The 57,671-nt window shown below is 40.9% G+C and carries 46 protein-coding genes (1 of these 46 only partly in view); 21 read left to right on the forward strand and 25 right to left on the reverse strand.

Annotation, left to right across the window (positions count from 1 at the left end):
• Positions 1-276 precede the first annotated feature (276 nt).
• From B3E92_RS15605 to B3E92_RS15620, 4 genes are all read left to right on the forward strand, one after another.
• Complete coding sequence (locus B3E92_RS15605) at positions 277-639, forward strand: MmcQ/YjbR family DNA-binding protein (protein ID WP_286775177.1); 363 nt, start codon at positions 277-279, stop codon at positions 637-639.
• Positions 640-783: 144 nt separating this feature from the next.
• Positions 784-945: a hypothetical protein gene (locus tag B3E92_RS15610; protein WP_286775176.1), complete on the forward strand. Its 162-nt coding sequence runs from the start codon at positions 784-786 to the stop codon at positions 943-945.
• Positions 946-993: 48 nt separating this feature from the next.
• Positions 994-1,980: a PCMD domain-containing protein gene (locus B3E92_RS15615; protein WP_286897515.1), complete on the forward strand. Its 987-nt coding sequence runs from the start codon at positions 994-996 to the stop codon at positions 1,978-1,980.
• Between the two features lie 106 nt (positions 1,981-2,086).
• Positions 2,087-2,740: a porin family protein gene (locus B3E92_RS15620; protein WP_376781260.1), complete on the forward strand. Its 654-nt coding sequence runs from the start codon at positions 2,087-2,089 to the stop codon at positions 2,738-2,740.
• A gap of 89 nt (positions 2,741-2,829) precedes the next feature.
• On the opposite strand, the gene B3E92_RS15625 is transcribed toward B3E92_RS15620, so the two are convergent.
• A complete protein-coding gene (locus B3E92_RS15625; protein ID WP_070570303.1) occupies positions 2,830-3,792 on the reverse strand; it encodes an isopenicillin N synthase family dioxygenase in 963 nt (320 codons plus the stop codon).
• Positions 3,793-4,067: 275 nt separating this feature from the next.
• Between B3E92_RS15625 and B3E92_RS15630 the strand changes: the two genes are divergently transcribed.
• From B3E92_RS15630 to B3E92_RS15665, 8 genes are all read left to right on the forward strand, one after another.
• Positions 4,068-4,508, forward strand: a complete 441-nt coding sequence (locus B3E92_RS15630; protein WP_075995002.1) for a MarR family winged helix-turn-helix transcriptional regulator — start codon at positions 4,068-4,070, stop codon at positions 4,506-4,508.
• Between the two features lie 40 nt (positions 4,509-4,548).
• Positions 4,549-6,978 (forward strand): 3-hydroxyacyl-CoA dehydrogenase/enoyl-CoA hydratase family protein, encoded by a 2,430-nt coding sequence (locus B3E92_RS15635; protein ID WP_286897516.1) that lies wholly within the window; start codon positions 4,549-4,551, stop codon positions 6,976-6,978.
• A 30-nt stretch (positions 6,979-7,008) separates the two neighbouring features.
• Positions 7,009-8,184, forward strand: a complete 1,176-nt coding sequence (locus tag B3E92_RS15640; RefSeq protein WP_070570298.1) for an acetyl-CoA C-acyltransferase — start codon at positions 7,009-7,011, stop codon at positions 8,182-8,184.
• Positions 8,185-8,318: 134 nt separating this feature from the next.
• Positions 8,319-10,100: an acyl-CoA dehydrogenase family protein gene (locus B3E92_RS15645; RefSeq protein WP_286897518.1), complete on the forward strand. Its 1,782-nt coding sequence runs from the start codon at positions 8,319-8,321 to the stop codon at positions 10,098-10,100.
• Positions 10,101-10,222: 122 nt separating this feature from the next.
• The gene (locus tag B3E92_RS15650) at positions 10,223-11,479 is read left to right on the forward strand and encodes a YeiH family protein (protein WP_115046465.1); all 1,257 of its coding nucleotides are present in this window, start codon (positions 10,223-10,225) and stop codon (positions 11,477-11,479) included.
• Positions 11,480-12,250: 771 nt separating this feature from the next.
• Positions 12,251-14,848 (forward strand): TonB-dependent receptor, encoded by a 2,598-nt coding sequence (locus tag B3E92_RS15655; protein WP_286775170.1) that lies wholly within the window; start codon positions 12,251-12,253, stop codon positions 14,846-14,848.
• A gap of 143 nt (positions 14,849-14,991) precedes the next feature.
• Complete coding sequence (locus tag B3E92_RS15660) at positions 14,992-15,540, forward strand: RNA polymerase sigma factor (RefSeq protein ID WP_070570290.1); 549 nt, start codon at positions 14,992-14,994, stop codon at positions 15,538-15,540.
• The gene (locus B3E92_RS15665) at positions 15,530-16,237 is read left to right on the forward strand and encodes a hypothetical protein (protein WP_286897521.1); all 708 of its coding nucleotides are present in this window, start codon (positions 15,530-15,532) and stop codon (positions 16,235-16,237) included. The genes B3E92_RS15660 and B3E92_RS15665 overlap by 11 nt, the downstream gene beginning before the upstream one ends.
• Before the next feature lie 72 nt (positions 16,238-16,309).
• Here the strand turns inward: B3E92_RS15665 and B3E92_RS15670 are convergent, their stop codons facing one another.
• From B3E92_RS15670 to B3E92_RS15705, 8 genes are all read right to left on the reverse strand, one after another.
• A complete protein-coding gene (locus B3E92_RS15670) occupies positions 16,310-19,483 on the reverse strand; it encodes a TonB-dependent receptor (RefSeq protein ID WP_204990864.1) in 3,174 nt (1,057 codons plus the stop codon).
• Positions 19,484-19,692: 209 nt separating this feature from the next.
• Entirely contained in the window at positions 19,693-20,256 is a 564-nt protein-coding gene (locus tag B3E92_RS15675) for a nitroreductase family protein (RefSeq protein ID WP_236560304.1), read from the reverse strand.
• Between the two features lie 17 nt (positions 20,257-20,273).
• A complete protein-coding gene (pepT, locus tag B3E92_RS15680) occupies positions 20,274-21,536 on the reverse strand; it encodes a peptidase T (RefSeq protein WP_145327489.1) in 1,263 nt (420 codons plus the stop codon).
• A gap of 436 nt (positions 21,537-21,972) precedes the next feature.
• On the reverse strand, positions 21,973-22,791 hold the full coding sequence (locus B3E92_RS15685) for a DUF4197 domain-containing protein (protein WP_286897523.1): 819 nt from the start codon (positions 22,789-22,791) through the stop codon (positions 21,973-21,975).
• 230 nt (positions 22,792-23,021) lie between these two features.
• On the reverse strand, positions 23,022-23,858 hold the full coding sequence (locus B3E92_RS15690; protein ID WP_286843244.1) for an endonuclease/exonuclease/phosphatase family protein: 837 nt from the start codon (positions 23,856-23,858) through the stop codon (positions 23,022-23,024).
• 173 nt (positions 23,859-24,031) lie between these two features.
• Entirely contained in the window at positions 24,032-24,799 is a 768-nt protein-coding gene (locus B3E92_RS15695; protein WP_286897525.1) for a glycerophosphodiester phosphodiesterase, read from the reverse strand.
• Between the two features lie 251 nt (positions 24,800-25,050).
• Complete coding sequence (locus tag B3E92_RS15700) at positions 25,051-25,698, reverse strand: HD domain-containing protein (RefSeq protein WP_046673674.1); 648 nt, start codon at positions 25,696-25,698, stop codon at positions 25,051-25,053.
• Positions 25,691-26,869, reverse strand: a complete 1,179-nt coding sequence (locus tag B3E92_RS15705) for a THUMP domain-containing class I SAM-dependent RNA methyltransferase (RefSeq protein ID WP_046673747.1) — start codon at positions 26,867-26,869, stop codon at positions 25,691-25,693. Before B3E92_RS15705 ends, B3E92_RS15700 begins: the two co-directional genes overlap by 8 nt.
• A gap of 77 nt (positions 26,870-26,946) precedes the next feature.
• Between B3E92_RS15705 and B3E92_RS15710 the strand changes: the two genes are divergently transcribed.
• Complete coding sequence (locus B3E92_RS15710) at positions 26,947-27,321, forward strand: DUF3127 domain-containing protein (protein WP_070570272.1); 375 nt, start codon at positions 26,947-26,949, stop codon at positions 27,319-27,321.
• Between the two features lie 191 nt (positions 27,322-27,512).
• Positions 27,513-27,977, forward strand: coding sequence for a copper resistance protein NlpE (locus tag B3E92_RS15715; RefSeq protein WP_115049384.1), 465 nt, complete (start codon positions 27,513-27,515; stop codon positions 27,975-27,977).
• 21 nt (positions 27,978-27,998) lie between these two features.
• Here the strand turns inward: B3E92_RS15715 and B3E92_RS15720 are convergent, their stop codons facing one another.
• The 5 genes from B3E92_RS15720 to B3E92_RS15740 form a co-directional block, all read right to left on the reverse strand.
• Positions 27,999-29,000 carry an acyltransferase gene (locus B3E92_RS15720; RefSeq protein ID WP_070570270.1) on the reverse strand — a complete coding sequence of 334 codons (1,002 nt, stop codon included), beginning with the start codon at positions 28,998-29,000 and terminating at the stop codon, positions 27,999-28,001.
• Positions 29,001-29,015: 15 nt separating this feature from the next.
• Positions 29,016-30,170, reverse strand: coding sequence for an MFS transporter (locus B3E92_RS15725; protein ID WP_286897526.1), 1,155 nt, complete (start codon positions 30,168-30,170; stop codon positions 29,016-29,018).
• A gap of 63 nt (positions 30,171-30,233) precedes the next feature.
• Entirely contained in the window at positions 30,234-30,722 is a 489-nt protein-coding gene (locus B3E92_RS15730; protein WP_231585252.1) for a fumarate hydratase, read from the reverse strand.
• A 48-nt stretch (positions 30,723-30,770) separates the two neighbouring features.
• Positions 30,771-32,168, reverse strand: a complete 1,398-nt coding sequence (gene fumC / locus B3E92_RS15735) for a class II fumarate hydratase (RefSeq protein WP_070570264.1) — start codon at positions 32,166-32,168, stop codon at positions 30,771-30,773.
• A 141-nt stretch (positions 32,169-32,309) separates the two neighbouring features.
• Positions 32,310-32,879, reverse strand: a complete 570-nt coding sequence (locus tag B3E92_RS15740; RefSeq protein ID WP_046673680.1) for a hypothetical protein — start codon at positions 32,877-32,879, stop codon at positions 32,310-32,312.
• A gap of 319 nt (positions 32,880-33,198) precedes the next feature.
• Here B3E92_RS15740 and B3E92_RS15745 point away from each other — a divergent pair, with 319 nt between their 5' ends.
• On the forward strand, positions 33,199-34,809 hold the full coding sequence (locus B3E92_RS15745) for a S41 family peptidase (RefSeq protein ID WP_112375010.1): 1,611 nt from the start codon (positions 33,199-33,201) through the stop codon (positions 34,807-34,809).
• Here B3E92_RS15745 and B3E92_RS15750 read toward each other — a convergent pair.
• The 5 genes from B3E92_RS15750 to uvrA all read right to left on the reverse strand — a co-directional run bounded on the left by B3E92_RS15750 (position 34,799) and on the right by uvrA (position 42,563).
• Positions 34,799-35,962: an endonuclease/exonuclease/phosphatase family protein gene (locus tag B3E92_RS15750; RefSeq protein ID WP_286897527.1), complete on the reverse strand. Its 1,164-nt coding sequence runs from the start codon at positions 35,960-35,962 to the stop codon at positions 34,799-34,801. The two genes, B3E92_RS15745 and B3E92_RS15750, sit on opposite strands and share 11 nt — an antisense overlap.
• Positions 35,907-36,785, reverse strand: a complete 879-nt coding sequence (locus B3E92_RS15755; protein ID WP_286897528.1) for a rhomboid family intramembrane serine protease — start codon at positions 36,783-36,785, stop codon at positions 35,907-35,909. The genes B3E92_RS15750 and B3E92_RS15755 overlap by 56 nt, the downstream gene beginning before the upstream one ends.
• An 11-nt stretch (positions 36,786-36,796) precedes the next feature.
• Positions 36,797-37,483 carry a rhomboid family intramembrane serine protease gene (locus B3E92_RS15760; protein ID WP_112375007.1) on the reverse strand — a complete coding sequence of 229 codons (687 nt, stop codon included), beginning with the start codon at positions 37,481-37,483 and terminating at the stop codon, positions 36,797-36,799.
• 12 nt (positions 37,484-37,495) lie between these two features.
• Entirely contained in the window at positions 37,496-39,382 is a 1,887-nt protein-coding gene (gene mutL, locus B3E92_RS15765) for a DNA mismatch repair endonuclease MutL (RefSeq protein ID WP_112375006.1), read from the reverse strand.
• 340 nt (positions 39,383-39,722) lie between these two features.
• A complete protein-coding gene (uvrA, locus tag B3E92_RS15770) occupies positions 39,723-42,563 on the reverse strand; it encodes an excinuclease ABC subunit UvrA (protein ID WP_046673686.1) in 2,841 nt (946 codons plus the stop codon).
• A 156-nt stretch (positions 42,564-42,719) separates the two neighbouring features.
• Here uvrA and B3E92_RS15775 point away from each other — a divergent pair, with 156 nt between their 5' ends.
• Positions 42,720-43,775, forward strand: a complete 1,056-nt coding sequence (locus tag B3E92_RS15775; protein WP_046673687.1) for a hypothetical protein — start codon at positions 42,720-42,722, stop codon at positions 43,773-43,775.
• A 3-nt stretch (positions 43,776-43,778) separates the two neighbouring features.
• Here B3E92_RS15775 and B3E92_RS15780 read toward each other — a convergent pair whose 3' ends face one another.
• Positions 43,779-44,453, reverse strand: a complete 675-nt coding sequence (locus B3E92_RS15780; protein WP_046673688.1) for a response regulator transcription factor — start codon at positions 44,451-44,453, stop codon at positions 43,779-43,781.
• 74 nt (positions 44,454-44,527) lie between these two features.
• Positions 44,528-45,871: a sensor histidine kinase gene (locus tag B3E92_RS15785; protein ID WP_112375005.1), complete on the reverse strand. Its 1,344-nt coding sequence runs from the start codon at positions 45,869-45,871 to the stop codon at positions 44,528-44,530.
• Between the two features lie 239 nt (positions 45,872-46,110).
• Here B3E92_RS15785 and B3E92_RS15790 point away from each other — a divergent pair, with 239 nt between their 5' ends.
• Positions 46,111-48,483 (forward strand): outer membrane beta-barrel family protein, encoded by a 2,373-nt coding sequence (locus tag B3E92_RS15790; RefSeq protein ID WP_070570245.1) that lies wholly within the window; start codon positions 46,111-46,113, stop codon positions 48,481-48,483.
• Positions 48,484-48,640: 157 nt separating this feature from the next.
• Here B3E92_RS15790 and B3E92_RS15795 read toward each other — a convergent pair whose 3' ends face one another.
• From B3E92_RS15795 to B3E92_RS15805, 3 genes are all read right to left on the reverse strand, one after another.
• Positions 48,641-49,057 carry an OsmC family protein gene (locus tag B3E92_RS15795; RefSeq protein ID WP_070570243.1) on the reverse strand — a complete coding sequence of 139 codons (417 nt, stop codon included), beginning with the start codon at positions 49,055-49,057 and terminating at the stop codon, positions 48,641-48,643.
• A gap of 241 nt (positions 49,058-49,298) precedes the next feature.
• Positions 49,299-50,603: an SGNH/GDSL hydrolase family protein gene (locus B3E92_RS15800; RefSeq protein ID WP_286802888.1), complete on the reverse strand. Its 1,305-nt coding sequence runs from the start codon at positions 50,601-50,603 to the stop codon at positions 49,299-49,301.
• A gap of 22 nt (positions 50,604-50,625) precedes the next feature.
• Positions 50,626-51,852, reverse strand: a complete 1,227-nt coding sequence (locus B3E92_RS15805) for an OmpP1/FadL family transporter (protein ID WP_286777469.1) — start codon at positions 51,850-51,852, stop codon at positions 50,626-50,628.
• Positions 51,853-51,999: 147 nt separating this feature from the next.
• Between B3E92_RS15805 and tpx the strand changes: the two genes are divergently transcribed.
• Complete coding sequence (tpx, locus tag B3E92_RS15810) at positions 52,000-52,500, forward strand: thiol peroxidase (RefSeq protein WP_070570237.1); 501 nt, start codon at positions 52,000-52,002, stop codon at positions 52,498-52,500.
• 88 nt (positions 52,501-52,588) lie between these two features.
• Here tpx and B3E92_RS15815 read toward each other — a convergent pair whose 3' ends face one another.
• On the reverse strand, positions 52,589-53,761 hold the full coding sequence (locus B3E92_RS15815) for a trans-sulfuration enzyme family protein (RefSeq protein ID WP_286802890.1): 1,173 nt from the start codon (positions 53,759-53,761) through the stop codon (positions 52,589-52,591).
• Between the two features lie 156 nt (positions 53,762-53,917).
• Here B3E92_RS15815 and B3E92_RS15820 point away from each other — a divergent pair, with 156 nt between their 5' ends.
• The 3 genes from B3E92_RS15820 to B3E92_RS15830 form a co-directional block, all read left to right on the forward strand.
• Positions 53,918-54,217, forward strand: coding sequence for a hypothetical protein (locus B3E92_RS15820; protein WP_145327499.1), 300 nt, complete (start codon positions 53,918-53,920; stop codon positions 54,215-54,217).
• Positions 54,218-54,734: 517 nt separating this feature from the next.
• Positions 54,735-56,618, forward strand: a complete 1,884-nt coding sequence (locus tag B3E92_RS15825) for an alpha-L-fucosidase (RefSeq protein WP_286897530.1) — start codon at positions 54,735-54,737, stop codon at positions 56,616-56,618.
• Positions 56,608-57,671 carry the 5' portion of a glycoside hydrolase family 95 protein gene (locus tag B3E92_RS15830; RefSeq protein ID WP_286802893.1) on the forward strand. 1,276 nt of this gene lie beyond the right edge of the window, so 1,064 of the gene's 2,340 nt are visible here — the first part of the coding sequence; the start codon lies at positions 56,608-56,610; its stop codon lies off the right edge, out of view. The genes B3E92_RS15825 and B3E92_RS15830 overlap by 11 nt, the downstream gene beginning before the upstream one ends.

Genomic DNA, 57,671 nt, shown 5'->3' on the forward strand with positions numbered 1-57,671 from the left:
AAGAAGCTCCGAATGAGTACCGCTTCATATCCGTCGATAATTCCTATAAATACCGAAGTTGTCCTATGCTTTTCATTGTCTAATTCCAGTTTATTCCGCATTTGTTTTTCTCTGTATCCATATCGCTTTATTGCCTATAGGTTTAATATCGTCTTTGCTAAAGATTAAAAGATTTTAAGTAAAACGATCCGCTGCTTTTGTTAGCTTTATATGGATTATTGTCCATTTTATGAAGGGCATTCAGATTAACTTAAAGGATAACTAAAACAAAAAAATATGAACATTGAAGATCTGAGAGAATATTGTTTGTCTATTGGGCCAGTTATGGAGGAGACGCCATTTGGTCCGGATACACTGGTATTTAAGGTTGGCGGCAAGATTTTTTTATTGGTGGGACTGGATCAGATTGATGAGCTTCGGTTTAATGTGAAGTGTAATCCGGAGTGGGCAATTGAACTGCGTGAAAGGCATGAACACGCAGTGCTTCCGGGGTATCATATGAATAAAAAGCATTGGAATACCATTATTGCTAATCGGGAACTTGATGATAGAAAGCTTGAAGAGTTAATTTTGCATAGCTATCAACTTATTGTCGAAAGCCTGCCTGTGAAGATTAGACAAGAAATAAGTGGGCGCTAAGTGTGGTTTACGTGTAAAGAATTAGTTGCTTGGTGCATAAAAGGTATTAAAAGGGCTGTTTTTGGAGAGAGGAATGGTAGCTTTGCTAACTCGATGTATCGCTCAATAACATCGATCATTAAAGTTACACTAAATATTATTTTTATGAAACGAACACGAAATTACTCGTGGTTAATCTGTTTTATGCTTCTTTTCAGTTTGGGAAGTTGTATAAAGGAAGAAGCGCTAAATATGGAAGCGGATATTGTCGGTGTTCATGCCGATGAAGATGTCTTCTTGCTGAACCCGGTCATTTCAAATACGTAAGTTACACTTTACCTTCAGCCCAATATTCATGATCTTACCAAGTTGAATATGACTTTTGACCTGACTCCTGGTGCCTCGATTGAGCTTTTGAAGGATTCTTTGAAAATGCCGGTCGGAACTCAGGATATGAATAAAGTAATTGTTGATGAATTGCTAAAAAACGGCGTATATTATAAAGTTACGTCCGAAGATCATCAGTTTACAAAAAACTACCTGATTAAAATTGTGAAAACAGATGGTGGATTTGTTCCAACAGAATATGGCTTTGAAGATACGGCGATCGATAAAGATGATAAATACACCATATTTTACAATAAAATTGATGGCCAGGATTTCTATAATTGGGCTTCCGGAAATCCAAGTTTCTCCTTGACATTGAGCTTGGGAGGAGGTACAAAGGAGCCCGAGTCATATCCTACTAAAACGAGTTCGGATGCACATTCAGGATCGAAAGCGGCTTTATTGGAAACGAAGTTGACCGGTGCTTTTGGAGCGATGTTCAAGAAACCTATTGCTGCGGGAAATCTTTTTATAGGAGCGTTTGATACGGGACCTGTATTGACAGATCCACTTTCGGTAACGCAGTTTGGTCTTCCTTTCAATCAGATACCGCTGGCCTTGGAAGGTTACTATAAGTATAGTCCTGGCGCAACGGTGACGGACGAAAACATGAAGCCGGTCAATACCAAAGATTCCTGTGATATCTATGCGGTTTTTTATAATCGCAAGCAGCTGATGGATTCGGAGCCTGATCCGAAGAAGAAAGTTTCCTATTTGACCGGACATAATATTTTGAAAGATCCAAGTATAGTGGCTATAGCCAGGCTGGAAAATGGTGGCGCAACAGCGACCAATGGTTTTGTCAAGTTTACATTGCCATTTAAGTACACGGCGAAAGTGACTGATGCTGACGTTGCCAATTTGGATTATAGCATTGCTATTGTGATGTCTTCGAGTAAATATGGTGATAATTTTATTGGTGCTGTCGGTAGTAAGTTAACGGTGGATGATCTCAAAATTGTAACGAAGAAATAATGAAAATGATAAAATATACAATCGCAGTGGCTGCGATGGTTTTGATAGGGTCTGTTGCAAATGCGCAGGAAATACATCGGGTGAAAGTAAATTAGGTTTTGATGTGATGGTTGGCAGTAAGATCGGCGGAGCCGCACCGCTTTCATTGCCACGTGAGATCCGAAAAATTAAAAACTATAATCCGAATGTTCCCTTTTTTGTCGGAACAAGGGCAAACTATCGTATTGATCCCAAATGGGGAGTATCTTTGGGTCTCGTCTTCGAAGGAAAGGGAATAGATACGAAAGCGACTGTTAAAGGATACAAGACGACATTCAATGCTGTGAATGATGCAAAAGAGGAGTTGAGAGGTTATTATACGGGTGATATTACAACCAAAGTGCATAATCTGTATCTGTCTGTGCCGATTCAAGCGACTAATCAGCTTTCAAATCGCTGGAATGTGCAGGCAGGTCCTTATATTTCTTTTGCGGTAAAAAAGGAATTCTATGGCGAGGCTTACAATGGCTATCTTAGACATGAAGAACCTACTGGAAATAAGATTGTTGTGGATAATGCCGATTATGATTTCTCGGAAAGTGTTAGGAGTATTGATGTTGGTATGAGTTTGGGAGCCCATTATGCTATCGACAAAAGATTCTTTGCGTTGGCACAGTTGGATTATGGCTTCAATAATATTATGAAAACCGGATTTGAAAGTATTAGCTTCGGGTTACATAATATCTTTATGAATGTTGGTATAGGTTATAAATTGAAATAGCTTTAATATCCATAAAAAAGAAATGGCCGATCCTAGGATCGGCCATTTCTTTTTTTATACTGTTATGCTCATTTAAATGATGCGGAGTTTTACATTTTTAATCCGATTTCTCTTAAGCGTTCATCCAGGTACTGACCGGCGGTATAATCTTCGTAGGCCTTCGGGTGTTCCGCATCGATGCAGGAATCCAATGAAGCCAAACTCATGGCGGATTTTGGATGTAAAAAGAAAGGAATAGAAAAACGGGAAGTACCCATCTTCTCACGTGGTGGGTTTACTACGCGATGCGTAGTAGATTTCAACTTATTGTTTGTTAACCGTTGCAACATATCACCTACATTGATGACGATATCTTCACCCTTGGCTTTGATAGGAAACCATTCCCCGTCTTTTGTCATCACTTCAAGACCATCCGCACTAGCTCCAATCAATAAGGTGATGAGGTTAATATCTTCGTGGGCGCCTGCGCGTACTGCGTCAGGGGCTAAGGCGTCAGGATCGTTTATTGGGAAGTAATGGATAGCACGTAGAATAGAATTACCGTTGATGACATATTGTTCAAAGTAATTTTCTTCCAGATCGAGGTAGGTCGCGATCGCTTTCAATAAGTCGCGGCCTGTATCTTCTAGTTTTTTATAAACCTCAGCGGTTACGCCATTAAAGCGAGGAATTTCAGCTACTTCAGGATTGTCCGGAAAATCAGCTTTGGAATATTCTTCACCAACAATCGTTTGACCGCGTTGCCAGAATTCTTTTAAGTCAGGTGTTTTCGCGTCTTTGGCTTTTTCTCTTCCTTTTGCGGTATAGCCACGTTGACCTGCAAGTTCTGGAAATTCATATTTTTCCTTGATCTCCGTCGGCAAAGCAAAAAATTCAGGAACCACCTGATATAATTCCTCAATCAGCTCTTTTGATAAGCCATGATTTGCAATCGTTACAAAGCCTGTTTCATTGAAAGCTTTGCCAATATCTTGGATAAATTGATTTCGTTGTTCTTGGGTTCCTTGTGTATAATGTAGCAAGTCCAAGCGAGGTATGTTTACTAAAGCCATACAGTGTTGATGTTTGTTCAGGACAAAGTTAACGGAATTAATTTTGATTATTAAACAGGGGCTGTTAATAAAAGTTTTGTGTTTCTGTTTATTTTGCTGTATCTCAGTGTTTAAAAGTTTTCCACATTTCACAATTGACGACAAGTATCGTTAGGTATGTATGCCGAATTATGCTGACGAACATATGACAAAATTTATAATTTCGAACTTGTTATTCTAATTGCTAACTGGTATATTTGTTATGCAAGCATAATAAATAGCTTGTGAGTACGCTTATGAACCAAAATCAGACAATCGATTATTTTTTAAAAACAGGCTGGCAGACAATAGCCAATAAATATAATCAAATTGCTTCGCAGTACGGTTTTACCCAGGCTGCGGGATATATTTTGATTAACATCCATAAAGAGGGTACACCTGTTTCTCAGATTGCAAATTTGACAGGAGTTAAAACAACTAGTTTGTCTCGGGTGTTGAATAATTTGGAGTCATTGGGATTTATATACCGTGAGACGAGTGAGACCGACAAGAGATCTGTAAAAGTATACTTGACTGAATTGGGTCGGGAGAAAAGAAGAATTGCCAAGGATGTGGTGCGTAATTTCAATCAATACTTAGCGGATAATTTTTCAGAAAATGAACGTGATCAATTGATTGCTTCTTTAGCTAAACTCAATGAGCTTGCAACCAGTTACAAGGAAGAAGTAATCGTTTAGAAGTTAAACCAAATGTACAGAAGTGCATAATAAATATGTTATGATGAACAGAAATATTAGAAAAGTGGCGGTTCTCGGTTCGGGTGTTATGGGCTCGCGAATTGCTTGTCATTTTGCTAACATTGGTGTTGAAGTTTTACTGTTGGATATTGTTCCGCGTGAACTGCTTCCGGCAGAACAAGCTAAAGGCCTAACGTTGGAGAGTAAGATCGTTCGGGACCGAATTGTCAACAGCTCCTTAGAAACGGCTTTAAAAACAAACCCTTCGCCAATTTATAGCAAGTCATTTGTAAGACGTATCAAAACAGGGAATTTTGACGATAATCTAAAAGACATTGCTTCTGTGGATTGGATTATCGAGGTTGTCGTTGAGCGGCTCGATGTTAAAAAATCTGTTTTTGAGCGTGTTGAGCAATTTCGAAAACCTGGGACATTGATTACTTCCAATACTTCTGGTATCCCTATTCATTTAATGACAGAAGGGCGAAGTGAAGATTTTAAAGATCATTTCTGCGGCACACACTTCTTCAATCCGCCACGCTATCTCCCTTTATTGGAAGTCATTCCAACACCGCATACCAAGCCGGAGGTCATTGATTTTATACTTCACTTCGGTGACAAGATGCTGGGTAAATCGGTTGTATTATGTAAAGACACTCCGGCGTTTATTGGTAATCGTATCGGTGTTTATTCGATGTTGGCGGTTACTCATTTAGTGGAACCTCTTGGATTGACCGTTGAGGAGGTCGACAAATATACCGGTCCTGCAATGGGGCATCCCAAATCGGCGACTTTTCGTACAGCCGATGTGGTAGGACTTGATACTTTGGTGAATGTTGCCAATGGACTGGCGCAGAATGCCCCAGAGGATGAAGCCAAAGGCGTTTTCCAGCTTCCTGCATTCATCAGCAAGATGGTCGAGAATAAATGGTTGGGTGAGAAAACCAAGAAAGGGTTTTATGAAAAAGTAAAAGCTGCCGATGGTAATTCGGAGATTTTATCTTTAAATCTAAAAACACTGGAATTTGGTTCACAGCAAAAAGTGAAATCCACTACTTTGGAAGCTACCAAGCCTGTGGAGGATATCCGCAAGCGGATGAAAGTATATGAACAAGGAACCGATAAAGCGGCGGAACTCTTCCGTGCCATGCATTATCCATTGTTTGAATATGTATCCCGCCGTGTTCCCGAAATTACAGATGACTTCTTCCGGATCGATGATGCCATGCGTGCTGGATTTGGTTGGGAGTTAGGACCATTTGAAGTATGGGATGCGCTAGGTGTTCGCGAGACCTTAGCTAAAATTAAGGCCGAAGAAAAACGACTTCCGGGTCAGGACGGGGAGGTTGCTTCCTGGGTACACGAGATGTTGGAAGCCGGATGTGAATCATTCTATAAAATAGAAAATGGTGTACGTCACTATTATGATATTGCGACCAAATCGTATAAAGCTATTCCCGGTACCGAAGATCTGATCGTATTGGATCACATCCGGGAAAGTAAGACAATCTGGAAAAATACGGGTGTTTCTATTATTGATCTGGGCGATGGTATCATTAATTGTGAATTTCATACCAAGATGAATACCATTGGTGGGGATGTTATCCAGGGATTGAATAAAGCCATTGACCTTGCTGAAAAAGAGTATCGCGGTTTAGTGGTGTCCAATGATGGAAAAAACTTTTCTGCTGGAGCGAATATCGGAATGATTTTCATGATGGCCGTAGAACAGGATTTTGATGAATTGAATATGGCCGTTCGTGCATTTCAAAATACATCCATGCGCTTACGCTATTCGTCAATACCTGTAGTCGTTGCGCCATTTCAAATGACGCTTGGTGGGGGCTGTGAATTCTCCATGCATGCCGATTTTGTTCAGGCTCACGCCGAAACCTATATGGGCTTGGTTGAACTGGGGGTTGGTGTTATTCCTGGTGGTGGCGGAACTAAAGAATTTACGATACGTGCCTCGGAGGAATTTAAAGATGATCAAATTGTCCAAAATACGTTAAAAGATAAATTCCTGACTATTGGTCAGGCAAAAGTTTCGACTTCTGCCTATGAAGCCTATGAGCTCGGCTATTTGCAGAAAGATAAATTTGCAATCACCATGAATCGTGCCCGTCTTCTGGCGGATGCCAAGGCAAAGGCATTGGAATTGGCAGATGAGGGGTATGTTCAGCCTGCTCCACGCAATGATATCAAAGTTTTGGGAAATCAAGGATTAGGAATCGTTTATGTGGGCGCTTCATCAATGCGTGAAGGCAATTACATCTCTGATTATGATCGTAAGATCTCAGAGAAACTAGGCTGGGTAATGTGTGGTGGAAATTTATCGTCACCGACGGAAGTGTCTGAACAGTATTTACTGGATCTTGAACGTAAAACATTCCTTGAGCTTTGTGCTGAACGCAAAACGCTTGAAAGAATTCAATTTATGTTGACCAACGGTAAGCCTTTACGGAACTAGAACTCACTACTCACGAAAAAATTAAAAATAATGGAAGCATATATAGTAGCAGGATTTCGTACAGCAGTAGGCAAAGCGCCCCGGGGAGTATTTCGCTTTATGCGGGCCGATGATTTAGCCACGGATGTTATTAAACATCTTGTATCCACTGTGCCGAATTTAAATAAAGAAGATATAGATGATGTCATTGTTGGGAATGCCATGCCGGAAGCGGAGCAGGGACTCAATATGGCCCGTTTCATTTCACTGATGGGATTGGACACGGATAAGGTCCCGGGAGTAACCGTTAATCGGTACTGCGCTTCAGGTTTGGAGACTATTGCAACAGCCGTAGCAAAGATTAAGACTGGGATGGCAGATGTTATCATTGCCGGTGGTGTTGAGGTGATGTCCGGAATGCCTTTTGGAGGTTGGAAGATTGTGCCTAATCCTGTTGTAGCAAAAGAGCACCCGGATTGGTATTGGGGTATGGGATTGACTGCCGAAGCTGTAGCCAAAGATTACAACGTTTCACGCGAAGATCAGGATGCTTTTGCACTTAAATCAAATCAAAAGGCAGTTGCAGCTATTCAAAATGGTCATTTGAAAGATGGCATTGTGCCTATCACGGTAAAGGAAAATTACTTGAAAGACGGCAAGATTGCAACACGTGAATATGTTGTTGATACGGATGAAGGTCCTCGAGCCGATACTTCCTTGGAGGCTTTAGGGAAATTAAAACCAGTTTTTGCAGCGAATGGTTCCGTGACAGCGGGGAATTCCTCACAAACTTCTGATGGGGCTGCATTTGTCTTGGTGATGTCTGAAGCAAAAGTGAAAGAGCTTGGTGTAAAACCTATAGCAAAGCTCGTTAGTTTTGCTGTAGCAGGTGTTCCACCTCGCATTATGGGTATCGGACCTATCTATGCCATACCCAAGGCTTTGGCAAAAGCCGGTCTTAAAAAGGAAGATATTGACCTCTTTGAGCTGAATGAAGCTTTTGCGTCTCAATCGTTAGCCGTTATTCGCGAACTCGGATTAGATGAAGAGAAAGTGAATGTCAATGGTGGTGCTATAGCATTAGGGCATCCACTTGGTTGTACAGGCGCGAAATTGACAGTCCAGGTCCTAAATGAGTTAAAGCGCAGAGGCAAAAAATACGGCATGGTGACGATGTGTGTTGGAACTGGCCAAGGAGCAGCTGGTATTTTTGAGTTATTGGACTAAATAGGTCTTTAAAAACAGCGATATAATTAAAATATGGATCTCTGATCTCATAGCGAATAGAAGTATTTAACAACATTGTGGACAGCATTCGTCGCATAGTAAGATTTTGCTGCCCATACAAATCTAAAAAGACAATGAGCGAAAATAAAGCAATTAAAGGCGGAGAGTTCGTGATTAGGGAGACGCCCTATACAGCCGTTTTTATTCCGGAAGAATTTGATGAAGAAGCCAAAATGATTCGTCAAACTTGCTTGGATTTCTTAGATACGGAGGTATTGAACAAACTTGATCGTATAGATGCACAAGAGGAGGGGCTTATGCCTAGTTTGATGGATAAGGCCGGTGAACTCGGGATGCTGGGAGTTTCTATTCCCGAAGAATATGGTGGTTTCGGCAAAAATTTTAACACGTCTATGCTTGTTGCAGATGCGGTAGGTGGTGGGTTTTCTTTTGCTGTCGCATTGTCTGCTCATACGGGAATCGGAACACTGCCTATTTTGTATTATGGTAATGATGCCCAAAAGGCGAAATATATTCCAAAGCTTGCTACCGGTGAATGGAAAGCTTCATATTGTTTGACAGAGCCCAATGCCGGATCGGATGCAAATTCGGGTCGTACCTCGGCAAAATTAAATGCTGAAGGAACACATTATTTGATCAATGGTCAAAAAATGTGGATTACAAATGGTGGTTTTGCAGATATCTTTATCGTATTTGCAAAAATCGATGATGATAAAAATCTGACGGCATTTATTGTCGAAAAGGATTTTGGTGGTATCACGATGAATCCAGAAGAACATAAATTAGGCATCAAAGGGTCGTCAACACGTCAAATCTTTTTTAATGACTGTGCTGTGCCCGTAGAAAATATGCTTTCTGATCGTGAAAACGGATTTAAGATTGCTGTAAATATCCTGAATATTGGACGTATAAAACTGGGCGCTGCCACAATTGGTTCGGCACGTATGGTGATTAATCATGCGGTGCAGTATGCCAATGAACGTGTGCAGTTTAATCTGCCGATTTCTAAATTTGGTGCCATTCGTTATAAGCTCGCTGAAATGGCAACACGTTTGTTTGCTGTGGAATCTGCGTCATATCGCGCGGGTCAAAATATCGATGATGCCTATGATGCACTGATTGCTGGTGGTATGGATGAAGCGAAAGCAAAATTGAAGTCTGTAGAGCAGTTCGCAATTGAGTGTGCTATCATCAAGGTATGGTGTTCGGAGATGTTGGATTATGTGGTTGACGAAGGGGTACAGATTTATGGTGGAATGGGTTACTCAGCAGATGCGCCGATGGAACGCGCTTATCGGGATTCACGGATCAACAGGATCTTTGAAGGTACGAATGAAGTGAATCGATTGCTTGTCGTTGACATGATGTTAAAACGGGCCATGAAAGGTGAATTGGATCTGATGGGACCTGCCCAAGCTGTAGCTGGAGAGCTTCTAGCTATTCCAGATTTTGGTCAAGAGGACGATGCACCTTTCGCTGCAGAAAAGAAAATTGTGGCAAACCTTAAAAAAGCTGGGTTATTGATTGCGGGAGCAGCAGTGCAAAAATTGATGATGTCTCTTTCCAAAGAAGAGGAAATCCTCATGAATATTGCGGATATTATCGGGTATGTTTATATCACCGAGTCAGTCTTGTTGCGTGCGGAAAAATTGCTGCATACAGGATCTGATAAAGCAGACTATGCAAAAGATATGGCTAAGATCTATCTGTATGGTGCTATTGATAAAATCAGCGCTGCCGGTAAAGAAGCATTATATTCTTTTGGTGAAGGTGATGAACTGAATATGATGTTGGTTGGTTTGCGCAGATTCACAAAAGCACAGCCATTTAATGTGAAAGATGCACGTCAGCGAATCGCAAAGAAATTGATAGATGAGAATAAATATTGTTTTTGATTGATAATAGATTATTGGTTTTGGTTAATGGCCGGAGAGAAATCTTCGGCCATTTTTGTGTTACAATCCTAGAAAGTCACTGTAATTATGCTAAATTTAACCTTTTAAACCCTAACCATTATATGACATCTTCAAGATCATTTACATTTACAGAAGACTGGGTAGTCGTCATTTTGGGGATCGCTACCATATTTCTCGCACTCTCAGGAATTGTTGCGCCAGTACCTAGTTTTTCGTGGAGTAATTCCGCCGAACTCGTCGCAACGGTTTTCGACCCGACAAATTTAATGAAGCTTTTTGAGCAGTTTATTTTTGTATTCGTTACCGCGATATTGGGCGCCTTTCTTTTGGGGAAATCTGTAAGACAATTATTCGTTGTATTTCCTGTTGTATTTATCCTTACCGTATTTGCATTGGTGCTGGCAGGGAATGCAACAGTTAAAGAATACAATCTCGAAGCTGTAATTTTTAGTTTGATTATCGGTTTAGTCATCAGCAATTGCTTTAAACTGCCTAATTGGTTTAAAGAGGCGCTCAGTACCGAGCTGTATGTCAAGATAGGCCTAATTCTGCTCGGGACTACCGTGATCTTCGGGGATATCCTGAAAGCGGGATCCTTGGGGCTTATTCAAGCACTGGCTGTCGTATTGTCTGTTTGGTACTTTGCGTTCTGGATCTGTAAAAAATTAAAGATTGACAAGGAGATGTCGCTGATGCTGTCGAGTGCAGTATCTATTTGCGGTGTTTCCGCAGCGATAGCAACTTCGGGAGCAATTAAAGGTGATAGCAAAAAGCTTTCCTATGTCATTTCACTGGTCCTTATTACAGCGATTCCAATGATGATTTTCATGCCTTATATGGCGGAGTGGATGGGCTTGTCGCAAGAAGTTACCGGTGCTTGGCTCGGCGGGAGTATTGATACAACTGGTGCTGTCGTGGCTTCAGGTTCCCTGGTAGGAGAAGAAGCGTTGAAAATCAGTACCATTGTGAAATTTTCCCAAAACGTATTGTTGGGGCTGGCTGCTTTTGCCATCAGTATTTATTGGACTTATGCGAAATCGGTTGATGATGAAACCAAGCGGGATAAGCCTACGCTGAAAATTATATGGGAACGTTTCCCGAAGTTTGTGTTGGGATTTGTATTTGCATCGTTGCTCTTTTCATTCGTGATATCTCCTGAGAAGATTGATGCCGTCAAAGGAAGTTTGAAAAACTTACAGGGCCTCTGGTTTACCTTGGCATTTACATCCATTGGTTTGGAAACGAACTTTAAGGATCTTTTTGCTCAAGACAATAAGAAACCGCTATATGCTTTTCTGATTGCCCAGACTTTTAATGTTATTATTACCTTATTGATTGCTCTGGTGCTATTTCGCTAAGACGGTAAGTGTTTCAAGGTGAAATAGATCGTTAAAATATGACTGTAAAGATGGCCGTCTAACTAGGACGGCCTTTTTTATGCTTTTTCATCAAGGGTTTATGCGTGAATTTTTTTCTGATTCGTAGCACAGATCTTCGTTTTTTATACAATCGCTTGCTTCTTGATTTTCGCTGGGTAGTTGGTGATTAGGATGGTTGCCTTCGCGATTTTTTTTATGCTGAAAGAAATTTGAGCCGCTTTTTATTTGCTTTAAGTGTCTTAAAATTAAGGTTTAATGGCTTTTTGAAAAAAAATATCATTAAATCTATCAAATTAGTAGTCTTTTAAAAAATATTTATATATTTGTATCGTTATCTGATTTACAGGTAAATAGGAAGGCGAGCAAAAAGGACTGACTTGATTATGAATCGAACTAGCCATGAAATTGATTTTATAACAAAGAAATGTGATGAAAGTTGTTTGAAATTGCCGCCTGATAAGTGCATATACTGATTCGTTTATGCAGCAGGAAATAAAAGAAAATAACAAGATAAAAAGAATGAAACAAAATTACTCTCCAAAAACAAGTTTATTGGTTGCTTCGGTAGAAGGATCTGTTGTTACCCTAAAAAGTGACAAGAAACGAATGTGTTGTTAAAATTTCTCTCTTACACTCTCTTATATTAGAAAAGGGAAGCCGAGGCTTCCCTTTTACAAAGTTTTAACAATGAAGCAAGTATCGATTGGCGTTGGCACTTGTTTTAGATTCACCATTAAACTGAATAAATTTATGAAAAAAAATGCTATTTTTCGAATTAGCGTCATTTTTAGCTTGCTTTTAACAGGTTCTTACCATACTTACGCGCAAGTAGAAAACCCTAAACCTATTATAAATGCCTCGTTAACAGGTACCGTAATTGACGCCGTAACAAAAGAGCCCCTGCAAGGCGTAACGGTTCAGTTGGAAGCCGTTACACACCAGGTGAAAACCGACAGTAAAGGTGTTTTCCAGTTTGTAACTGGACAAAAATTGCCATTTTCATTGGTCGTATCCATTGTTGGTTATCAAACCCGTCATATCGTGGTGGACCATTCTCCGGCAGTGATTGAACTTACCCCACGATTGGAAGCATTGGATCAAGTAGTGGTCACCGCACGCCGTCGTAAGGAGCAGTTACAGGATGTTCCGATTCCCGTATCGATTATTCGTGGCGCTGCATTGGAGGATGCAGGGGCATTTAATGTCAATCGACTAAAAGAGCTTGTACCTACAGTTCAGTTATATGCATCGAATGCACGTAATACGACGCTTAATATCCGGGGGCTGGGCTCTACTTATGGGCTCACCAATGATGGGATCGATCCGGGTGTAGGATTTTATCTTGATGGTGTATATATCGCCCGCCCTGCCGCGACTTGGCTGGACTTTATTGATATCGACCAGATAGAGGTGCTGCGTGGACCTCAAGGTACACTCTTTGGAAAGAATACAACAGCAGGTGCATTTAATATAACCTCACGTTTACCACAATTCACACCAGAGGCCAATGTGGAAGTCAGCTACGGAAACCAAGGTTTTATTCAGGCGAAGACATCAATCTCAGGGCCATTGGCCAAAAACCTGGCTGCGAGAGCCTCTTTTTCTGGCACACAACGGGATGGAAATTTGTTTAATGTACATACCAATAGGAAGATCAATGATATTAACAACCTGGGCTTTAGAGGGCAATTGCTGTTTACCCCAACCGAGAATATCAAACTGGTGCTTTCGGGTGATGTGTCATCACAAAAACCCGATGGTTACGGCTGGGCGGTTGCGGGAGTTGTAAAAACACAGCGTGCGGACTACAGACAATTTGATGCAATTATTAAAGATCTGGGCTACGAGTTGCCTTATAAAAGTGCCTTCGAGCGTAAGATAGATTTGGATACTCAATCTAAAGCTGATAATAAATTGGGTGGGGTCGCATTGAATGCCGATATCAAGATTGGAGAAGGGACACTGACCTCAACTTCTGCGTGGCGGACATGGACATGGGTTCCGCTCAATGACCGTGATTACTTAGGACTTCCGGTATACACCGTTTCAGCAGGTAATTCCGTCCATAACCAGTGGTCACAGGAGTTCAGATACTCTGGTAAAATCAGTGAAAAGGTCAGCGGGGTTGTTGGTTTATTTGGTCTTTGGCAGGATCTGGGCACAGACCCTGTACATACCGAAGAAACAGGATCTGCCTTTTGGCGTTTTCAAAAAAGCTCTACCAGTGCTTTGTGGCAGACACCGGGATTATTTGATAATTTTGGAATCAAGACCGTTTACGGGATTAAAAGCACAAGCTTGGCAGCCTATACACAGATTGATTGGGCTGTAACGCCAAAATTACATATCCTCCCAGGGCTGCGCTACAACTACGATAAAAAGGTGGCTAACTACGATAGACAGACCTATGGTGGTTTGCAGACCTCAGATCCCGCCCTGCTTGCCTTAAAGAACGGTGTATATACCAATCAGACTTTTGATGTCAATGCGGATGCAGACAATTTCTCTGGTCAACTCTCCGCAAGATATCGCTTCAATCCGAAGATAAATGCTTACGCAACGTATTCAATCAGTTATAAACCTGTCGGTATCAACGTCGGCGGATTGCCGACAGCCAATGGAGCGGTGTTGCTGGATCTCGCCGAAGTAAAACCTGAGGCTGTCCGTCATAAGGAAATTGGTGTGAAGACAAATCCAACACGCAATTCACTCCTCAATCTGACCGTCTACCAAACGGATATCAAAGACTATCAAACGCAAGTGCAGACACCCGAGCCTGGGGTAAACCGTGGTTATCTGGCCAATGCCGAAAAGGTACGTGTAAAGGGTATTGAATTGGATGGAAATATCAACATCGGACATTTTCTCCGATTGAATGGAGCATTGGCCTATACTGATGCCAAATATGTTAAATTTACCAACGCACCTGTTCCCTTAGAAGAGGTTGGCGGAGCGCAAGCTTTTAAAGATATCTCTGGTGGCGTCCTTCCTGGTGTTTCCAAATGGTCCTGGTCCTTGGGCGGCGAAGCGAATAAAAGTGGGAAGCTGATCGGAATTAATGGATCTTACTTTTTGGGCGCAGACCTATTTCACCGGTCTAAATTCTCATCCAGTTCCTCACCATCACAGTACCTAAACATTGATGCCTATTCGGTATTGAACGCTCGGCTAGGATTCAGGGGATCGAATGGTATTTCGGTGTTTGTTTGGAGTAGAAATCTAACCAATAAAGATTATTACGAACAATTGCTGGCAGCACCTGGAAGCTATGGACAGTATGCAGGAGTAGTTGCCGATCCGCGGACTTACGGTGTTACACTGCGATACAATTGGAAACAAGGAAATTAAATCCGTAATTCATATTATATTTTTATCGACCGTCTCCATTTCGTTATGGGGACGGTTTTTGTTTTGCGCTAATTTTCAATAGCTCCTTTTTTTATATATGGAAATTTGTATCTTAAATCATCATTAAGGTGAATGATTTGCGCATGAACGAAAAAGAGCTTTTACAACACTATAAAACAAGCGGTGACTTGTCTACGCTGGGGAAACTATATTCGCCCTATATGTCCTTGCTTTATGGTGTGTGCTTTAAATACTTACAAGACCCCGACCGTAGTCAGGATGCTGTGATGCAGATATTTGAAGAACTTATCACGAAGCTTCGGCAATATGAAGTCGATAATTTTAAGAGCTGGTTACACGTTTACAGCAAAAATTATTGCCTGATGCAGTTACGTAAAGATAAGCGGACAACACAGGTTGATATTGAAGACAATTTGTTCGAAAGTGAACAAAAGTTAAATGATACCAGTGAAGTCAAATGGGAAGAAAAAGACTTTGAGAAACTGGAGGGATGTATGCAGACTTTAAACCACGAACAACAAGAATGTGTACGTTTATTCTATCTCGAGCAAAAATGTTATAAAGATATTGCAGATTTGACCGGATATGACTTGAATAAGGTCAAGAGTGCTATTCAAAATGGAAAGCGCAATCTAAAAATCTGTATGGAAAGGAAAGAAAATGGAAAATAATTATCAATTATCACGGATTCATAATTACATCCATGGTTTGATGACTAAGGAGGACATGTTTCAACTGGAACGAGAAGCATTGGAAGATCCCTTTTTACAAGATGCTATCGATGGTTATCGATTACAAAATGGTGTGGATGCCCGACAATTGAGTCTATTGCAGCAACGTCTCAATCGTCGTGTAGAAGATACCGTTGCGACAAGACATGCCCAATATTTCACTTGGCAGCGTCTGGCGATAGGTGCTACCGCAGGGGTACTTTTTGTGACTTTATTGGCCTTGCTCTATTTTAAACATTTTAGCGGTAAAGCGGAGCGTACAACGGATGTAGAGTTGAGCGAGCCTGAAAATAAGGTGTCTGTTGAACCATTGTTGGATGGAGGTGATGCAACGCCGCGTGAAGGATGGAAAATTTTTGAACAGTACCTCAATCAGAAGTCCGTTACATCTGTAAGAGGAGGCGAAATTATTGTCAAGTTTACAATCGACAAAAATGGAGTGCCTACTCATATCAGTGCTGAAGGACAACCAGATCAGTCGCTCGTTGATGAAGCGGTTCGACTTCTGCAGTTTGGGCCAAAATGGCAGGGAACAAAAGGGCGTCTGAAAATTGTGTTCCCCGTCAAAGAGGAACGGAACTCGGCACAAGTAATTGTAATTAAACCGCCGCATTGTTTTGGAATCGAAAAAAAATAATAGTGATAAAAAGCAGCGAGCCATTTCTTTCATAGGAAATGGCTCGCTGCTTTTTTATATAGTCTGAATTACTTAAAATGCATATCTCAGGCCTAATTGTACTTGATAAGGATTACCATTTAAATTGGATACTCCCACACCAGAACTCATATTATAAATATATTGTTGACTGGTTGCATCAAAGCTTTTGATGGCATATAGATTTTGCTTACCCAGATTGTGTCCTACACCCCAAGTTTTTTTCAATAGGTTGGCTACATTGAAAATGTCTATCGAAGCTTCAATGCCATGTTTCTTGTAAACTTTTAGATTTTTAGCCAAATGTAAGTCAAATACGCCGTAAAAACCGTTGATGCCGCCGTTTCTTTCGGCGATGCGGTCGAGGTTACCATTGATGTATTTTTTAATGCTCTGTTCTGCCTTTGGATCATCCAAAATGGCTTGAATGCCCGATTTGATGTAATCGGGTGTGTTTTTATTGCTGGGGTTGTAAACGAAGGCAAGATCGTTGGAATTTACAAAATCACCATTAACATTCCCGTTAACCGCTAGGGAATAGCGCGTTCCTGCAATTCCGCTAAAACGTAAACCCATAGATACACCCCATAGCGATGGCATAGTACCATAAAAAACAACTTTATGGCGGAATTGATTGTCCGAATACGTCATCGTACTCAAGTCGCGTGGATCATCTTTCACCATCAGCGAAAGGGTAGCGGAATTTGCGACGTTGCCGTTGTAGGAGGTATTGTCTTTTGTGTCGTTCCAGGTGTAAGATACGGTTATCTGCCCGTCTTTATAATAACGATAAGTTCCGTCCAGCACAACCGTATAAGAATTGTTTTTTCCTTCACTGTTCATTTCCAGTACGCGGCCTATTTGTTTTGTTTTACGGCTATTGGTCCAGTTGGCGGCACCGTTTGTCGTATTGATGCTTGATGCCGGAACATACACCCCACGGTTACCTTCGGCGGTCAGCCTAAAGTAAGGATCCTCCACCATATTGCGATCTACATACATATAATTGTTGCGCCCCCAGGTTCCGTAAGCGCTTAAACCGATGCGTAGCGAAGGTGTGAAAAAGTGATTGATGGAAATATTCGCTTTATATACAGTTGGCACTTTTACATCCTTGCTATTGGTATTGATGGTAACAAGTTTTTCGATCTTCGGGTTGTCCAGCAGTTCGCGCCCTGGAGCTGTATCGGGGTCTTGGCGATATCCTGCAAAATTTGGTTTGGGAATTAAAGTAGGGTCAGTAATATCTACACCGGCAATGCGTGAGCCATCAAACAACATATTGTTTAACATAGAATAGGGGTTGAGGGCCGAACCGAATATACCAGCGCCAAAACGGATTATATTTTTCTTTTCTTCATTGATATCCCAGTTGAACTGCACGCGGGGTTGTATCTGAAAAGTGTTGATACCATTATCGGTTGAAAGGCCCAGTTCGTCATAGACTGTTTGGTTGAATGTAGCCTTCTTTAGGTATTTCGTATTGTCCAGACGTAAGCCGCCGACAACATCAAGACCCCTAGCGATTTTAGCTTCCATCTGTCCATAGAGACCTACAGCTAGATTGTTGACCAAGGTGTTTTCTTTGTCAGTCATATATACATCACGGGCATAGCGATAAGGAGTCAGGTTATCGAAATTTTGTAGACCAGTAAAATAGAAACGACCATTCATTTCGCTGCCGTAGCGGAAATCCATGTTCGTATACATGACATCTGCACCGAAGGTATATTTGATTTTATCTGTGTTATAATAGAGGTTGTTGACCAGTTGTAACATATTTCCGTTGAACCATTCTGGTGCATAACGCTGACCACCAAGCTGTATTGAATTGGTATATTTATTTGTGCCGTCCACCGATTGAACAGATTCAACGATCGCACGTGGAATACTGTGTGACTGATCAAATCCAGCTACATTGTGCTGTGCTTCAGAACGCTCATAAAAATGTTGCACCTTCAAATCGTTGGTCAATTTGGAACTGATCGACGTGCGCAAGGAGGCCATGAGGCTGTTGTTAATATACCTTCTGTTGGTGTAGGATTCAAAAGCATTGATGCCTGTATTGTCTCCCTCTTGTTGATTGTCCATGTCGTAGACAAAGTTGTTCCGAATAGTCAATAAGTTTTTATCGTTCAATTGCCAATCAATGCGGGCGAAGGCCGCGTCGGTCTTTTTCTTCTTGTCAAAGGAACCAAACAGGCGATCGGCACTCGCACCATATTTACCTACAGCAATGCGGGTAAACTCATCTAATGTAGCCTGGGTTACTTTGTAACGTGCAATGTCCTCCGTTGTTTGAATGTCTGCGATCTGAAGAGGACGGGTGTCCATCTGACGGTCCCAAGTTACAAAGAAGTGAGCTTTGTCTTTTATGATTGGACCTCCAAGTGAGAATCCATATTGATAGGTGGAGAATTTTTGTTTTCGGGCTGTTCCATTGAGGTTGTACTTACTCGAAAGCCAACCTGCCCGGGCAAAAGTAAATGCACTTCCAGTTAACGTATTTGTACCGGATTTGGTTACGGTGGTAATGCTGCCCCCACCGCTGCGACCGAATGTGACATCGTAGTCATTGGTCACTACTTTGAACTCTCGAATGGCTTCCATGGAGATTGAATAAGCTCCGCCGCTATTTCCACCGGCCACTGTACTGCGTGAATTCATTCCGTCTACCGTAAAATTGGTCGATGAAGCGCGCTGTCCAGCTAGATTTGTACCACTGCTGACAGGCGATAAATCAATCAGAGAGGAAAAATTACGTCCATTTACAGGCATTTTTTTGAGGTCATTGGCCGTAATGGCGGTAGATGCACCCAATGTCTTGATCTTGTTTTTTAGGTCAGCCGCAGTGCCTTGAACGATAACTTCATCCAATTTATTTTCAGCTGATGATAAGGTGAAATCCACATTGAGTTCGTCACCATAGCTCAATTTATAGTCGGTCTTTTTTTGTTCTGCATAGCCAACGTGGTTGATTGTGATGCTGTATGGCGAACCCAAAGGTAATTGCTGAAAGGTATAGACACCATTTTGGTTGGTCAGTGTCGTTTGTTTAAATCCTGTTGATTCATTCCTTACCGATACAGATGTTCCTTTTACAGGCCCATTGTTGTCTATGATCCGACCTGTAATCGTCGCTTCGGTACCCTGAGCCCAACTGTTGGTTGGAATTTGGAAAAATGTAATAATGGTTAATACCATTAACCAAACGATGTTTCTTTGCATAATAATTTCACTTTTTAGTTGATTAGCGTCTGTCACAAGTATGTTGCGAAATTATCTCTGCAAGATTGTTAAATGGTTAAGATCTCATTATGAAATATTTAATAAAAATGGGTTTTGATGGTCCGTCATGCATAATTAATTAACCTATAAACAGCGAGCGGCTCAGATACCTCTAAGCCGCTCGCTGTTTATTATAAAGTTGAGAAGATTTATTCTTCCCAACGAATTTTATCTGCAATTGGTGTGCGGATAGGTTCGCGTGCCTCAGATTGATGGTGTCCTAAGTAGAATAGACCAATACATTTTTGATTTTCTTCGAGATTTAAGAAACCACCCAAGTGATTGATTAATCCGGGAGTCGCCCAGTATCCACCAATGTTTAGCGAGTGTGCAGCTAACCACATGTTTTCAACTGCTGCAGCTGTACAGGCCAATTCTTCCCATTCGGGAACTTCACCTGTATAATTGACAACAATAGCGATCGCAACGTTTGACTGTGTTGCTTTTTTGCCCATTGTTATTTCTGTTGCCTCAGTGTACTTCTCTGCTGGTGTTACCGATTTGTAAATACGTGATAACTCCGTGCCCAAACGTTCCAATCCCTCTTTGCGGAAGATGACAAAACGCCAAGGTTGTGTCCTTTTATGTGTTGGAGCAGCATTGGCCGCTTCCAAGATACTCAAGATATCTTCTTTACTGACTTCTTCTTCAGTGAAGGAAGCTTGAAATACTGATCTTCTGTAGTGTATTGCCTTTAATACGTCGTTTTTCATTATAATTTATTTTTCCTTTATGCTTTTTCTTCCCATAAAGATACAACATGCAAAATTGTTTTGACGGCTTTTTCCATATCTTGTACAGCTACCCACTCTTGTTTTCCATGGAAAGCATGCCCTCCGGCAAAAATATTTGGACAAGGCAACCCCATAAACGAAAGACGGGAGCCATCTGTTCCACCACGGATACTTCTTCTTTCGGCTACCATTCCTGCTCGGTTGATGGCTTCCATCCCGATTTCCATAATTTCAGGATGCTGATCCAGCACTTCTTTCATATTACGGTATTGTTCTTTTACAACAAAAGTATAAGTACAGTTTGGATATCGCTCCACGATTGATTTTGCAATACCTTCCAGTTCATCTTCATGTTTCTTGAGATTGGCCGTAACGTGATCACGTACGATAAATTGAATTTCTGCTTTTTCCACAGATCCACTGATATGAACAGGATGTACGAAACCGTCTTTTTTGTTGGTGCTTTCAGGTGAAAGCCTATCTTTCGGTAGCGCCTCAATTATAGCACTGGCGATTTTGATGGCGCTTTGCATCTTCCCTTTAGCAAAACCTGGATGCACCGATACGCCATGAATAGTTAATGTAGCTCCATCTGCGGAAAATGTTTCATCTTCGATGGTTCCGGCTCTTTCACCATCCATGGTATAAGCGAAATCTGCTGCTAAACGTTTTAAATCTGCTTTATCAACCCCTCTGCCAATCTCTTCATCTGGCGTAAAAAGAATTTTGATGTCACCATGTTTGATTTCAGGGTGTTTCATTAATAAACGGGCAGCATCCATGATTTCGGCCACACCTGCTTTGTCATCTGCACCGAGTAAAGTAGTGCCACTCGCTGTAATGATATCATGGCCAATTTGATTGGCTAGATCGGGATGTTCGGCATATTTGATGATAATACTATTGTCGTCAGGAAGCACAAGATCTTGGCCCTGATAGTTAGCATGAACCAGTGGTTTTACATCTTTTCCAGAAGAGTCCGGAGATGTATCCATATGAGAACAGAAACAGATAACGGGAACTTGCTTTGTGGTATTGGATGGAATTGTTGCGTAAATATATCCATTTTCATCCATTGCTGCGTCTGAAATACCCAATGCCAGCAACTCCGTTACAAGTAACTTTCCTAGGTTCTTTTGCTTTTCTGTAGAAGGACATGTTGGTGAATTTGCATCAGATTGTGTGTCAATCTGTACATAGCGTTGAAATCTTTCGGATACCGAAAAATCACTTATGTTGTTGATCTCAAATGTGCTCATTTTCTAATAGCCCTAATGTGATAAGGGTGGTCAAACTTAGATAAATTGCTTTTTATTTGCAATTTAATTTGGTTGCATTTACAAACAATTTACCCTTCATACATGCGTTTGACGCTATTGTAACAAATGGGCAATAACAGAAAGGGATCGGAGCGGATAGAATCCTAATTTTCCTAAAGAGAATGTACCGCTAAAGAAAATGTATCGCTAGATAGCATTGTGCTGGAGATCTTTTGAGCTGTTTGGTTTATCCATGGATAGGAAAAAAGAAAGCATGATGGTCCTGCATCAATTAAAACCTTCATGACTTCGCAGACACCAACAGCAATGAAAGCAAACTGAAGGTTCTTCCTGGCCAATAAGACCAGACAATTTCAGATAAAAAAAGGACCTATCAAATTGTTGACAGGTCCTTTTTTTACATGTAAATCGTGTTCTATTTCTTTTGATCAGCGTAACCAAATACCTTCTGCAGGATATTGGTATTTCTACTGCCACCTATGTTGTGTCTAATTTTTGACTCCTGGTCGGCAACTTTGATAAATAGACCATCTATTGCTTTCTGCGTAACATATGCCGTAAGATTTGTCTCCACTTTATTGCCTAAAGGAAGGTTGTTGTAAGCTGTTGTCAATTGGGTCCAGTACTGGTCCACATTGTTTGTACCCATGGCAGATTTGATAACAGGACTAAACTTGTTTGTTAATTCGGTCGATGTATTTGTTTTAAAAAACGTTGTCGCGGCGTCTTCTTTGCTACCTAAAAGAATGTTGGTTGCATCTGTAATCGTCATCTTCGAAAGTGCATTGACAAATACTGGGGCAGCCTCTTTAACGGCTCCCTCCGCAGCTCTGTTCATGCTCTGTATAAACTGATCGCACAATTTCCCCATCCCAACAGCACGAAGCGTTTTTTCTACTTTCTGTGCTTCGGCAGGCATCAAAATCTTTACTGCTGCATCTCCCAAAAAACCATCCTTCTTGGCTAGAGATTCGATACTCAGATTTAAGCCGTTGCTTAAAGCCTGTTTGATTCCCAACGATGCATCCTTATTGGACAAAGATGCCAAGGTATTCGATTTTGATGCTATTGCGGTCGTATTTGTTGTTGTCGTTGTTTTGGTACTGTCGGTCTGGCCCTGATTTGCTTTTGCCAATGTCTCACTGATTCTCTTAAAAATCTGTGCTTCGCTTGCATTGGAATAAAGTAATCCGGAGACAAATAGTGTACAATATAATAGTGGAAATTTCATCATGTTTTTATTTTGCTGTCAAAATTAAACATATCGACTGTTAATTTATGTGAAAGTTTAAACCAATTGCCAGGAAACATAGCTATTGTCTGGAATCGTAGCAGATGCGCTACAGTGTGATGAATCGCTATTGCCGATGCGGTATAAATAAAAAACTATTCTATAAAAATTAAAACAGCAGATCCTAAGCGAACCTGCTGTTGTGTTATAGGGTTGTTGTTATTAACAAGGTATTATTTCCAGGAGAGTGTCGTTGCTACTGGAAAGTGATCCGATGGAAATTTATTCATGTATGTATCGGTCAGGATACCATATTTTTTTACTTGGAAAGGTTTGGTGATAAAAATATGGTCTATGCGGCCTGTTGGTCTAATGCTTTTGCCCCAACCATTGAAAGAAGAATTGGGCTCATATTTAAATGTTGCCAATTCATGTACATCAGTGACCACTTTGCTATTGGCCAAGGTGAAGTAAGCATCATCTTTTTCATCGACGTTGAAGTCGCCTGTTAAAATTAATGGTAGGTCTTTGGCAAACTCTTTTGCTTTTGTCAGAATCAATTTTGCACTTTCGGTACGTGCAGTACGACCGATATGGTCAAAATGTGTATTCATAAAGATAAAGCGTTTTTTGTTGGCCTTGTCTTCAAAAATACCCCAGGTACAGATTCGCGGTAGTGCTGCATCCCAGCCTTTATTCGGGTGTTCGGTATCTGTGGCTGAAAGCCAGAAAGTTCCACTCTTTATCGCTTTAAAGCGATTTGTATTGTAATAAATCGCCGAGTGCTCGCCCTCTTGTGCACCATCGTCGCGACCTACACCCACGTAATCAAATCCAGGAAGGAGCTTTTTGAGATCTTGAACCTGATCAAAAAAACCTTCTTGGATACCAAAGATATCAAAACCATGGTATTTGATCAGATTGGTAAGCGGGACTTTCCGGTCGTTCCACATGTTATCGACATCGACGGTATTTCTTTGGCGGATATTATAACTGCCTGCAATAAATTCCTGCCCATACGATAGGAAGGATAAACACAGCGCTATAACGAGAAAAAGACTTTTTTTCATTTATTTGAATTATTTATGCTATTTATGAGTGATCTTCATGTGTTTAAATGAACTCGTTTCACTCGGTTATTTGTTCATCATTTATTCTTTATATAAAGGCAATCATGCTGCCTCGGGCGACACGAGTGTTTAGTTTCATCGCTATAAATGTCCTTTGTTCACTCGGTTTGTCCTTATTTCTTTAATATGCGGAGCAACAACTCAGGTTCATCAGTGGTAATAAAATCAATTTTCTGATCGATTAGATTTGTCATTTCTTCTTCTGTGTTTACGGTCCATGCATTCACTTTCATACCAAGTTGATGCGCATCTTTCAGCCATGTCGCATTCTTTTTAAAGACGGAAAAGTGATAATCCACCCCATTAATCCCAGCAGCTTTTACATCTGAAGGAGATTTATCTCCTGTAAGATATTGGATATTAGCCTTAGGAGCCAATTCGTGGATCTTTTGACAAGCTTCAAAGCTGAAGGAAATGTAATCCGTAATTTTCTCAGCTTTTAAGCTTTTGACCATTTCAACCGTTTTTGTGGTCGCTTCAAGCGTACGCTCGACCCCAAGTTTATTGATTTTCAACTCAAGGATAAGGCGTAAACCCTTTAATTTTTTTCCGGCATTAATATATTCTTCCAACGTGGGAATGGATTCACCGTTAGGATGTTTCTTTTCTAAGAGCTCTTTGTAGGTTGCCGTTGCGATATCAATGCCATAGAAATCATTGTCATGGTTGACCACAAGAATATTGTCTTTGGTCAGATGTACATCAAATTCAGACCCAAAGAGCTTAAGATCGTGGGCCGCTGTTAAGGAAGCAATGGAATTTTGCGGAAGATGGCTGTTTTTCCATACGCCACGATGTGCAATGGCTTTCGTTTGTGCGAATAATGCGGAGGATGAGATTACCATAGCCAGTGTCAGACAGCTAAAAATATGTTTTTTCATGCTATAATTATGTATGAGTGTTTGTTTTCTACGGCATAATGTGCACGTTTCACTCGGTGATTTATTCCTATTCTATGTATTTATAATACCGATTACGATACTAGCAGTAAAAATCGACCTTGGTGACAGGATCGTTTCTTACAAATTTGTTTAAAAGCTGATTTTACATGGAACAAAAAAAGTGGTACTTTTTATCTCGATGTACAAGATCTAAAGTACCACTTTTATATTTAGGAATTGTTAAGTGTAATTTATTTTTTACCATTCCATTCGGCCATAAACTCATCCAGAAAGTTGAGCATATAGTCATGACGATGTGCTGCTATTTTTTTTGCAGCCTCTGTATTCATCTTATTCTTTAACAATAATAGCTTTTCGTAGAAGTGATTGATTGTAGGAGCTTCCGAATGTTTGTACGCTTCCTTATCCTTATATTCTTGAACAGGAATGTTCGGATTATACATCTCACGGCCTTTATTACCACCAAAGCTAAACGCACGGGCAATGCCTATTGCCCCGATAGCATCCAAACGATCTGCATCTTGCACGATTTCCATCTCTTTTGAATGGAATGACACTTCCCCCAAACTTGCTTTGAAAGACATATTGAAGATGATTTTCTTCACATGGTCAATGATTTCAGGCGAAATTTCTAGACTTGCCAAAAACTCTCCGGCAACACGAGGGCCTATTGTTTCATCACCATCATGGAATTTACTGTCAGCGATGTCATGTAATAGTGCCGCCAATTCGCAGACCATAACATCCGCTTCTTCATCTTCTAAAATTAACTTCGTATTGTTCCATACGCGTTGAATATGCGACCAATCGTGGCCTGCTTCTGCAAATTTCAATCGATCTTGCACAAATGCTACTGTGCGCTCAATAATGTTATTCATACAATACTTTTGTTTTTTCGCGAGTACCCTCGTATAATTCGTATTCTAATAATCTACAATCTAATTTACCATTATAAAATTCTATGCGTCGGGACGCACGTAGCCCGATTTTCTTTGCCAGATCTGGATTTCCGGTAAATATATAGCCTCTATAACCTTTGCACTCCTGTTTCATGAAATCCCCCATACGCTTATAGGTAATCTCTAACTTGCTGTGCGTGCCCAGACGTTCACCGTATTCAGGATTGAATAAAATGACACCACCTTCTTTAGGAACGTGTGTTTCGGCAAAATCGCATACTTCAAACGAAATTAATTGCTCCACACCAGCAGTTCTTGCATTCATCTTTGAGACGTTGATTGCCTCCTCCGAAATATCGCTTGCAATAATTTGTGGAGCCGCTTTTTTATTGATCTGATCTTTGAGTAGTCGGCGCTCCTGGAAGAAAACTGTTTCATCATAACCGATGAAATGCATAAATGAATAGTTCATGCGCAGCAACCCTGGTTTTCTGTTTGTTGCTATCAGTGCCGCCTCAATGGCTAAAGTTCCGGATCCACACATCGGATTTACAAAAGGTGAATTACCATCCCATTTGGAAGCAATAATTGTTGAGGCTGCAAGAGCTTCCAGCATTGGCGCTTTTCCAGGGATCTTACGGTAACCATGTTTTGCCAGTGTCTCGCCTGAGGTATCGAGAAAAATTTCAGCACGGTCATCTTTCCAGTACAAGTGGACAACCGCTTTATTATTGTCCGGACCTGAATTAGGGCGCAGACCTTTTTTTTCCTTTATACGGTCCACAATTGCATCCTTAACCTTTACGTTTGCAAATAAAGGCGTGCTGATTGTCTCATTATCAACATTAGAGCTGACAGAGAAATATCCGTCAAATTGAATAAGTTCTTCCCAGGCAATTTTACTCAATTCTTCATAGAGCTCCGTCGGATTATTGGCTGTAAACTCCTTTAACGAATACAAAATCTGAGAGGCTGTACGTAGGTTCAGATTAAGCTTGATCGTATCGTTTATACTGACCTTTAATTCTACGCCTGTAGGGAATGCCCTGACAATGTCAAAACCTAACTCTTTAACTTCCTGTTGCAAATAAGGTGATAAGCGCTTATTGCACGTTATAATAACTTTATTGGGGGTGTTGAAAACTTCCATCATATTTTGTACAAAGTTAATTAAACTCTTCCTCAAAAATTGCTTAATTTTACGCTTTAATATTTATTTTTTTGATTATGGAAATTAGAGGAAAAGTACACGAGATAGGAGCGACACAACAAGTGACAGAATCATTCAAAAAACGCGATATGATTGTAGCTTATGCCGAAAACCCACAATTTGTTGAGTATATCCGTTTTGAAGCAACACAAGACAGAACGTCAATTTTTGATAACCTTGCAATTGGTGAAGAGGTAGAAGTATCTTTTAATCTTCGTGGTCGTCCTTGGACTAATAAAGATGGCGTAACAACTTATTTCAATTCATTAGTAGCATGGCGTGTTACAAAATTAGGTAATGCTGCTCCAGCTCCATCTTCTCCAGGTTACGCAGATATGCCTGCCCCTGTAGATTTGGCGGGTTCATCAGATGATGACGATCTACCATTTTAATCTGAATAGGATTGTGTAGCCTATCGCCACGCGGTAGCAAATAGATTATTTAAACTGTTCGCAATACAGTTATTTACGATAGAAAGGCTTCCTCAAGAAGCCTTTTTTCTTTGGAATCCAGTAGGCGTGCCTGATTTTTCTTGGCGCTGAAATTGCTTGCTATATGGTATCGTACATCAAAAACAACAGATATGAAATTAACCGTATTGTTCTCTTGCTTAGCAATGATTTCGCTAAGTGCATGTAATCAAACCTCAAAAGATAGTCAGCATACAACCGCAGATTCCACTGCACATGAGACTGTGGCGGTGGATACTGCCCATACATCGCAGAATTCGTTGGATTGGGCCGGTACCTATGAAGCTACTATTCCCTGTGCTGATTGTGAAGGCATCAAAACAAATATCACCTTAAAAAATGATAATACCTTTGCCATCGTCAGTGAATATATTAATAAAAATACCAAGGTCGAAGATAGTGGTAAAGTCATGTGGCACGACAACGGATCCGTTGTTCACCTCACAGGGAAGGAAACAAATATGAAACTGAAGGTGGGTGAAAACAAGCTGATTGGGCTAGATCAGGAAGGCCATGCGATTGAAGGCCCCAATGCGCATCTTTATGTATATAATAAGGTCGAAGGCGAGAAATTGTAAAACGAAGCTCCGATAACGGAATTAACCACTGATGTATTTACCGTATGGAACTTTTCGTAATAAATAGGTCAGTAGGGCGCTAGCCAACAACGTGAGCACCGTTGCTGCCGGGATTTTCCACAAAGTGGATAAAGGAAGCAAAGGATGAATATAATTGAGCAGCAAAATATGGCAAAGGTAAATGCCAAAGCTGTGGATGTCGATAAATTCCCAGAAGGCGTTGAGTTGTTCTGGGAGCTTAAGGCCTTGCACGAAGACGAATAAAAAGCCTGCACTCAATGCGATGTTGGGGGAAAGATAGTTGTAAAGTGTCGGATCAAATTCACCTCGGGAGCTACTTAGATAATATGTCCCCGATGCTGTAATTAAACAGCAGATCAGAAAAAATGTAAAACTTGACAATTTTACCATTGGGATAGGGTAATTACGTAAGTAATGGCCCAAGACCAAATAGCCTGCATAACCCGAGAAAAAGGTCAGGTCAAAATTAGGTAGGTAACTATTGAACCATTTATTCGTAAAAAATAACGCTGCAAACCACAATCCCAAAAAGATCTCAAGCTCTCTCTTACTGCAGTTGCCCACAATTTTGCGTATGAAAGGAACTGCAAGGTAGAGCCCAAGTATCATATATAGGTACCAAAGGTGCGCATTCGTTCCTGACTTTAAGCGAATTAACACAATGTTGATAACTTGTGGAAAACCGATATAGTCAAAATCGATATAACGGACAAAGTAATAGAAAAGATAGACGATGCTCCAAAAAAGAAAAGGCGGGACAATTTTCAATAAACGTTTCCGATAAAATTGTCCCGTGCTTTCGTCTTTCTGTAACAGGAGGGCACCTGAAATAACGACAAAAAGGGGTACCGCAAAGCGCGAGAAGCTATTGAGCCAATTGGCATAACTCCAGTCGAATGATTCAAATTCATTGCTGTTTAAGTAGCCCGAAGAGGAATGAATCAAGATAACGAGGAATATCGCAACAATACGTAGTATACTGATATAACTTGTTCGCGCCATTTGATTATGCTGTTTTTATTGAGTTTTATTGTCGTAGACTTTCAAATACAGCAAAGTCAGGAGTGCTCCAATGCTCGCCATGCCCACACCAACGAGGGAAGGTGTATTATAAGCTAAACCCCAGGTTATTGGGATTCCACCTAAAAATGCACCTAAGGTATTCCCGAGGTTAAAGGCTGCCTGACCACCTGCTGCGGCCAATGTTGCTGCTTCTTTTGAGGCGCGGATCAACATCAGTTGTGTCGGCGAACCAATAGTGAAGGACACCAGTCCTGTAATAAAGGCTAAAGGATAGGCTGTCCAGCCCAGTGGTGATATAAAGTAAACCATCACAAGGCATATCGCCATAGCGGAGAAACTCGCGATTGCCGCTTTGGTTGGGGAGATTGTATCAGCCAGTTTTCCGCCGATAAGATTTCCGAAAAACATACCAACACCGATCAGGATCATAATCAAGGGGACACGATCAGCAGCGATGCCCGACACAGTGGTCACCAAAGGCGCGATGTAGCTGATCCAGGCGAAAAGTCCACCGGTACCTATGGCAATAATAGCCATTAATAACCAGGCAATTTTTTTGTTGAAGAAGTTTAACTGACTAAAGATATTATTTCCTTTGGCGGCCTCAATTTTTGGCATCCATGCATAAATTGCGGCAAAAGTGATTAATCCCAATATACTGATAATACCATACGTTAAACGCCATGAATAATGATGGCCTAAATAGGTGCCGAGTGGTACTCCAGCCAAATTGGCAATAGTCATTCCGGTAAACATAATGGATATAGCCTGTGCTTCTTTTCCTTTCGGAGCCAGTCTTGCTGCCACGACAGACCCAACACCAAAAAATGCTCCATGGGGAAGTCCGGCCATAAAACGGGAGAGACTAATCAAAAACTGTCCCGGTGCAATACTGAAAAGGCCATTGAAGATAAAAAAGAGCAGCATTAAAAAGAGTAACACCTTCTTCGGAGGATATTTTCCTGTAAATAGCACTAATGTTGGGGCACCTACAACGACACCCAGTGCGTAGAGTGCAATCAGGTGGGCAGCGGTAGGGATTTCGATATGAAGATCTTTGGCAATGTCAGGCAGGATGCCCATCATCGTGAATTCGGTCATTCCGATGGCAAGTCCGCCAAATGCCAAAGCGATAATTCCTTTGTTCATTGTATTTTAAGGTTGAGGTTGTACGATAATGGTACGAAGATAGTAAATAGATTGTACTAAAAATTATTGATACCTTTTTTGAGGGACACAAGTAATATTTTTAGTCTTTCTTAAGATGATCTGACGTTGATCTAACCTGCTTTCCAGTACCACCGAATCTGCAGCATGATAAACGACTTTAAAGCGGGGGATATACTGACCGGAAAGATAGCAACCTGAAATCTTCTGTTTGCCATTCTCCTTGGTATAGATACCATCGACAATGATGGAGTCTCCGCGCAAAACATAAATACCTTTTGCATGTTCTGTCCAGGAGCCATTTTTGTAACAGCTATCTGGTATGGTTTGTACTTTATTGTTGACGTGCATGGTCGCGTAAACAGAGTCACAGGTAAACTTGAAGTCGGTCAAGGTGTATTGCATCATCTGCTGCTGTCCAGGAATGCTGTCTTGGACCCATTCTCCCTGTAAAAAGGGGGCACCTTCGCTCTGCATATCCGAATTGAATTTGCAGGCTGTAAAAAAGAAAAACATACCTATGGCAAGCGCCAATAGGTATGTTTTTGTTCGTATATTTTTTATTGAAATAAAAGTCACAGCTTATTTTAAACTTCCAACCATATCTTCTGGTTTTACCCAAGCATCGAAATCTTCAGGAGTCACATAACCTAAACGCACTGCTTCTTCTTTAAGCGTAGTGCCATTTTTATGCGCTGTCTGCGCGATTTCTGCCGATTTATAATAACCAATTTTTGTGTTTAGAGCGGTTACCAGCATCAATGAGTTGTCAACCAATTCTTTGATGCGTTTGTAGTTCGGCTCAATACCAGCTGCACAGTGCTCTTCAAATGAAACACAAGCATCACCCAATAGGCGAGCAGACTGCAAGAAGTTTGCCGCCATTAATGGTTTGAACACGTTTAGTTCATAGTGACCTTGCGTTCCACCAATCGTAATAGCCACATCATTACCCATCACTTGTGCCGCGACCATTGTCAATGCTTCACATTGTGTTGGATTAACTTTACCTGGCATAATCGATGATCCTGGTTCGTTCTCCGGGATCAGGATTTCACCGATACCTGAACGTGGGCCAGAAGCCAACATACGGATATCGTTTGCAATTTTATTTAATGCTACAGCCAATTGCTTTAATGCACCGTGTGTTTCAACGATTGCGTCATGAGCTGCCAATGCCTCAAATTTGTTTTCAGCGGTTACGAAAGGTAGGCCTGTAAATTCGGCGATATATTTAGCAACGACAACGTCATACCCCTTTGGAGTATTTAATCCTGTCCCTACTGCAGTACCTCCCAATGCAAGTTCTGATAAATGCGAAAGTGTATTTCTTAAAGCTTTCAGACCATGGTTCAATTGTGCGACATAACCTGAAATCTCTTGACCTAAAGTCAACGGAGTAGCATCCATTAAGTGTGTACGGCCAATTTTTACGACATTTTTAAACTCTTCAGCTTTTTTAGCTAATGTGTCACGCAATTTTTCTACACCTGGAATTGTAACTTCTGCAACAGCTTTATACGCCGCGATATGCATTCCTGTAGGGAAAGTATCGTTAGATGATTGCGATTTGTTTACATCATCATTTGCTTTTAACACGGGCTCGCCTTCACCGATCTTATGTCCAGCCAATACTTGTGCACGGTTTGCGACAACCTCATTTACATTCATATTGGATTGTGTACCTGAACCCGTTTGCCAGATAACCAATGGGAATTGGTCATCCAATTTGCCCGCTAAGATCTCATCACATACGGTAGCGATTGCATCACGTTTCTCTACAGGTAATACCCCCAACTCGTGGTTAGCATAAGCAGCTGCTTTTTTCAAATAAGCAAAGCCTGCGACGATTTCGTGTGGCATCGAAGCTGCCGGTCCGATTTTAAAGTTGTTGCGTGAACGCTCTGTCTGTGCACCCCAGTATTTGTCTGCAGGGACTTGAACTTCACCCATCGTGTCTTTTTCAATTCTGAATGACATAGTATGTAAGTATAAGTAAAACGTAAAAATTATAAGTATATGTGCGAAGCACCTAATACATCAACTACAAAGTTACAGGATAATACAGTAAAGAGCAAGGATTAAAGAATAAGGATTGAGAATAAAACCCAATAAGCAGATCTAAAAACCAAGACGTTTTGTTAAGGAATCATTCACATGGTGGAAAACTTGTTTCGGTTTTAATGCCCGCCAAGGTAGCTCATTCAATGCGCCACCGAAATTAATGTAATAATCTATATTCTGTTGCTGGAACTCTTCGATCACATGTTCACGGAAACCGACGCCAGCAATCCAGCCATCATCGATATCCTGAAACCATTCCTCATAGTAAGAGTCGTCTGAAGCATGAAAATTCAGTACATTCTCCCCGATTAGAATAAAATACTTGATGCCTTGACTGATCAATACATCGATAATTTCTCGCTTAAGCAACATAATATCATTGTAGATCGCATCATTCCATTCACCAATCAGCTCGATAATACAGTATTGTTTTTCATAGTCCACAAATAGTATTTTTAGATATAAGGTAAGCGAACCGAATTCGTCCCATTGTGGGTGCAAAAGAAAATTATAGATCTGCTTGTCAAAATCGAATTCGCTATAGATTGTACCATAAAATGGGGATTGTTCATCTTCAGCGGCAATGTAATAGTCCCGCCAGTTGTAATAAGGTTCGATTTCGTGCATAAAGTGGAATCTTTTTCAATTCAAACTAAGATAAATTTACGCGCATTTGCAAGTTAAATTATAGACATCATCTTCATCTGTTGAAATTAAATGTTCGGTGCCCTTATCGGCTGTTCTGTTGTTATTTTTTAATTTTTTACAAAGACTTCTAGCCATGGAAGACGCTGTTTCCGCCTGAAAACAAGGAAGGGAACTTTTTATTTTTAATGTAAAAATATGGGTTCAGGTGCTCGTTTAACCGAATAAACTTGCTATTTTTGATGAAGTAATTAATTGTTGAATAGTTTGTCTCATCTTCGATAATTCATGAAGATTTCCCATGCAGAAAAGTATTAAACGAAATATTTTTGTAGCCGCTACATATGCTGCAGTATTGCTTCTTGGCTTGCTGTTGGGACAAAATTATGCCGAGGAGCAGGGGAGCAACCAAAAAACAACCTTTTCTAGTCTACGCTCGAATGGCAACTCGGATAAATTACAATATCTCATTCAATTAATTGCTGAGAATTACGTTGATAATGTCAGTATAGATACCGTTCAAGACGAAGCCATTGAACATGTCGTATCCCGTTTAGATCCTTTCTCCACCTTTTTAAGACCGAATCAAGTGCTTGCAAAGCAGGAAACGCTTGAAGGAACATTTGATGGTATCGGTGTGGAGTATTTCCGTCTGAAAGATACGCTACTTGTTGTTGGAATGGTTGCTGCTGGTCCCGCTGAAAAAGCAGGTATGCGTATCGGCGACCGCATTTTAAAGATCGGGAATAAGGATCTTGTCGGAAGAAAGGTAACCGAGTCCGAAATTGAAAGGTTAATCCGTGGAAAGAAAGGAACAGCTGTATTGATTGCTATTCAACGTAATGGAGTGGTAATGGCCAATCCAATAAAAGTCATTCGCGATCAGGTAAATGTTTCCAGCTTAGATGCATCCTATATGATCGCTCCGAAAACAGCTTATGTGAAAATTCGGAGATTTGGGCATAAGACAGCAGACGAATTCAGACAGTCGCTCATAGATTTACGGAAAAGTGGGGCGCAGGATCTTATTTTGGATCTGCGTAACAATGGTGGTGGATTTGTCCATACGGCGATTGATCTGGCGGGGCAATTTTTTAAAGAAAAAAGATTGTTAATGTATACTGAGGGTGCCAATGAGCTGCGCCAGGATTTCTATTCGGAGAAAGCTGGCGATTTTGGTGATGGCCGTGTCATTGTGCTAATCAATGAAAGTACGGCATCAGCAAGCGAAATCTTGAGCGGTGCTCTTCAGGATCTGGATCGGGCAACGATTGTCGGCCGCAGGTCCTATGGTAAAGGCTTAGTACAAGAACAATTTGACTTTTCGGATGGCTCTGCAATTAATCTGACCGTCGCTCGCTATTATACCCCTCTTGGAAGATGCATTCAGCGAAAATACACACGCGCCAATTTTGATGCTGCGAAATACATGACAGGCTTCGATCTATGGACGATGGACACTGAATTCAGCCAAAAAGAAATGTTTACCACCAGCAAAGGGAAACTTGTTTTTGGTGGTGGTGGTATTCTTCCGGATGTTACTATTCCGATTGACACCAACGAAACCAGTGCCAAATACCGCGAGATATTTCATTCCAATGCGATCGAAGAATTTGTTTATGATCGCTTCACGAAACATTTGCCCGCATATTCTATAGAGAATTTTATTAGCGGTTACCACTTACCGACAACAGAATTTGATCTATTTATTTCATATCTCAACAGTCAGAAGCGGATTTCGGTCACCGCCAAAGAAGCAAAAAACTTACATGATTTGATTCAATCCGATATCGAAGCCTTGGTCGGTCGCTATTATTTTGGTCGTGAGGCCTATTATAAAATCAAAAATCGAAGGGATAAATTTATTGAAATAGGACTTAAAACATTAGGTTATCAGATGCCTAAAGTTTAAGCCTAAGATCAGACCATACTGGGTAATGATCCGATAATTTCTGTTTGACAATTTGATAATTCATTACCTGAAATTTCTGGCTAGCAAAAATATAGTCGATCTGAAAGATCGGTAGGAGGGCATGATGGGTCACTCCCCAGCCGTTACCTTTCTCCTTAAACGCATTGTACAAACCATCTCCGATTAAATTGACCGAGTAGCTCATTGGCGTATCGTTGAAATCACCTACGGCAATATAAGGATATTGACATTCGTTCATGTGCTTCTTTAACGAATGCGCCTGTTCGCTGCGTAGCTCGAAGGCATTCTTAAGTTTGCGGCTCAATTTACGGGTCCTCGAATTATCGGATTCATTATTATTGGACAGGTTTTGGATAAATTCCTTGTCTTCATTTTGCAGCGCAAAAGAACGTAGATGTATATTGTAGATGCGGATCAGGGTGTCCTGCTTTTTGATATCAACATAACTAATCCGGTTGATTCCGTAATCGTTGTCTCTGATGGTTCCTGAATCATAGATTGGGAAACGCGAAAGAACAGCCATTCCATAGGCCTCATAATCGTTTTTAGAGCTCGGTTCAAAGAAAAAATAGTCATATCCCAATTTATCTTTGAATTCCTCAGAGAAAACATGTTTTCCCTTAATCTTGCTAATATATTCCTGAAAGCAGATCACATCAGGAGAGATGCTGTCAATAATGCGGACAACGTCGGCTTTGAAGTTCTTTTTCTCATCGTTTACCTTCTTGAACAGATGAGCATTGAAAGTCATGATGCGAAGCGTACGTACCTCCGATGATACAGGGGCATTCTCTTTGCGAATATTCCAATGCTTAGTTAAAAAAGGCCACCCAATGAGGATCGTTATGAGCGAATAAAGCGCAATTTTCCGTTTGCGGAGTAGCCAATAAAAGATAAATCCAATATTGATAAGGAGGATCGGAAGGTAGCCTAAGCCCATAAATGCAATCGGCCAAAAGGATTTGGGATTAATGAAGGTCGCCGAATAACTCATAAGTAAAGCAACGATCGCAAGCATATTTGCCAGGAACATTGTTTTACTGATAAAGCCCAGTTTTCTCCTTAAAAATGTCCTTCTATCCATCAACCTTGTCACCACTATTGCTTGCCCTAAAGAGCGTTTCTTTTTCATGGTTCGTTAGACTGTCGTAGCCAGAAATAGAAATTTTATCTAAGATAGCATCGATTTCATCCTGATTGGGTAAGTCATAACGATGTTTCCGATTTGTCGGTATATTGTTACCCACAACGACTTTCATTTTTGCAGGCTTCTGTTGTTTTTTCTGAAAAATTGTAGACCAGTCCATCCCCGATTTTAGCGCATAAGTGAAGCCCATTCCAAAAAGGACAACAGCAAAATACGAAATGGCAGCAGGTCGATTCGTCATCGTAAGGGCAAGAAATTCTAGGCCAAAATAGACAATGGCCACTAAGTTTAGCTTGATGTTACCCAAAAGCAAAAGCCGTAGCTCATACTTGGGAACCAAAGTCACAATCGCGGCTAATACCGCTGCCAAGGGGAGAGAACCTCCCATGAGCTGTAAGTTACTTGGCATGGGAATAAGTGACCCAAAGCCCATATAGAGCACGCTGCCGAGCAGCCATGAGGCAATATAGACAAACAGAAATTGCCGGGTGTTTAAGAAGGTAAAGAAGATCTGACCGACCCAATAGAGCCAAAGACTATCAAAAAGTATGGTCCAAAGCTTGACGTAAACGAAATTCGATGTAACCAATGACCATGGTTGTGCAATAAAACTTGAGAAATTACTCGGTAAACTTAATAGACGCACCGTAGGTTCCAAAAAGCTTTGTGGTACAATTTTTAATTCGAAGAGTAGGTCTAAAAAATAAATGAGGACAAATAAACAAACCTGGATACTGATCACCAAAGGTACGGGCGAGCCAGTTTTATAGGTTTGTCTCCAAAAATCTTTTAAACCGATGTTATTCATTGCGCACGATATTAATAAATTCCTTTTCTAATCTTCCACAGTTTAAGCAGTAGATAGCCAAATAGTGCACCACCGACGTGAGCCAGGTGAGCCACAGAATCTCCTGGTCTAGATAAGCTCATGTATATTTCGATGAGGATAAATCCACCGATCATATACTTCGCTTTGACTGGTACAGGAATAAACAAAAATTGAAGCGGTATGTTTGGAAAAAGGTAGGCAAATGCCAATAGTACGCCATAAATAGCTCCCGAAGCACCCAACATTGGAATGAGGTAGGTTAATGCTTCGTTGTTCCCGGTATTGGCCATGGAAATAAGTTCGTTCCCGCTCATGCCATGTAGCGGAGCGAAAGAACCCGTCGCATTATAAAGTTGTATGCCATTCACAGCTGTATAAAGGAACCAAGCGCCAATTCCTGAGACCAGGTAGAAATTTAAAAAACGTTTTGACCCAAGCACCTGCTCAATCATAGGACCGAACATGACCAGGGAAAACATATTGAAGAAGATATGGGTAATATTGTTTTTGTCATGCATAAACATATGCGTGATCACTTGCCAGATTTTAAAATATGGCGAGTCCGGGTAATAGACCGCAAGATAATCATATGCTACAGGTACAAGTTGAGATCCAATATAAAATATAATATTGATGATCAATAAATTCTTGATAACAGGTGTCAGTTGTGGAAACATATATTTTATCTTCTAATTTTTACCAAATTTTTCCGCTAATTCTTGCAATGTAAATGTTACAATTACAGGATTTCCATAGATGGAGATATTGGGTGAGTGACAAGCAAAAAGTCTGTCCACAAGCTCTGCCATTGCTGTATTGTCCAATGCGGTGCCAGGTTTAATGGCTGCATTACGGGCAAGGCTTTTTGCGAGATTTTCGCGCTTAGCGAGCTTATACTCAGATTGATTGTTTTTGTAATCCTCCAATATTTTCTCAATCATCTTTATTTCGTCGAATCCTGTCCCTAAATCTGCAGGAATTCCGTCAATAATATAGGAATTTTTTCCAAATTCACGAATTTGAAAGCCTAAGCCGTTGATGTCCTCCAAGAGGTCCTTCATTAACTCATTATCCGCAGCATTCAGATCCAAAGTCTGGGGAAACAAACTTTGCTGACTTAGACCTTTATGTTGGTCCAGCTGTGAAAGAAATTGCTCAAAGAGAATACGTTCATGTGCCGCTTGTTGATCGATCAGGATAAATCCGGAGTGGATCTGCGAAACAATATATTTATTATGCAGCTGGAAAAAGAGCTTCGACGATGATTTATCTTCAACCTGGATGATCTGTGGGTCATCGGTACGTAATTCCGGCTCATCATGCAATGGTAACTGAACAGATTCCTCCTTTTCGACGATTTGATACAAAGAATCCCAATTGCTAGGTATGCCACCTGTTTTCTTGTTAAGTCCTTCAGCGTAGCTTTCTGAACGGGTGTAGCTCGAATTGGATTTCGATTTGTCTGTATCAAAAGGGTTGAAGTCCGGATTAAAGGTAACTGTTGGAGCGATTATTTCATCCAATGCCTTTTTTGTAATTAGATTGGTGAAGCTAGTTTCCTGTTCAAAATCCAAGGATGGCATGATGTTGTACCGTCCCAATGATCTTTTTACGGCTGAACGGATAATTGCATAAATGGCTTTATCGTCCTCATACTTAATTTCAGTCTTGGTCGGATGCACGTTGATATCAATGCGTGCAGGATCTATGTCGATAAATAAGACATAGAAAGGAAATGTTTCTGCCTGCAGAATATCTTCATAGGCGTTCATGACAGCGTGGTGCAGGTATGGATCACGCACAAAGCGTTTGTTGACAAAGAAAAACTGTTCACCACGAGTTTTTTTCGCAAACTCAGGTTTCCCCACAAAGCCCTCTACCTTGATGATGGATGTATCTTCTTCCACAGGGACAAGACGCTGATTGTAATTGTTTCCGAATATATGGACAATACGTTGTTTTAGTGTCTCTGCCGGCAAATGGTAGATTTCATTTCCGTCGCTATGTAAGGTTAGGAAAATCTGTGGGTTCGATAAAGCAATACGTTGAAATTCATCAATGATATGACGCATTTCTACCGAGTTGCTCTTTAGGAAGTTTCTCCGTGCAGGAATATTGTAAAAAAGATTTTTAACTAAAATATTTGTCCCGGCAGCAACAGCTTCGGGGTATTGGTTGACAACTTTTGATCCCTCTATTTCAACGACTGTACCTAGCTCATCTTCAATACGGCGTGTTTTGAGTTCGACCTGTGCAATTGCGGCAATGGATGCCATCGCCTCACCACGGAAACCCATTGTACGAATAGCAAATAAGTCTTCAGCTTTACGGATTTTTGATGTTGCGTGGCGCTCAAAACAAAGGCGAGCATCAGTTACGCTCATACCACAACCATTGTCAATGACTTGAATCAACGACTTGCCTGCATCTTTAACAATAAGTTTTATTTTGTCAGCTCCAGCATCAATAGCATTCTCAATCAATTCTTTAATTGCAGACGCTGGTCGCTGCACCACTTCTCCCGCCGCAATCTGATTAGCAACATTATCTGGAAGTAATTGAATAATATCCGACATATAATACAAAGTTAAGAAATATCCATGTTTGCAGCGTATAAACACTGACGAAAATCAATCGGACATTCCACATGTTCTTTAAAAACAAAAGCGTGTAATGCGTTCATTTATACAAATGAAAATGGAATAGCAACGACCAACTGTTTACAGCCGCAAAGAACCTGTAAACGTGTTTAGTCATTAAATATGACGCTTCCCAGTTGACGTCAAAGTCAGTGTGCGTTGTCTAACACCTGTGTAAAACACAGCTGATATCGAGCTGGAAAAATATTCCCTTCGCAATAACCGAGCCACCCTACGAACAGAAACCGCATAATTCGCAGCTGCTGTTTTGTTGATATTACATTTCCAGTTTTAAGAAACGTGCCGTTTCGCTTTTGTTATTTTTAATTAAGTTTTCAGGTGTTCCTTCAAATAGGACCTGACCACCCTCTTTACCACCTTCGGGACCGATATCAATGACCCAATCTGCCGATTTAACAACATCAAGATTGTGCTCGATGATCAAAACGGTATTTCCACGTCCGACCAAGCGATTGATAACGCCCATAAGGACATTGACATCTTCAAAGTGTAGTCCTGTAGTCGGTTCGTCAAGGATATAAAATGTATTTCCAGTATCTTTTTTAGAAAGTTCGGTAGCTAATTTTACCCGTTGAGCCTCACCTCCCGATAATGTTGTGGAGGATTGACCTAAGGTGATGTAGCCCAAACCTACATCCTGCAGTGTTTTGATCTTTCGATAGATACTCGGGACGTTCTCAAAGAAATCCACAGCATCGTTGATACTCATATCAAGTACATCGGAGATGGATTTTCCTTTATACCGTACTTCTAAAGTTTCTCGGTTATAGCGTTTTCCGTGGCATGTTTCACAAGGAACCTGTACATCGGGAAGGAAATTCATCTCAATGACTTTCAATCCGGCCCCTTGACAGGTTTCACAACGGCCGCCTTTGACATTGAAGGAAAAGCGTCCTGGTTTATAGCCCCTGATCTTAGCTTCTGGCAATTGAACAAACAAGGTTCTGATATCCGAAAATACGCCTGTATAGGTGGACGGATTGGATCGTGGTGTACGGCCGATAGGACTTTGGTCGATCTCGATGACTTTATCAATATGTTCTAATCCTTCAATTTTTTTGAAAGGAAGCGGAGTGGCTTTGGCTCTGAAAAAATGTTTATTCAGAATCGGATATAATGTTCCCGTGATTAAGCTGGATTTGCCCGAACCCGAAACCCCCGAAACAACAATGAGTTTTCCTAATGGAAAAGAGACAGACAGATTTTTTAAGTTATGTCCCGTTGCGCCATGTAATGATAATGTTTTTCCATTGCCCTCACGACGTTTCTCCGGAATCTTAACCTCTTTTGTTCCGTTGAGGTATGCCGCTGTCAGAGAGTCTGATTTTAGGATTTCTGCTGGGGTACCTTCGGCAACTACTGTACCGCCGTGAACCCCTGCTGCAGGACCCATGTCAATAACATGGTCCGCATGTAGGATCATGTCTTTATCATGTTCGACAACAAGGACCGAATTGCCAATATCGCGTAGGTTTTTGAGGGCATTGATCAACCGTTCATTGTCTCGCTGATGAAGTCCGATACTCGGCTCATCCAGAATATAAAGTACATTCACCAGTTGGGAACCAATCTGTGTTGCCAGACGGATCCGTTGTGCCTCCCCTCCGGAAAGTGTTTTAGCAGTACGATCCAAGGTGAGGTAATTTAAACCTACGTCCAGCAAGAACCCTAAGCGTGCGCGGATTTCCTTTAAAATCTCTGTTGCAATAATAAGCTGGCGTTCATCAAGTTTGCTTTCTACCTGATCAAACCACTCCTTGATCGATGTAATATCCATCGTGGAGAGCTCATGGATGTTTTTATCCGCTATTTTAAAATGTAAAGATTCTTTTTTCAAACGCGCTCCCGCACAGGTTGGGCAGGTGACTTTCGTCCTGAAATCATCTAAAGAAGGGGCTTCATCCGAAGATTTTCCGGAAAACTCTTCCAGCATCTTAAAGATTCCTTCAAATTCAACACGATATTCTCGTGTGCCATAACTGCCATAAGATACTGTTACAACGATAGGCTCTTCCTTATTGCCAAATAAAAGCTGGTCAATCTGTTCTTCATTGAGCTTTTCAAGCGGCGTTGAAATGGTAAAATCTAATTTTTTTGCGACAGCCTTCAAGACTTCTGAAGTCCAGTTCTCCCGGGTAGGTCCCAAAGGGGCTAAACCCCCTTTTTGAATACTGAGTTTTTTGTCTGGAATAACCGCATTTTTATCAATTTCAAAAATATAGCCTAATCCATCACATGTTGGACAGGCACCATAAGGCGAGTTGAATGAGAAAGTGTTGGGCTGCGGTTCATCATAAGAGATACCCGATTCAGCATCCATGAGATAACGGCTGTAGAATTGCTCCTGATTATCCTTGGTGGAGACCTTGATAATACCTTTGGCAGTTTTCATCGCCTGCATAACCGAAGTCTGTAGGCGCTTTTTATCTTCACGCTCTACTTTCAAACGATCCACGACGATCTCAATATCGTGAATTTTATAGCGGTCTACTTGCATTTTAGGAACAAGGTCCAAGATCTCTCCATCCACGCGCACCTTCACATAACCTTGTTTACGGATTTGCTCAAACAATTCCCGGTAGTGACCTTTACGGCCTTTAACCACTGGAGCCAAGATATTTAAAGCCTGCCCTTCAAATTCAGTCAAAATACGTTCGATAACCTGATCGTCCGACATACGCTCCATTTTCTTACCGGTCACATAGGAGAAAGCTTCCCCCGCTCGGGCAAATAGTAGACGCATAAAATCATACACCTCGGTAATGGTTCCAACAGTGGACCTGGGGTTTTTGCTGGTGGTTTTCTGCTCAATGGAGATCACTGGACTTAAGCCCGAGATCTTGTCCACATCCGGACGTTCCATGCCGCCCAAAAATTGACGGCTGTAGGCACTGAATGTCTCCATATACCGACGTTGTCCTTCAGCATAAATGGTGTCAAAAGCCAAAGAAGACTTTCCGCTGCCACTTAAACCTGTAATAACAACCAATTCATTTCTCGGAAAAGAAACATCTATATTTTTTAGATTATGCGCACGCGCTCCAAATACCTGAACTTCACTTTGTTCGCCCAAATCTGGGCTTCTTTTTACTGCCATGAAAACTCCTTAAAGTCCCTGTTGAGGGATAAAATGCAAAACATGCAAAATTACAGATTTTAAAGGAATTATGCGAGCCAATCTGACTTTTGGAATAAAATGTGATATACAAGTGATTTAAAAAAATAATGTACCTTGCACAGTAAATCTAAATTTATGCGAAAATACGACGTCAGCAAACAAGAGAAACAATCGATCGACGATATTGTCCAATTTTGGAAGAAAGAAAACCTGTTGGATGAACAAAAAGCGAACGAGCTGATGGATAGTTTGGACGTAAAAAGTTTTGACTGGGGACAACTGGCGAGATATGCTTTTTGGATTGCCTTGGCTTCTTTGGTCTTTGCTGTTTTTTCGTTGTTTACAGATGCATCATTCTTGGCCTTTGTCGATACACTTTACGAAGCGCCTAATATCCTATTTTGCTTCTTTTTTGCTGCTGTGGCCGTATTATTCTATACGCTGGGTTTTCGGTATAAGAAACGATATCCTTATAAAAATCTATCCACTGAAACGATGATGCTGATTGGGGTTTTTGGAACAGCAGCCTGCATCGGATTTATGGGTAAAGTATTGGATAAAGATACGATGCATTATTCCTTGTTATTTTTACTCTCTGTTGCAATTTATGGCTTTCTTGCTGTTAAGCTTGACAGTAAACTGATTTGGACCTTTATGCTTTTGGCTTTGGGGGTATGGTTTGCGACCGAGACGGCCTACCATAGCAATTGGGGCTTTAAGTTTTGGGGAATGAATTACCCACTTCGTTTTACCATCTTCGGAGCGCTGCTCACCGCTTTGGCCGTTTGGGTTCAACCGCGGTTCGAACGCCTGCAAATCTTTCAGCCTATCAGTTATATTGTAGGGTTGATCTACCTGATGGTCTCCTTGTGGACCCTATCTATTTTTGGGAATTATGCTGATTTCTATGAATGGACGACAGTACGTCAATACCATATGTTCTATTGGGGTATTTTATCCACTGCCGTGTCGGCATTCTTGGTTGTCTACGGCTTAAAGGCTAAAGATAATGTAAGCAGGGAAGTGGGATTTGTATTTTTAGTACTTAATATCTATACCCGATATGTGGAGTATCTCTGGGATAATATCAATAGAGCCGTATTCTTTTTAATTTTAGCGGTGTCCTTTTGGTTTGTCGGTCGTTGGGCAGAGAAATTATGGAACAAGCGGAAAGAAGAGATTGCCGGATAATCCTTAAAATTGAATCGTAAATCCGACTGCTCTATGTGAACTGATACTAAGCTTGGGATCCAGGCTTAAGTATTTTCGGATTCGGGTAATAAAGACATCCATACTCCTTCCGGTAAAGAAATCTGCGTTTCCCCAGACCTTTTCAAGAATTTCTTCGCGTGTGACAAGTTGACCATTGTGTTGCGACAGAAATAGGAGAAGTTGCGATTCACGTTCAGTAAGCTTATATTGTTTCGAAGCATGGCTTAATAATAACTGTTCGGGATAGAAAATATACGTACCTATGGCAATCGATTTTGGGGTACTATTTTTCTGATTTCGCTTTAATATATTCTGTATGCGAAGTAACAGTTCTTCAGGATCACAAGGTTTGGTGATATAATCATCGGCACCGATTTTTAGTCCCGTGAGCTTATCTATTTTTTGCTCCTTGGCTGTTAAAAAGATAAATGGCAACGTGGGGTATAGGGCGTTGATTTCTTTGGCAAGGCTAAAACCACTAATTTGAGGCAGCATAACATCCAGTATAACCAGATCATAATCGGCTAGCTGCTGGAAATTTTCCGTAAGATCATTGGGCTGCGCTATCCAGTCTATGTTAAATGTGGATAGCTCAAGGTATTGCTTGAGCATAAAACCAAAATCTGGGTCATCTTCCACGAGTAGTATTTTGTTCATATGCTATTTTCAGTCGTTAATGTATTGATTATCTATTCCCTATTTTTTTTTTCGCTGATCATCCCTGCTGCTGATTATGATGTCTGTGATTGGATAGCAACGAGGGGCAGCTGAATTTTAAACGTAGTGCCTACATCGGGCTTGCTGGTTACTGTAAGCTGTCCGTGATAACGATCCACGATTGTCTTAACAAGAAAAAGACCGATTCCCAAACCTTTGCTGTCGTGAATATTGTCTTTCTGGATGCGGTAAAACTTGTCGAAAATATAAGGTAACTCCGACTCCGCCATGCCGTAACCATTATCCTGTATATAAATCGAGAGTTTACCTTTCTGATCCTCAAAAGAGATATTAATCCAAGTTGCACCATATTTTACGGCATTGTTCATCAGGTTTTGAAATAGTGTTGTCGCATCATTTAGGCTCAGGCATAATTTACCGTCAGGCAAGAGGCTTAATTGGAATGCGATAGCCGGATTGGTCAATTGAAAGTCTTCGAAAATAGCGTGTAGTTCTCTGTTGGTAATAGGATGCTGATCCCTTGTCTGAAGGTTCTCGCTCAGTGGGTTGAGGGTTTGTTCGAGACGATTTGCCTGACGTTCAATGACCGTTATGATATTGTCGTCTGTTGATTTCCGTAGTGTTTTAGCTGCAATCTTCAAGGTTGCGATTGGCGTTTTGAGCTCATGAGAAATATTGTCAACGACATCGTGTAGCACGCTGATCTGTTTCTGCTGTTTTCTGAGATTCTGAATGGTTCTATAAAAAAGCCAAAGGAAGGCGACAAGAATAAAAAGGGTGCTCAACAGAAGCGAAGTAAGTTCTTTGAATAATATCCAGTTGAGATTCGTCACCTCAAACGATGTCTTCCTATGTACAAGAAAGGTGTATAAGACTTCTTTGCTCTGGATGCTGTTTTCGATTTTCTGTGTTTCTGTTTTTTCTGTTATCCACTCGCTTGAGGAAAGTTCAACGGGCTGCCGAAAAGCTCCAGACGTTGTGTAGATGGTAATGGGACCCGCTGCGATCTGTTTTTCTAAGCTCTTGAAATAGATGCCCAAAATTTCTTTTTTCAGGATGACATCCATTCCAAGTGGCTGAAATAGACTGTCGACATATTGCGTTAGCCTCTGGGATGTTTTATGTGCATTTGCACTGTAAAGTCCTTTCAGTTTTTCAGCCGTAATCTCATTTTTAACCAATTTGATATAATAGTCTCTGGCAATGTCCTTACTCATTAAATCATCATCAAAAAGCTTGTCATTGTCATGAAGCTTGCCAAGCTTACTCTTCACAGTGGCAAAAATATCACGCTGTTTGAGCTGATAGGTATTATACAATTGATACCCCTGTATGCCGATAAGTACAGCAAAAAACAGCGTAAAGAGGACGATATAACTTTTGGGCTTCAATTCCATACACAAATATAACTGCTGACGGCTAAGATAATATACCTTAACGCAGCATTAACCCTTTGTTAACTATCATTTGCTTCAACTATAGGCACTTTTGAAGCATAGAATATCAGCGTATTAAATGGCCGCGGTTGTCAAATACGGATGACCACAAACTGGCCTATGTGTTACAAAACATAAATTCTAACAAATAGAATAATGCGGATAAGCTATACTAGAATTAAAAGACTAATTATTTGTACATGAAATTGATCCTATTTTTTCTGGCTTTCCCCTTGTTGCTTTCGGCACAGACCAAACAAATCGGGGGGCAAGTACAGGATGCAAACAAAATTGTGCTGGCGGGAGCGACCGTTATGCTATTGGATAGCAACTATCAGGAGATCCGGGAAGTAAAGACGGACCATTTTGGAAAATTTATACTTATGCTGGATCATCCTAGTGGCTACTATCTACGAACAACCTATCTAAACTTCAAATCTCAGGAACTTTTTTTTCACAGCGATACCATTTCACGCCCTTTCTTGCTTGAACTTCTTCCCGAAGCAAAGGTACTCGAAGAAGCACAAGTCGTCGGTCGCGCTCCTAGATTGATCCGCAAGTTGGACCGCTTGGAATTTAACGTTCAGAATTCAAATCTTTCAGCGCTCAACAGCTGGGACATTTTGAAGCGTACGCCATTGGTGATGGTGAATGGTGCGGATTTAATGGTCCGTGGAAACAAAAATATTGTTGTCCTCATTAATGACCGAAAAGTGATGCTCACGGGGGACGAACTGAAAACCTATCTGGAGAATACAGCAGGTAGCGACGTGCAATCGATAGAGGTTATTACCAATCCACCTGCAAAATATGAAGCTGAGGGAAGTACGATTATCAATATTAAACTTTCCAAATCCAACCTATATGGCTATAGAGGCACGGTGGTTGCATTGGCCGAAAAAAGCAGTACCTGGAAGCAACTGTTTGGACTAACCCAGTATTATAAAAATGAAAAATTCAATCTTCGAGGTACGTATAATTTCGGACGAGGGACTTACGCACGCTATGAAACGAATTATGTTTATTATCCAAATGAGCAAACCTCATGGGAAGGTGTCATGGATCGATTTGATACCAATAACAGTCAGAACAGCTATGTGTTTTCGATAGACTATACACCCGATACAACCTGGACGGTTAATGCTGGACTAAATGGATATTATGGACCGAAAACCTATGGGATTTATGAAGTGCCAACCGTTATATACGATAAAAATCATGTACAGGAGTCCAGTTATTTTACCACCAATGATCATCAACGATCGACAAAAACGAATAACCTCTACCTTCAGGTAACAAAGAAGCTTAATTCCAGGTGGAGCATAAATTGGTCATCCTACTTCACTGACAATCATTCGACAAATGATCAAGACGTGCTGACGGCACTGCGATTTAAGGGGGAGGAACCCACATATACCCGATTTATCAGTAATAATGGAAATAAAAATCGGCTTTTTTCTTCCCAGATAGATTTCACCGGAAAAATAAAGAAGCTGGGGCTGGAGTTTGGTGGAAAATTTAGCGATGTGAAAACGACGAGTACCCTTGCTTTCTTTGATGATGAATCAGGAGAGCTCGAGCAAAGGCCTGATAAGAGTAGTGTGTTTGATTACAAAGAACGTAATGTGGCTTTGTATGGCTCATTGGACTATGCCTGGAAAAAATGGAGCTGGAAAGCAGGTCTAAGGGGAGAATATACCGATTTGGAAGGTATTGTATCCGAACCAGCTGATATCAATAAGCGTGATTATTTTGTGCTCTTTCCGACATTTTACATGCAATATGCCTTGACTGACGATCAGCAGTTTGGTTTTTCCTATGGAAAGCGTATTAGTCGCCCAGCATACTCCTGGCTTAATCCGGCTAAGTCCTACTATAATCGCTTTTCCTATTTTCAGGGAGATCCACGTTTAAGGGCGACGATCGTTCATAACCTGAATCTGACCTGGACAAAAAACAACTGGAATATCGATTTATTCTACCGATTTGAGAAGTGGCCGAATATGGAAATTTCCCGCCAAGATAACAACAATCACCAACTTATTTTCCAATATACCAATATCAAGAAAGGACAAGGGGCAGGGATAGACTTAGGAAAGAGTTTTCAGCTGACCGGGCGCTGGGGATTGAATCTGCAGCTAGAGGGGATGTATAACCAGAATTACTTTATGGGTACTGATGACGTATTGCACAAGAATGATGTGTATATCGGCAACGGAAACGTAAGCACCAACTATGTGCTGAATAAGGATGCCGGTTGGAACCTTGAACTGGTTAATACATTTACATCACCCACGATACAGGGGCCATTTCATATTACAGGGTATTCAAGTACCTATGTGATGACAAATCGAAAATTCTTTAAAAAGAAATTTGAAGTGAATCTCTCATTTATGGACATTTTCAAAACAGAAAAAATGACGATATCATCCAAATATGGTGACCAAAACAACTTTTATAAAGATTACCGCGATACTAGAAAGGTGAATCTAACGCTGCGGTATCATTTTGGAAACCAGAAAGTCAAGAGCAGCAATCAGCCCACAAGAACAGAAGAGCAGAACCGCTTGTAATTCGGTTAATTTTGGCAAAGTCAAATCCTGCTGCAGATTCTATTTCCTTGGTTATATTCTCCATACGCCTGTAAAAGAGAATAAATACCGCATGGATCAAAAACAATAATCCTCCACATGCGATGTGGAGGATTATCAGATGCAAGGAAAGTATTTCTTAGTTTATTTTCAGTGAATACGTGATATTAATACCGCCAGCGGCAAGCATATCGTGTACTGAACAATATTTTTTAACAGCTAATTCAGCTGCTTTGGCTGCTTTTACTTCATCAATTTCACCTTTTAGGAAAAAATTAATGTGAATATCTGTAAATACTTGAGGAATTTCTTCGCGGCGTTTACCTTCCACTTCAACCTGGATATCGTCAATTTGCTGGCGTTGTTTTACCAGTATGCTATGGAGGTCAAAGACGCTGCAAGAACCCAGTGCCATTAAAACCAATTCCATTGGACGAACACCTTTTCCTTCACCGCCGATAGCTTCTGAACCATCGATGTTGACTTTCACGGGGGATAATTCACTGCTGGCTTCGAAATGCACAGCTTGGTTGACACGGTTTAATTTGATTTTCATCTTATTCTATTTTATTCTTTTTTGCTCGTTTAGGCTGTGGAACGTGAAACGAGTTTTTTTCTGTTCAATCTATACTAAACAAACTTAGATAAATTACCTTTTATATGCAATATAATTGCGTAGTATATAAAAGTAATTTATCGATCTCTCCTCTGCCTTTTGAGGAACTTATTTATAGAGGAAATATACAAAAAAGGCAGACGATTATTTGTCTGCCTTTTGTCAGTATGTTGATCACTGTTTATTTTGTGACGGTATCGGGCAGTTTGACACCGCGATATTTCGCTACATCAACTTGTGGAATCTTTGAGCCATATTTAGAATTGATGGCATTGATAAAGATGTTGGCCATTAGGGCGTTTCCAATTGGGGTTAAGTGAATACCATCTAAAGAGAATGCATTTCCGGTAATGTATTTTGCACTCACCGCTAGTCCGTTGATACGAACACCTCCTTTTACATTATTCAAGAATTCATGCACATCAGCTAAAGCTAGACCTTTTGAATTTGCAGCAGCTTTGATGGCTGCATTATACTCGTTGATGCGTTGTACGACCGTTGCTGTTTCGCTTACATCAAGCACGTATTTGTCTTCCACGGGGTTCAGTGGGTGTAAGCCGTACGGAATTTGTGCCGCATTTGGTTTCCCCAATAATCCTGTTGAAGAGAAAGGGAGCACAAAATAATCTCGATCAGTAGCTGCACGAGGACCTGACTTTGTTGCAATGTAGATATTTGTTACCGGTGTCGGCGGATTTGTTGCATTCACAGCTGCCAATAAAGCAGCACGGGTTACCGTCGTAAAATAAGGTGTTGCTGTTACATCTGGAATTGTGGCCAGTACGCCTTTTTGACCTCCTGCTGTTAATGTCGTTACATAGTTGCCCAATAAAGACGTGAAGAGCGCAGTAGAAGTCAATGTTGATGTTGGTCCATCTTCTACACCACCGTTAGTCGCCCAGCCTAAAGCATCGTTATTGCCTAAAGCAAAACTAAAGAAGGTATGGTTTTGCGTCGTTGAATAGGCAAAATATGTTTTCATCGCATCTGCGTCAGGTAGTAAGCGTTCGAAATACATGTTTCCAGCTTGGGATCCCACGCCAGCAGCAAAGGCCATATCCATACGCATGCCCGGTACGCCAAGGTTGTTAATCGGGTCGGTATATTTTGTCAATAATTTTGGTGAAGCAGAACGGTAGGCCAATTTATCCGTTACCTGTGCCGTTACTGGCTGGCCATTGACGAGCGCTGTAAGTGTAATATAACCAGAACCATTGGCTTGATCTTCACTGAAAAACGGCGATTTGAATTCACTACCACCGACTTGCTTTAGCTGTTCAGCAATTAAATTTGGATAGGCTACCTTTTGGCCCTCCAAGTAGAGTCCGCCATCGGCATAACCTGCTGTCAATGAATTTCCGATGGCAACATATTTTGAAAAATTAAGCGATCCAGCCGAAGGCGTATATTCGTCCAAGGTAGGTTTACATGAGGCGATCGCTAAAAGTGCTAACGCCGCAGCTATATAAAGTTTGTTTTTTTTCATCTTAGTCAAATTTGGCTGTTAATTACCATTTATAGCTTACACCAATACCGGGAGCAAAAATATTTGTCGCATAAGTACCCGAAAGATGACTCTCCACATTGGTTGATTGGCGAGCCACGATGCGCTGGTATGCAAAGGAACCTGTGACGTCAAATTTTGGTGATGGTTTTATTGTAAAACCTCCTGATATCAAATACCTGGTGTTATCTGGTGTCTCCGGATAAACATAAGCACTCTGCTGTACTGGAGTTGCGATCACACCGCCACCTATACGTAATTGCAAGCGGTCGGAAGCAATATATTCCAATCCTGCTTTGACGGATCCTGCTTTATCGTATTTTTTTGGAGAATGCGTATCTTGCAATACCGGCGTATTTTCTTTGTAATCGAAATCTAGCGCCTTATAGATGTCATAATTGATGATTGTTGCATCAAGAGCCATCTTCAATTTCTCCGAAATAGGGAAGGCAACGCCCGCGGCAAATGTGGATGGTAGCGGTAATTCAGCACTGAATTTGTTGCCCGCAGGGAAGTTGCTTGCTACCGATTCAGGCACGTCAAAATTTGCATCTCCATTTTTAAGTTTGGTGACGACTTTAGAGCGGTAACTTACCGATATAGCGAAGTCGTCTTCTAAGTTATAATGAATACCCACGTTATACCCCGTTCCAGTTCCGGTTCCTTTTAGGGTTGCCAGTCCGGCGTGACCGTCCGGATAGAATACCGGAACAGAATTTTCGAGGTCTACGGTACCAACGTTGTATACAAAACCACCCCCAACACTAAAATTTTCAGTCAGTTTGAAACTCAATGTGGGCTGAATATAGATTGCACGTAGCGAAAGGCTGACCAAACTGAATTTACCTACCCAATCTTTCCCCCAATCGACGGCTCCACCGTAAGGTGTGTATACTCCAATACCGGCTTTCCACCAGGAGTTTTTAGGGCCGAATGCAGCAAATAATGAAAAAGGAGTTGAAATCTGATTTCTAGTATGATAAACAACTGTACTGCCGACCTCTTGAAAGCCAGATTTGTACATCACGGCATTACCGGCAACTGAAATAGCGTTATGGTCCATTTTTGCTAAAGCACCCGGACTATAAAAAATGGAAGACTCATCTAAAAAGTAAGCAGAACCTGCTCCCCCCATTCCCACAGCTTTGGGACTTTGTAGATTCACTTGAGATCCTTGTGCAAACAGGAGTGACGGACTTGCACAAAGTATTGAAAATAGCAGTTTCTTCATACTAGTGTTTATTTTTGGTTAACATTCCTCTTTCAAATACAATGCTAACATAATAAATGTTTGACTAAAATTAATAAATGTTGTGTAATATTTTTTTTGCTCGTACCTTTAAGTGCAAGGATACTAAAAATTAAACGATCATATTATATGGCTACAATCACTTTTAAAGGCAATCCAGTAAACACGAAAGGCAGTTTACCACAGGTTGGCGAGCAAGCTCCTGATTTTAAATTAACTGCAGGCGATCTTTCCGATAAGTCTCTTACAGACTTCAAAGGAAAAAAAATTGTATTAAATATTTTTCCTAGTGTAGATACCGGAACTTGTGCTGCTTCCGTACGTGCATTTAATAAAGAGGCTTCTCAGTTGGATAACACTGTGGTGTTATGTATATCGAAAGATTTGCCTTTTGCACAAGGCCGCTTTTGTGCTGCAGAGGGGCTAAATAACGTAGTGACATTATCAGAGTATAAAGATTCAAACTTTTCAGATGCTTATCAATTGGCTATCGCTGATGGACCTTTGGCAGGTTTATTGAGCCGTGTTGTCATCACATTGGATGAAAATGGAAAAGTATTGTACGAAGAGCAAGTCGCAGAAATTGCTGATGAGCCAAATTATGCTGCAGCGATCGCATCGTTGAATTAAGTAGGATGAGAGTGAATAAAAAAAGCCTTTGCTTATGCAAAGGCTTTTTTAGTTAATGTATATTCGCTAACTATTACAAAGCGAACGTTTATTTCGTTTTCTCTAAAGCCTGCAAGATATCGTTGATGATATCTTGTTGATCTTCCAGACCCACAGACAGGCGGATACTGCCCGGTTTGATGCCCAGATTCAAACGTTCTTCTTCCGACAATTTTGAGTGTGTCGTTGAAGCTGGATGCGTTGCGATTGATCTTGAATCTCCTAAATTAGAGGTATATAAAATCATTTCCAAATGATCTACAAAGGCTTTTGCTCGCTCAAAACCACCTTTGACAACAAAGGTTACAATACCGCCACCAGCTTTCATTTGTTTCTTGGCCAGCTCATATTGTGGATGGCTTGGTAAAAATGGATATTTTACATCCTCAATTTCCGCATGATTTTCCAATGCCTCGGCCAAAGCCAATGCGTTAGAACAATGGCGATCCATACGGATGCCCAACGTGTCTAAACTTTTTGATATGATCCAGGCATTGAAAGGCGATAATGCGGGGCCTGTATGACGGATAAAGAACATCAATTTATCGATAAGCTCTTGTTTTCCGACAACAATACCGCCCAAAACACGACCCTGTCCATCCATATATTTGGTCGCCGAATGGATAACCAGGTCAAATCCATATTGAATCGGTTTCTGAAGATAAGGTGTGGCAAAGCAGTTGTCGATCGACAGAATGATATGAGGATATTTCTCCTTGAATTTACCCAACCATTCCAAATCAACCAATTCCAGACCTGGGTTGGATGGCGATTCTAAAAAGATGATTTTCGTATTCGGCTGAATTGCTTTTTCCCATTCTTCGGGATTAGCGGCGTCTACGTAAGTTGTTGTAACGCCCCAACGTGGGAATAGTTCCGTAAATAACTGATGTGTAGAACCGAATATTGCACGTGAAGAGACAATATGGTCTCCACTTTCGATAATTCCTGCAAAGGAGGCAAATACTGCTGCCATACCTGACGCAAAAGACAATCCTGCTTCTGCACCTTCAAGAATACAGACTTTGTTGATGAACTCAGAGGTATTTGGATTGGCATAGCGGGAGTAAATCATTGCATCCTCTTCGCCAGCAAAGACCGCCCGACCTTGTTCAGCGCTGTCGAAGATAAAACTTGATGTAAGGTATAAAGGAGTCGAATGTTCGCGAAGTGCTGAACGATCGACCTGTTCACGTATGATTTTAGATTGATCTTTTTTCATGATGTGTAAAGGTACGAGATGAAATTTTTATATTTGTATAATTAGCAATGAAATAACCCATTTTATGAAAAAAATATGGCTTTTGCCTTGTACTATATTCCTAGTGCTTTGCTTTTCCTGTTCAAAGGATGAGGAAGGAACTTTTGACAAAGACCAATGCAAATTCCGATCTTGTATCTAGAGTCATCTACCGCTGAATTATTTATGTCTAACGTGAACGAAATGAAATTGAGTTATCGTGGGAAACAATTGGATCGCATTATAGGAGGATTTTTAGAGATACCTACCACGAACGGATTTGCCCCCTTTTTTACGGATAAGGTGTACTGGGACGTTCGTGTAAACGGAAATCGGATGATACTTGAAAAAAAGAGTTTTAATAAGGAACTTATATTTTCAGACAGACAGAAGTTATTATTTGAGGGCGGGAAAATTGTCGAACTTATCAATACATAGGTGATTTGCTAAAAGGGGAGTACAGCTACGTCGACGAGCAACTCAGGTCCTAAAAAACGTTCTATTTTAATTCAGCGAAGAACCTAGATAGCCTCGTTGTAAGTTATCCTAATTCAGCTTTTAAAACTGTTCAGATATTTAGTGACTATGATGCCAAGCCTAATGAGATCAAAGGAGTTATGGTGCTGGAAGAGTTTCTCCCCCGAGCCTTGTCGACAAACAATTATTTAAGAAAAAATACAGTTTCGATTTCTGAAACTGGCGAGCGGGTTCAAACTGGCCGGGCCACATGTGCTGAACAATTGTTCTACTAGTGCCAAGTATTATTACAGCATTCATGTTTTGCATATTTTAATCAATCGATTGATTAAAACAAAGAATACGATTTGACCTAGGGATAAATTCTGTTGGAGCTGAGCATCGATCGGTTTTGTACGCAAATGTTACATACAGCATTTTGCAAAACTTCTTATCTTAGGGCTTTACAACCTAATTTTCTAGCACATAAATATAGACTATGTTGACAATCTTGTTATCCTCCATTTTACTTTCCAGCGGGCCTGTAGCCAAATCAGATACTTTAAAAGCTTACGGGGCTCTGCCAACCGAGCGTCAATTAAAGTGGCAAGAGATGGAAACGTATTGTTTGATTCATTATACGCCGACAACTTTCCAAAATAAGGAGTGGGGTTATGGGGATGCACAGCCCTCATTGTTTAATCCTTCGGCTTTTGATGCAAATCAAATTGCTAAGGCAGCGGCAGCGGGTGGTTTCAGGGGCTTAATTAGTGTGGCAAAACACCATGATGGATTCTGTTTGTGGCCAACCAAGACAACATCCTATAGTATCGCTTCTTCGCCATGGGAAAATGGAAAAGGTGATATGGTCAAAGATTTTATGCAAGCGACCCATCGAAATGGGATGAAATTTGGTGTATATCTTTCTGCTTGGGATCGTCACGATGAACGTTACGGTACTCCGGCCTATGCTGAAGCCTACAGACAGCAGCTGACTGAGTTGATGAGCAATTATGGCCCTTTGTTTACATCCTGGCATGATGGAGCAAATGGTGGTGATGGCTTTTATGGTGGCCATGAAGGAAAGCGTATCATCGATCGAACAACTTACTATGAGTGGCATGAAAAAACCTGGCCAATTGTACGAAAATTACAGCCTGAAGCGGTTATTTTCTCAGATATCGGTCCCGATATGCGTTGGGTGGGTAATGAAAAAGGATTTGCTGCTGAAACTTCATGGGCAACATTTACGCCGATTGGCTTAAACGGAAAAGTCGCTGTACCCGGAGCGACAGAATCACATAATGCCGAAACAGGTGACCGTAATGGTAAATATTGGATACCTGCTGAATGTGACGTGCCACAACGTCCGGGATGGTTTTATCATGAAGAACAAGATAGCCGTGTAAAAACACCAAATCAGCTTTTTGAGATCTATTTAAAATCCGTTGGAAGAGGAGCATGCATGAATCTTGGCTTAGCACCGATGCCTTCTGGTACATTACATGAGAATGATGTGAAGTCGCTGCAGGCTTTTGGGAAAAAAGTGAAGGAAACTTTCCGTACCAATTTAGCCAAAGGAGCGACCATCACGGCATCCAATGTCCGTAACGGTGATTCCAAATCCTATGGTACTTCATTTATTACCGATAACGACCGCTATAGCTATTGGGCAACAGACGATTCCAAAACATCGGCAACATTGGAAATAAAATTAAAATCCCCAGCGAAGTTCGACCTTATTCAGTTGAGAGAAAACATTAAGTTGGGACAACGTATCGATAGTGTTTCGATTGAACGTTGGGAAAATAACAGCTGGAAGCCTTTGGCCAAAGCAACAAGTATCGGTGCAAACCGCCTCATCAAACTCGAGCAACCTCAAACTGCAAGTCGACTACGTCTTCATGTCTATGCTCCTGTAGCGATTACGCTTAGTGATTTTGGACTGTTCAAGGAGTATAACGAATCCTTTGCATTTAATACCAAAGAGGTGAAAAAGCTGACTGGATTTAAGATTTCGACAGGTAGATCCAATAATAATGCTTATATATCTGACGGAAAACCAGGTACTTTTGCGACTGTTGCCGAACAAGGTGTAATCGTTGTCGCTACAGACAAACCTGTTTCTGGTATCGGCTTCCTTCCTCGTCAGGATGGAAAGAACATAGGGACACCAACACATTATAAAATATCAACCAGTACCGACGGAAAAACATGGACCCTTGTTAAAGAGGGCGAGTTTTCCAATATTAAGGCAAATCCAATTTTGCAACAGGTGTTTTTTGATACAAACAGTGCAACCAAGTTTATCAAATTTGAACCAAAACAATTTATCGACGGCAATGAATTGGCCATAGCGGAATTTGAATTGTATGGCAAATAAATTCTTAATGTTTATCGTGGTATGTATATGTCATACCACGTTGCTTTTTGCCCAACAAAATCCACTCGTACTTTGGTATAATAAGCCCGCGAAGGTTTGGGAAGAAACTCTGCCATTGGGAAATGGACTCATCGGCATGATGCCAGATGGAAATCCTAGTCAGGAAAAGATCGTGCTCAACGAGATCAGTATGTGGTCGGGCAGTCCAGAAGATCCCAATAATTATGAAGCCTACAAAAATGTTGAAGCCATTCAGGCACTGCTTAAAGCTGGTAAAAATGATGAAGCCGAAAAACTGGTCAATGAAACTTTTGTGACCAAAGGCAAGGGATCTGGTTTTGGTAATGGTGCAAAGGTTCCCTATGGCTGTTATCAGTTATTCGGTGACCTTTTGCTGGATTATAAATTGCCCGCGGGAACGATCGAAGAGTACAAGCGTTCCTTGGACTTAGCGACTGCCTCGGCACAAACTTCATTCAAGATAAACGGACAACAGTTCCAACGTCGTTATTATACTTCTTTTGACAATAATGTAGGTATTATCCAATTGAACCAACATAACGATGAGGTACAGCAGTTAGGCATATCATTCCAGCGGCAGGAAAATATTGACCGTTACACCTTGTTGGACGATGGGATTCTGATCGAGGGATTTTTGCCTGATGGAAAAGGAGGTAAAAATCTGAAATTCGTTGGATTAATTCAGGTTAAAGGTAAAAATCTGCAGATCAGCAAAAAGGATAAAACCTTAGAGGTGTCTGCAAAAGGCGGTCTCACGGTCTATTTCTCAGCAAGTACTTCCTATTATGGGAAGGATCCTTTACCTGTTGTCAAAGCGGCTGTTGCAGCCGCAAAAACTGCTGACGAACAGAAAATATATAAAAACCATCTTGCTGCCTATCAAGAAATCTTTAATCGGGTAAATCTTAATTTGTTTGGAAATAAGGCGAATAACGCTATCCCTACCAATGAACGGATTGCCAATTTCTATAAAAATCCAGTTCAGGACCCTGATCTGGCCACAATTTATTATCAGTATGGAAGGTATTTGAA

The sequence above is a fragment of the Sphingobacterium sp. UBA6317 genome, assembly GCF_002440385.1.
Classification (GTDB): domain Bacteria; phylum Bacteroidota; class Bacteroidia; order Sphingobacteriales; family Sphingobacteriaceae; genus Sphingobacterium; species Sphingobacterium multivorum.

Coding starts and splice junctions, on each gene's coding strand:
- tpx (WP_070570237.1), top strand. CDS start 52,000: ATGGCTACAATCACTTTTAAAGGCAATCCAGTAAACACGAAAGGCAGT.
- B3E92_RS15820 (WP_145327499.1), top strand. CDS start 53,918: ATGCAAATTCCGATCTTGTATCTAGAGTCATCTACCGCTGAATTATTT.
- B3E92_RS15785 (WP_112375005.1), bottom strand. CDS start 45,871: ATGGAATTGAAGCCCAAAAGTTATATCGTCCTCTTTACGCTGTTTTTT.
- B3E92_RS15780 (WP_046673688.1), bottom strand. CDS start 44,453: ATGAACAAAATACTACTCGTGGAAGATGACCCAGATTTTGGTTTTATG.
- B3E92_RS15650 (WP_115046465.1), top strand. CDS start 10,223: ATGACATCTTCAAGATCATTTACATTTACAGAAGACTGGGTAGTCGTC.
- B3E92_RS15700 (WP_046673674.1), bottom strand. CDS start 25,698: ATGAATAACATTATTGAGCGCACAGTAGCATTTGTGCAAGATCGATTG.
- B3E92_RS15715 (WP_115049384.1), top strand. CDS start 27,513: ATGAAATTAACCGTATTGTTCTCTTGCTTAGCAATGATTTCGCTAAGT.
- B3E92_RS15710 (WP_070570272.1), top strand. CDS start 26,947: ATGGAAATTAGAGGAAAAGTACACGAGATAGGAGCGACACAACAAGTG.
- mutL (WP_112375006.1), bottom strand. CDS start 39,382: ATGTCGGATATTATTCAATTACTTCCAGATAATGTTGCTAATCAGATT.
- B3E92_RS15805 (WP_286777469.1), bottom strand. CDS start 51,852: ATGAAGAAACTGCTATTTTCAATACTTTGTGCAAGTCCGTCACTCCTG.
- B3E92_RS15620 (WP_376781260.1), top strand. CDS start 2,087: ATGGTTGGCAGTAAGATCGGCGGAGCCGCACCGCTTTCATTGCCACGT.
- B3E92_RS15635 (WP_286897516.1), top strand. CDS start 4,549: ATGATGAACAGAAATATTAGAAAAGTGGCGGTTCTCGGTTCGGGTGTT.
- B3E92_RS15725 (WP_286897526.1), bottom strand. CDS start 30,170: ATGAACAAAGGAATTATCGCTTTGGCATTTGGCGGACTTGCCATCGGA.
- B3E92_RS15775 (WP_046673687.1), top strand. CDS start 42,720: ATGCGAAAATACGACGTCAGCAAACAAGAGAAACAATCGATCGACGAT.
- B3E92_RS15790 (WP_070570245.1), top strand. CDS start 46,111: ATGAAATTGATCCTATTTTTTCTGGCTTTCCCCTTGTTGCTTTCGGCA.
- B3E92_RS15815 (WP_286802890.1), bottom strand. CDS start 53,761: ATGAAAAAAGATCAATCTAAAATCATACGTGAACAGGTCGATCGTTCA.
- B3E92_RS15690 (WP_286843244.1), bottom strand. CDS start 23,858: ATGAAAAAAAGTCTTTTTCTCGTTATAGCGCTGTGTTTATCCTTCCTA.
- B3E92_RS15655 (WP_286775170.1), top strand. CDS start 12,251: ATGAAAAAAAATGCTATTTTTCGAATTAGCGTCATTTTTAGCTTGCTT.
- B3E92_RS15685 (WP_286897523.1), bottom strand. CDS start 22,791: ATGATGAAATTTCCACTATTATATTGTACACTATTTGTCTCCGGATTA.
- B3E92_RS15610 (WP_286775176.1), top strand. CDS start 784: ATGAAACGAACACGAAATTACTCGTGGTTAATCTGTTTTATGCTTCTT.
- B3E92_RS15625 (WP_070570303.1), bottom strand. CDS start 3,792: ATGGCTTTAGTAAACATACCTCGCTTGGACTTGCTACATTATACACAA.
- B3E92_RS15665 (WP_286897521.1), top strand. CDS start 15,530: ATGGAAAATAATTATCAATTATCACGGATTCATAATTACATCCATGGT.
- B3E92_RS15640 (WP_070570298.1), top strand. CDS start 7,009: ATGGAAGCATATATAGTAGCAGGATTTCGTACAGCAGTAGGCAAAGCG.
- B3E92_RS15795 (WP_070570243.1), bottom strand. CDS start 49,057: ATGAAAATCAAATTAAACCGTGTCAACCAAGCTGTGCATTTCGAAGCC.
- B3E92_RS15750 (WP_286897527.1), bottom strand. CDS start 35,962: ATGAAAAAGAAACGCTCTTTAGGGCAAGCAATAGTGGTGACAAGGTTG.
- uvrA (WP_046673686.1), bottom strand. CDS start 42,563: ATGGCAGTAAAAAGAAGCCCAGATTTGGGCGAACAAAGTGAAGTTCAG.
- B3E92_RS15695 (WP_286897525.1), bottom strand. CDS start 24,799: ATGAAAAAACATATTTTTAGCTGTCTGACACTGGCTATGGTAATCTCA.
- B3E92_RS15615 (WP_286897515.1), top strand. CDS start 994: ATGACTTTTGACCTGACTCCTGGTGCCTCGATTGAGCTTTTGAAGGAT.
- B3E92_RS15670 (WP_204990864.1), bottom strand. CDS start 19,483: ATGCAAAGAAACATCGTTTGGTTAATGGTATTAACCATTATTACATTT.
- B3E92_RS15660 (WP_070570290.1), top strand. CDS start 14,992: ATGAACGAAAAAGAGCTTTTACAACACTATAAAACAAGCGGTGACTTG.
- fumC (WP_070570264.1), bottom strand. CDS start 32,168: ATGTCATTCAGAATTGAAAAAGACACGATGGGTGAAGTTCAAGTCCCT.
- B3E92_RS15675 (WP_236560304.1), bottom strand. CDS start 20,256: ATGAAAAACGACGTATTAAAGGCAATACACTACAGAAGATCAGTATTT.
- B3E92_RS15705 (WP_046673747.1), bottom strand. CDS start 26,869: ATGGAAGTTTTCAACACCCCCAATAAAGTTATTATAACGTGCAATAAG.
- B3E92_RS15755 (WP_286897528.1), bottom strand. CDS start 36,785: ATGAATAACATCGGTTTAAAAGATTTTTGGAGACAAACCTATAAAACT.
- B3E92_RS15800 (WP_286802888.1), bottom strand. CDS start 50,603: ATGAAAAAAAACAAACTTTATATAGCTGCGGCGTTAGCACTTTTAGCG.
- B3E92_RS15825 (WP_286897530.1), top strand. CDS start 54,735: ATGTTGACAATCTTGTTATCCTCCATTTTACTTTCCAGCGGGCCTGTA.
- B3E92_RS15745 (WP_112375010.1), top strand. CDS start 33,199: ATGCAGAAAAGTATTAAACGAAATATTTTTGTAGCCGCTACATATGCT.
- B3E92_RS15630 (WP_075995002.1), top strand. CDS start 4,068: ATGAACCAAAATCAGACAATCGATTATTTTTTAAAAACAGGCTGGCAG.
- B3E92_RS15740 (WP_046673680.1), bottom strand. CDS start 32,879: ATGCACGAAATCGAACCTTATTACAACTGGCGGGACTATTACATTGCC.
- B3E92_RS15605 (WP_286775177.1), top strand. CDS start 277: ATGAACATTGAAGATCTGAGAGAATATTGTTTGTCTATTGGGCCAGTT.
- B3E92_RS15720 (WP_070570270.1), bottom strand. CDS start 29,000: ATGGCGCGAACAAGTTATATCAGTATACTACGTATTGTTGCGATATTC.
- pepT (WP_145327489.1), bottom strand. CDS start 21,536: ATGAGCACATTTGAGATCAACAACATAAGTGATTTTTCGGTATCCGAA.
- B3E92_RS15645 (WP_286897518.1), top strand. CDS start 8,319: ATGAGCGAAAATAAAGCAATTAAAGGCGGAGAGTTCGTGATTAGGGAG.
- B3E92_RS15760 (WP_112375007.1), bottom strand. CDS start 37,483: ATGTTTCCACAACTGACACCTGTTATCAAGAATTTATTGATCATCAAT.